The sequence below is a fragment of the Corallococcus exercitus genome (assembly GCF_042231735.1).
In the GTDB taxonomy this organism is placed as follows: domain Bacteria; phylum Myxococcota; class Myxococcia; order Myxococcales; family Myxococcaceae; genus Corallococcus; species Corallococcus exercitus_B.
Map to the genome: position 1 here is coordinate 7990392 of NZ_CP102577.1, position 57671 is coordinate 8048062.

The 57671-nt window shown below is 71.2% G+C and carries 48 protein-coding genes (2 of these 48 cut by a window edge); 28 read left to right on the forward strand and 20 right to left on the reverse strand.

Annotated elements, in window-relative coordinates:
• The 3 genes from NR792_RS32095 to argE form a co-directional block, all read left to right on the forward strand.
• Positions 1-521: the 3' end of a hypothetical protein gene (locus tag NR792_RS32095; protein ID WP_375756525.1), read on the forward strand. Its footprint begins 925 nt before the window's first position; only the last 521 of its 1446 coding nucleotides appear in the window; its start codon lies beyond the left edge, outside the window; the stop codon is at positions 519-521.
• 77 nt (positions 522-598) lie between these two features.
• Positions 599-2020 carry a hypothetical protein gene (locus NR792_RS32100; RefSeq protein ID WP_375756526.1) on the forward strand — a complete coding sequence of 474 codons (1422 nt, stop codon included), beginning with the start codon at positions 599-601 and terminating at the stop codon, positions 2018-2020.
• 95 nt (positions 2021-2115) lie between these two features.
• Positions 2116-3258 (forward strand): acetylornithine deacetylase, encoded by a 1143-nt coding sequence (argE, locus tag NR792_RS32105; protein ID WP_375756527.1) that lies wholly within the window; start codon positions 2116-2118, stop codon positions 3256-3258.
• A 12-nt stretch (positions 3259-3270) separates the two neighbouring features.
• Here argE and NR792_RS32110 read toward each other — a convergent pair whose 3' ends face one another.
• From NR792_RS32110 to NR792_RS32165, 12 genes are all read right to left on the reverse strand, one after another.
• A complete protein-coding gene (locus NR792_RS32110; protein WP_375756528.1) occupies positions 3271-3999 on the reverse strand; it encodes a DUF2652 domain-containing protein in 729 nt (242 codons plus the stop codon).
• Between the two features lie 36 nt (positions 4000-4035).
• Positions 4036-7620, reverse strand: a complete 3585-nt coding sequence (mfd, locus tag NR792_RS32115) for a transcription-repair coupling factor (protein WP_375756529.1) — start codon at positions 7618-7620, stop codon at positions 4036-4038.
• Positions 7621-7789: 169 nt separating this feature from the next.
• Positions 7790-8488 carry a Tfp pilus assembly protein FimT/FimU gene (locus NR792_RS32120; protein ID WP_375756530.1) on the reverse strand — a complete coding sequence of 233 codons (699 nt, stop codon included), beginning with the start codon at positions 8486-8488 and terminating at the stop codon, positions 7790-7792.
• Positions 8485-9726 carry a PilW family protein gene (locus NR792_RS32125; protein ID WP_375756531.1) on the reverse strand — a complete coding sequence of 414 codons (1242 nt, stop codon included), beginning with the start codon at positions 9724-9726 and terminating at the stop codon, positions 8485-8487. The genes NR792_RS32120 and NR792_RS32125 overlap by 4 nt, the downstream gene beginning before the upstream one ends.
• Entirely contained in the window at positions 9723-10232 is a 510-nt protein-coding gene (locus tag NR792_RS32130; protein WP_375756532.1) for a prepilin-type N-terminal cleavage/methylation domain-containing protein, read from the reverse strand. Before NR792_RS32130 ends, NR792_RS32125 begins: the two co-directional genes overlap by 4 nt.
• The gene (locus tag NR792_RS32135; protein WP_375756533.1) at positions 10229-14566 is read right to left on the reverse strand and encodes a DUF4114 domain-containing protein; all 4338 of its coding nucleotides are present in this window, start codon (positions 14564-14566) and stop codon (positions 10229-10231) included. Before NR792_RS32135 ends, NR792_RS32130 begins: the two co-directional genes overlap by 4 nt.
• On the reverse strand, positions 14566-15015 hold the full coding sequence (locus NR792_RS32140) for a c-type cytochrome (RefSeq protein ID WP_375756534.1): 450 nt from the start codon (positions 15013-15015) through the stop codon (positions 14566-14568). The genes NR792_RS32135 and NR792_RS32140 overlap by 1 nt, the downstream gene beginning before the upstream one ends.
• A gap of 25 nt (positions 15016-15040) precedes the next feature.
• Positions 15041-15742: a hypothetical protein gene (locus NR792_RS32145; protein ID WP_375756535.1), complete on the reverse strand. Its 702-nt coding sequence runs from the start codon at positions 15740-15742 to the stop codon at positions 15041-15043.
• A 199-nt stretch (positions 15743-15941) separates the two neighbouring features.
• Entirely contained in the window at positions 15942-16262 is a 321-nt protein-coding gene (locus NR792_RS32150) for a hypothetical protein (protein ID WP_375756536.1), read from the reverse strand.
• Between the two features lie 50 nt (positions 16263-16312).
• A complete protein-coding gene (locus tag NR792_RS32155) occupies positions 16313-16651 on the reverse strand; it encodes a c-type cytochrome (protein WP_375756537.1) in 339 nt (112 codons plus the stop codon).
• Positions 16652-16694: 43 nt separating this feature from the next.
• Complete coding sequence (locus tag NR792_RS32160; RefSeq protein WP_375756538.1) at positions 16695-18389, reverse strand: hypothetical protein; 1695 nt, start codon at positions 18387-18389, stop codon at positions 16695-16697.
• Between the two features lie 7 nt (positions 18390-18396).
• Complete coding sequence (locus NR792_RS32165; RefSeq protein WP_375756539.1) at positions 18397-19728, reverse strand: methyltransferase domain-containing protein; 1332 nt, start codon at positions 19726-19728, stop codon at positions 18397-18399.
• Between the two features lie 222 nt (positions 19729-19950).
• Between NR792_RS32165 and NR792_RS32170 the strand changes: the two genes are divergently transcribed.
• Genes NR792_RS32170 through NR792_RS32190 form a run of 5 tightly spaced genes read left to right on the forward strand, consistent with a single transcriptional unit; the run spans position 19951 to position 27066 of the window.
• Positions 19951-22143, forward strand: coding sequence for a GumC family protein (locus NR792_RS32170; RefSeq protein WP_375756540.1), 2193 nt, complete (start codon positions 19951-19953; stop codon positions 22141-22143).
• The gene (locus NR792_RS32175; RefSeq protein ID WP_375756541.1) at positions 22140-23381 is read left to right on the forward strand and encodes a glycosyltransferase; all 1242 of its coding nucleotides are present in this window, start codon (positions 22140-22142) and stop codon (positions 23379-23381) included. The genes NR792_RS32170 and NR792_RS32175 overlap by 4 nt, the downstream gene beginning before the upstream one ends.
• A 10-nt stretch (positions 23382-23391) precedes the next feature.
• Positions 23392-24510 (forward strand): glycosyltransferase family 4 protein, encoded by a 1119-nt coding sequence (locus NR792_RS32180; protein WP_375756542.1) that lies wholly within the window; start codon positions 23392-23394, stop codon positions 24508-24510.
• A complete protein-coding gene (locus NR792_RS32185; RefSeq protein ID WP_375756543.1) occupies positions 24507-25955 on the forward strand; it encodes an O-antigen ligase family protein in 1449 nt (482 codons plus the stop codon). Before NR792_RS32180 ends, NR792_RS32185 begins: the two co-directional genes overlap by 4 nt.
• Positions 25956-25974: 19 nt before the next feature.
• Positions 25975-27066, forward strand: coding sequence for a glycosyltransferase family 4 protein (locus NR792_RS32190; protein WP_375761724.1), 1092 nt, complete (start codon positions 25975-25977; stop codon positions 27064-27066).
• A 3-nt stretch (positions 27067-27069) separates the two neighbouring features.
• Here NR792_RS32190 and NR792_RS32195 read toward each other — a convergent pair whose 3' ends face one another.
• The 5 genes from NR792_RS32195 to NR792_RS32215 form a co-directional block, all read right to left on the reverse strand.
• Positions 27070-28221, reverse strand: coding sequence for a glycosyltransferase family 4 protein (locus tag NR792_RS32195; protein ID WP_375756544.1), 1152 nt, complete (start codon positions 28219-28221; stop codon positions 27070-27072).
• Positions 28218-29522: a glycosyltransferase family 4 protein gene (locus tag NR792_RS32200; protein ID WP_375756545.1), complete on the reverse strand. Its 1305-nt coding sequence runs from the start codon at positions 29520-29522 to the stop codon at positions 28218-28220. Before NR792_RS32200 ends, NR792_RS32195 begins: the two co-directional genes overlap by 4 nt.
• A gap of 15 nt (positions 29523-29537) precedes the next feature.
• Positions 29538-30662, reverse strand: coding sequence for a glycosyltransferase family 4 protein (locus tag NR792_RS32205; protein WP_375761725.1), 1125 nt, complete (start codon positions 30660-30662; stop codon positions 29538-29540).
• A gap of 379 nt (positions 30663-31041) precedes the next feature.
• Entirely contained in the window at positions 31042-32181 is a 1140-nt protein-coding gene (locus tag NR792_RS32210; protein WP_375756546.1) for a glycosyltransferase, read from the reverse strand.
• The gene (locus NR792_RS32215; protein ID WP_375756547.1) at positions 32178-33698 is read right to left on the reverse strand and encodes an oligosaccharide flippase family protein; all 1521 of its coding nucleotides are present in this window, start codon (positions 33696-33698) and stop codon (positions 32178-32180) included. The genes NR792_RS32210 and NR792_RS32215 overlap by 4 nt, the downstream gene beginning before the upstream one ends.
• A 242-nt stretch (positions 33699-33940) precedes the next feature.
• Here NR792_RS32215 and NR792_RS32220 point away from each other — a divergent pair, with 242 nt between their 5' ends.
• The 7 genes from NR792_RS32220 to NR792_RS32250 all read left to right on the forward strand — a co-directional run bounded on the left by NR792_RS32220 (position 33941) and on the right by NR792_RS32250 (position 42393).
• The gene (locus NR792_RS32220; RefSeq protein WP_375756548.1) at positions 33941-34969 is read left to right on the forward strand and encodes an ROK family protein; all 1029 of its coding nucleotides are present in this window, start codon (positions 33941-33943) and stop codon (positions 34967-34969) included.
• Positions 34970-34985: 16 nt separating this feature from the next.
• The gene (locus NR792_RS32225) at positions 34986-36134 is read left to right on the forward strand and encodes a glycosyltransferase family 4 protein (protein ID WP_375756549.1); all 1149 of its coding nucleotides are present in this window, start codon (positions 34986-34988) and stop codon (positions 36132-36134) included.
• A gap of 88 nt (positions 36135-36222) precedes the next feature.
• Positions 36223-37710 carry an MraY family glycosyltransferase gene (locus NR792_RS32230; RefSeq protein ID WP_375756550.1) on the forward strand — a complete coding sequence of 496 codons (1488 nt, stop codon included), beginning with the start codon at positions 36223-36225 and terminating at the stop codon, positions 37708-37710.
• Between the two features lie 4 nt (positions 37711-37714).
• Complete coding sequence (locus NR792_RS32235; RefSeq protein ID WP_375756551.1) at positions 37715-38791, forward strand: nucleotidyltransferase family protein; 1077 nt, start codon at positions 37715-37717, stop codon at positions 38789-38791.
• Positions 38792-38830: 39 nt separating this feature from the next.
• Positions 38831-39802, forward strand: coding sequence for a nucleotidyltransferase family protein (locus NR792_RS32240; protein ID WP_375756552.1), 972 nt, complete (start codon positions 38831-38833; stop codon positions 39800-39802).
• Between the two features lie 104 nt (positions 39803-39906).
• Complete coding sequence (locus tag NR792_RS32245; RefSeq protein ID WP_375756553.1) at positions 39907-41205, forward strand: UDP-glucose dehydrogenase family protein; 1299 nt, start codon at positions 39907-39909, stop codon at positions 41203-41205.
• Positions 41206-42393 (forward strand): acyltransferase family protein, encoded by a 1188-nt coding sequence (locus NR792_RS32250; RefSeq protein WP_375756554.1) that lies wholly within the window; start codon positions 41206-41208, stop codon positions 42391-42393. It abuts the gene before it with no gap.
• A gap of 45 nt (positions 42394-42438) precedes the next feature.
• Here the strand turns inward: NR792_RS32250 and NR792_RS32255 are convergent, their stop codons facing one another.
• A complete protein-coding gene (locus NR792_RS32255) occupies positions 42439-42714 on the reverse strand; it encodes a hypothetical protein (protein ID WP_375756555.1) in 276 nt (91 codons plus the stop codon).
• A gap of 178 nt (positions 42715-42892) precedes the next feature.
• Between NR792_RS32255 and NR792_RS32260 the strand changes: the two genes are divergently transcribed.
• Entirely contained in the window at positions 42893-45517 is a 2625-nt protein-coding gene (locus NR792_RS32260) for an O-antigen ligase family protein (RefSeq protein ID WP_375756556.1), read from the forward strand.
• A 5-nt stretch (positions 45518-45522) separates the two neighbouring features.
• Here the strand turns inward: NR792_RS32260 and NR792_RS32265 are convergent, their stop codons facing one another.
• Positions 45523-46050: an aminoacyl-tRNA deacylase gene (locus NR792_RS32265; RefSeq protein ID WP_375756557.1), complete on the reverse strand. Its 528-nt coding sequence runs from the start codon at positions 46048-46050 to the stop codon at positions 45523-45525.
• Between the two features lie 133 nt (positions 46051-46183).
• Positions 46184-47506 (reverse strand): N-succinylarginine dihydrolase, encoded by a 1323-nt coding sequence (astB, locus tag NR792_RS32270; RefSeq protein WP_375756558.1) that lies wholly within the window; start codon positions 47504-47506, stop codon positions 46184-46186.
• A gap of 18 nt (positions 47507-47524) precedes the next feature.
• Between astB and NR792_RS32275 the strand changes: the two genes are divergently transcribed.
• The 12 genes from NR792_RS32275 to NR792_RS32330 form a co-directional block, all read left to right on the forward strand.
• On the forward strand, positions 47525-48478 hold the full coding sequence (locus NR792_RS32275) for a lysophospholipid acyltransferase family protein (RefSeq protein WP_375756559.1): 954 nt from the start codon (positions 47525-47527) through the stop codon (positions 48476-48478).
• A gap of 13 nt (positions 48479-48491) precedes the next feature.
• Complete coding sequence (gene lptC / locus NR792_RS32280) at positions 48492-49043, forward strand: LPS export ABC transporter periplasmic protein LptC (protein ID WP_375756560.1); 552 nt, start codon at positions 48492-48494, stop codon at positions 49041-49043.
• Positions 49040-49663: an LptA/OstA family protein gene (locus NR792_RS32285; RefSeq protein ID WP_375756561.1), complete on the forward strand. Its 624-nt coding sequence runs from the start codon at positions 49040-49042 to the stop codon at positions 49661-49663. The genes lptC and NR792_RS32285 overlap by 4 nt, the downstream gene beginning before the upstream one ends.
• Positions 49660-50400 (forward strand): LPS export ABC transporter ATP-binding protein, encoded by a 741-nt coding sequence (lptB, locus tag NR792_RS32290; protein ID WP_375756562.1) that lies wholly within the window; start codon positions 49660-49662, stop codon positions 50398-50400. Before NR792_RS32285 ends, lptB begins: the two co-directional genes overlap by 4 nt.
• Positions 50401-50652: 252 nt before the next feature.
• Positions 50653-52173, forward strand: coding sequence for an RNA polymerase factor sigma-54 (gene rpoN, locus NR792_RS32295; RefSeq protein WP_375756563.1), 1521 nt, complete (start codon positions 50653-50655; stop codon positions 52171-52173).
• A 72-nt stretch (positions 52174-52245) separates the two neighbouring features.
• Complete coding sequence (locus NR792_RS32300; protein WP_375756564.1) at positions 52246-52884, forward strand: GNAT family N-acetyltransferase; 639 nt, start codon at positions 52246-52248, stop codon at positions 52882-52884.
• A 16-nt stretch (positions 52885-52900) separates the two neighbouring features.
• Complete coding sequence (locus NR792_RS32305) at positions 52901-53689, forward strand: hypothetical protein (RefSeq protein ID WP_375756565.1); 789 nt, start codon at positions 52901-52903, stop codon at positions 53687-53689.
• A 110-nt stretch (positions 53690-53799) separates the two neighbouring features.
• A complete protein-coding gene (locus tag NR792_RS32310) occupies positions 53800-54681 on the forward strand; it encodes an SDR family oxidoreductase (protein ID WP_375756566.1) in 882 nt (293 codons plus the stop codon).
• Between the two features lie 226 nt (positions 54682-54907).
• Positions 54908-55573: a ribosome hibernation-promoting factor, HPF/YfiA family gene (hpf, locus tag NR792_RS32315; RefSeq protein ID WP_375756567.1), complete on the forward strand. Its 666-nt coding sequence runs from the start codon at positions 54908-54910 to the stop codon at positions 55571-55573.
• Between the two features lie 198 nt (positions 55574-55771).
• Positions 55772-56233 (forward strand): PTS sugar transporter subunit IIA, encoded by a 462-nt coding sequence (locus NR792_RS32320; protein ID WP_375756568.1) that lies wholly within the window; start codon positions 55772-55774, stop codon positions 56231-56233.
• Positions 56234-56256: 23 nt separating this feature from the next.
• Positions 56257-57102 carry a hypothetical protein gene (locus tag NR792_RS32325; RefSeq protein ID WP_375756569.1) on the forward strand — a complete coding sequence of 282 codons (846 nt, stop codon included), beginning with the start codon at positions 56257-56259 and terminating at the stop codon, positions 57100-57102.
• A gap of 49 nt (positions 57103-57151) precedes the next feature.
• Positions 57152-57671 carry the start of an alpha/beta hydrolase family protein gene (locus NR792_RS32330; protein ID WP_375756570.1) on the forward strand. The gene runs 578 nt beyond the window's last position, so the window shows 520 of its 1098 coding nt (coding positions 1-520); it begins with the start codon at positions 57152-57154; its stop codon lies off the right edge, out of view.

The window sequence follows — 57671 nt, forward strand, 5'->3', positions numbered from 1 at the left end:
TGGAGCAGCTTCGCCAGCTGCGCTCGCAGGGCCTGGATGTGGCGGCCTTCGTCTACGACCACCCGAAGCTCTCCGGCCAGCAGCGGGAGGACGCGTTGACGCGCACGGTGCTGGAACGGGTGAAGGCGAAGCCCCAGCGGTTCCACCTGGTGGTGAGCGGCAACATCCACTCGCGCACGGCGAAGGGCCTTCCGTGGGACAAGCAGTACCGTCCCATGGGCTACCTGCTGAAGGACCAGCTCGACGACGTCACGGCGCTGGACATGGCCTATGACAGCGGCACGGCGTGGATCTGCGCGGCGGATGCGCAGGGACGCAAGCTGGACTGCGGCGTGAAGGAAGCGAAGGGCAAGGACAACGGCGACCGCTTCTTCGTGCACACCTGGGACTCGCCCAACCGCGAGGGCTACCACGGCGTCTTCTACGTGAGCCACGTGACGGCCTCCGAGCCCGCCATCCGCAAGGGCCTGGGCAACCCGGGCGCGGCGCCCGCCGCACCGGAGTCCGCGCCGGCCATGTAACGAGCGCGGTGGCGATATGCCCACCGCTCACGGAGCGTTGTTCAGCACATCGCGGAACGTGATGGAGGCAACTGCGGATGCGCTCGATGCTGAGGATGGGATGGCTGGCGTTGCTCCTGGCGGTGGGGTGCGCCGGACGGCAGGGCCTGGAGACGCCGGACTACGAAGCCGTCTACGACGTGCCGCTGGAGGAGATGTGGCCGTCGGTCCGGCAGTACTTCACGGACGCGCATCTGCCCTACCGCGAGGACCGGGGCAGCATGGTGCTGGAGACCGAGTGGAAGCAGGAGTTCGGCGGTTCGAAGATCGCGGGCTACTGGCACCGCTACATGGTCCTGGGCAAGCGCGAGTCGCCCACGAAGAGCAAGCTGTGGATCATCCGCATCACCAAGTCCGTGAACAAGACGCTGTCCCGGCCCGGGAAGGAGCTGGACTGGGGCCCTTCCTTTGCCCGGGTCCCTGACGCTGAATCTGGCGCTTCCGACAACCTGAGCCCTGAGGACACTGCGGACCGGCTGGCCTTTCCGGTGGGGGAGAACGCCTTCTACATGGAGTCGGGGCAGGGGACGCGAGACCTGACCATGGAGTGGCGCGTGTTCCGGGGCATCATGCCCAAGCTCGCGAAGACGCAGCCGGTGAAGACGGAGCAGCCGGTGGCGAAGGCCCCCTCCACGTTCACCGAGTGCGGCCAGTCCATCCTCGGCCTGAAGAAGCAGGCGAAGGCGGGGGGAGTGATGCTGCTGGGCGAACTGCACGGCACGCAGGAGGTGCCGCGCTTCATCGCGCAGTCGGTGTGCCAGCTCGCTACCTCCGGCATGCCGGTGACGGTGGGGCTGGAGCTGCCGGTGGAGAACGAGGAGCGCATCACCCATTTCCTCCAGAGCCAGGGCGGTGAGGTGGACTGGCTCAAGCTGATGGAGGCCCCCTTCTGGCGCAGCCCGTACCCGGACGGCCGGGGCAGCGAGGCCGTGGCCAACATGCTGGAGCAGCTGCGGCAGCTGCGCGCGCAGGGCCTGGACGTGGCGGTCTTCGTCTACGACCACCCGAAGCTCTCCGGCCAGCAGCGCGAGGACGCGCTGACTGGGACGGTGTTGGCGCAGGTGAAGGCGAAGCCGCAGCGCTTCCACCTGGTGGTGAGCGGCAACGTCCATTCGCGCACGGCGAAGGGGCTGCCGTGGGACAAGCAGTACAAGCCCATGGGCTACCTGCTGAAGGACCAGCTCGGCGACGTCACGGCGCTGGACATGGCCTACGACAGCGGCACGGCGTGGATCTGCGCGGCCAACCCGCGGAGCAACAAGCTGGACTGCGGCGTGAAGGAAGCGAAGGGCAAGGACAATGGCGACCGCTTCTTCATGCACACCTGGAGCTCGACCAACCGCGAGGGCTACCACGGCGTCTTCTACGTGGGCCACGTGAGCGCGTCCGAGCCCGCCGTCCTCAAGGGCCTGGGCAACCCGGATGCGGCATCCGCGCCGGGGTCCACGTCCGGCCTGTAACAAGCTGGGGGCCTCCGCGCGACGCCCGGGGCACGGGCCCACTGGCGTCGCGGCGCGGGCAGTGGCATGGAGGTGGCCTGACTGGAGGCCGTCCCATGAGCGACACGCTGCCCGCGCTGCGGGCCACCCTGGCGGAACTGGTGGCGCTGGACACCACGTCCTCGCGCCCCAACGCGCCCCTCATCGACTACGCCCAGGCGCGGCTGGAGGCCGCCGGCTTCACCGCCGAGCGCCAGCACTACACCGACGACGCGGGCGTGGCGAAGGTGAACCTCGTCGCTCGCAAGGGCGACGCCGACCGCGCGGCCCTGGCCCTGGTGGGCCACTCCGACTGCGTGCCCTACGACGCCGCCTGGACGGACGCGCTGCGCCTCACCGAGCGCGACGGCAAACTGTACGGCCGCGGCGCCTGCGACACCAAGGGCTTCATCGCCTGCGCGCTGCACACCGCCACGCGCAAGGACCTGCCGACGCTGGACGCGCCCCTGCTCGTCATCCTCACCGCGGACGAAGAGGTGGGGCTCGTGGGCGCGAAGAAGCTGGTGGCCGCGGGCCTGGGCCGCGCGAGGCACGCCATCGTCGGCGAGCCCACGCGCCTCATCCCCGTGCGCGCCAACAAGGGCTACTGCCTGGCGGAGGTGGAGGTGCTGGGCAAGGAGGGGCACAGCGCGTACCCGGAGCTGGGCGCGTCCGCCATCTTCCGCGCCGGCCGCTTCCTGCACCGGCTGGAGACGCTGGCCCACACCGTCCTGCGCGAGGACCGCGACGAGGGCTTCCAGCCGCCCTTCACCACGGTGAACGTGGGCCTCATCCAGGGCGGCAAGGCGAAGAACGTGCTGCCCGGCTCCTGCCGCTTCACCGTGGAGTGGCGCCCCATCCCCGGCCAGGCCGCCGAGCGCGTCCCGGAGCTGATGGAGCACATCCGCCAGGAGCTCACGCGCGACGAGCCCGCCTACGAGGCGCGCATCAAGGTGCTGCGCATGGACCGGGGCGTCCACACGCGCGGCGACGCGGACGTGGTGCGCTTCCTGGAAGAGGTGAGCGGCAACGCGTCCGAAACGGTGTCCTTCGGCACGGAGGCCCCCCAGCTCACGGAGCTGGGCGCGGAGGCCGTGGTGTTCGGCCCCGGTGACATCCGCGTCGCGCACCAGACGGGCGAGTTCGTCCCCATGGAGGACCTGGTGCGCTGCGAGGCCGCGCTCACGCAGGCGGTGGCCCGCTTCTGCACGGGCCGCTGAGGGCGCGGCGCCTCAGGGCTTCTTCGGCGCGGCGTCGACGACCTCGACGTTGCGGAAGCCCTCGCACGCCTCCTTGAAGCCGAGCACGTACTTCAGCGAGCGCAGCTCCATCGTCAGCTTGTTCCACAGCTTGCGCAGCAGGCTGGGGCGCGGCGCGGGCACGCTCGCCACCAGCGTGCTCAGGTCGAGGTAGTGCGTCGCCGTGCGGCCCATGCCCTCGAAGTCGTGCTCCAGCCCCTGGCTGAGCTGGCGCAGCTCCGGCTCCAGGCCCTGGTGCACCGTGTCCGTCATCAGGACGTACTCGGACACGGGCACGTCGTTCTTCAGCATCCGGTGCACGAGGATGACGTCCACCCCGGCCAGCTCCGTGAGGTGCTTCACCTTCTGGAAGGCCACCTCGCCGGCGTGGGCCACGAACTTGAGCGTCAGGGCGCCCACCTGCGTGCACCCGTCGCACCGGCACATGCGGTCCAGGGCCAGCTCCTCCTTGCGGGCCAGGAAGGCCCGGCGGATGGCCGCGACCTGCCGGGCCACCGGGCTGACGTCGTCGCCCACGGCGTAGAAGAAGGCCGCGTCGCCTTCGAGCTTCGCCAGCTTGAACCGGCCGGACGCATCGATGACGGCCTCCAGCAGCTGCGCCACCGTGTCCTGCGCGTGCGCGAGGCCGAAGCGGTGCTGCCGCATGAAGCGCGTGTAGCCGCCGATGTCCGCGATGAGCAACAGCGCCTTCTCAATCGCCATTCGGCGGCCAGCCTAGCTCAAGTCCCCCCGCGTGCGTCAGTGCCGGGGCAGCGCGCAGGTGCCCACGTCGCGCAGCAGCTTGTGCGCCTCCGCCAGCAGCGCGTGCCCCTTCACCTCCGCGGGCACGCGCGCGATGAGCTTCATGTCCGGCGTCAGCCGGTAGAAGCCCTTGGAGCGCTGCACCAGCCCCGCCACCTTCGCGCCGTCCAAGAGCGCGTCGCCGCCCAGCGCCAGGGACAGCCGGCCCGGGCCCGCCTCCAGCGCGCGCAGCCGCAGCTCGCGCATGTCGATCTTCAGGAGCGTCACCTCGGAGAGGGCGTCCACCTCGTCGGGGGCCTCGCCGTAGCGGTCCACCAGCTCCGCGCGCAGGTCCGTCACCTCGTCCGGGTGGCTGGCCTGGCTGAAGCGCTTGTAGAACACCAGCCGCTGGTGCACGTCCGCCACGTAGTCGTCCGGGATGAGCGCCGGCATGGGCAGGTTGATGTCCGGCTCCACGTGCACCTTGGGCGGCATGCCCTGCAGCTCCGCGACGGCCTCCTCCATCAGCTGCGCGTAGAGGTCGAAGCCAATCTCCGCGATGGCGCCGGACTGCTTCTCGCCCAGCAGGTTGCCCGCGCCGCGGATCTCCAGGTCGTGGCTGGCGATGGAGAAGCCCGCGCCCAGCTCCGTGAAGTTCTGCAACACCTCCAGGCGCCGCTGCGCGTCCTTCGTCACCGGACGGCGGGTGGGCACCAGCAGGTACGCGTACGCGCGCTCCTTGCTGCGGCCCACGCGTCCGCGCAGCTGGTAGAGCTGCGCCAGGCCGAACTGGTCCGCGCGGTTGACGATCATCGTGTTGGCGCTGGAGATGTCGATGCCGCTCTCGATGATGCTCGTGCACAGGAGCACCTGGAACTTGTGCTCCGTGAACTGGAGCATCACCTTCTCCAGCTGCCCCTCGCCCATCTGGCCGTGCGCCACGCCGATGGAGACGTGGGGCAGGAGCTTCTTCAGCTCCTGCTCCATGGAGGGCAGGGACTCCACGCGGTTGTGCACGAAGAAGACCTGGCCGCCGCGGGCGATTTCCCGCTCGACGGCTTCCTTGATGGCGGCCTCGTCGTACTTCATCACGAAGGTGCGGATGGCCCGGCGGTCCTGCGGCGGCGTGGCGATGATGCTCATGTCGCGCACGCCGGACATGCTCATGTGCAGCGTGCGCGGGATGGGCGTCGCCGTCAGCGTCAGCACGTCCACCTGCGTGCGCAGCCGCTTGAGCGCCTCCTTCTGCTTCACGCCGAAGCGCTGCTCCTCGTCCACCACCAGCAGCCCCAGGTCCTTGAAGGACACGTCGCCCGCCAGCAGCTTGTGCGTGCCGATGACGATGTCGACCTTGCCCTCCTTGGCGCGGCGGAGGATGTCGCGGATCTCCGGCGGCTTGCGGATGCCGGAAATCACTTCCACCGTGACGGGGTAGTCCTTGAAGCGCTTCTTGAAGGAGTGGAAGTGCTGCTGCGCCAGCACCGTGGTGGGCACCAGCACCGCCACCTGCTTGCGGTCCAGCGTGGCCTTGAAGGCGGCGCGCATCGCCACCTCCGTCTTGCCGTAGCCCACGTCGCCGCAGACGAGCCGGTCCATCGGCTGCGCCTTCTGCATGTCCGCGAGCACGTCCTCGATGGCCTTCGCCTGGTCCGGCGTCTCCTCGAACTCGAAGTCCGCCTCGAACTGGGCGAAGTAGCGGTCCGGCGGCGCGAACGCGTAGCCGGGGTGCGCCTTGCGCGCGGCGGCCATCTGCAGCAGCTCCGCCGCCATCTTGAGCAGCTGCTCCTTGACGCGCTTCTTCGTCTTCTCCCAGCTCGTCGTGCCCAGCTTGTCCAGCTGGACCTTCTCCGGGTCGCCGCCGGTGAACTTCTGGATGAGCCGCATGCGGCCCACCGGCAGGTAGATTTTGTCCCGCCCCGCGTACTCCAGGACGAGGAAGTCCCCCGGCACGCCCTGCACCTCCATCTTCGTCAGGCCCGCGTAGCGCCCGATGCCGAAGTCGGTGTGGACGATGAGGTCGCCTTCCTTCAGGTCCTTGAAGCCCGCGGCGAACGCGTCCAGCTTCTTGCTGCGCTTGACGCGGCGGCGCGAGCGGACGCCGAAAATCTCTTCATCCGCGAGCACCGCCAGCCGGCCCTCGGGGTCGGTGAAGCCGTGGCTCACCTCGCCGGTGAACAGGTGCGCCCACACCGCCGGCTCGTAGAGCTTCGCCGGGTCCTGCAGCGCTTCCGTGTGCACCTTCACCATCACGGAGCGGTCCAGCAGAAGCCGCTTGAGCCGGTCCGCCTGGCTCAAGGTGCCGCACGCCACCGCGCACGCCACGCCCGTGTCGCGCCAGCGCTGGAGCCGCTCCACCAGCGGGGTGAGCGCGCCCTCCTCACCGTGGTGCGCGAGGATGGCCTCGCGCAGGTCCTGCGTCGTGCCGAAGGTGAAGGCCACGGGCGCCTCGGACTGCGAGAGCGACAGGCCGCCGCCCTCCACCACGCGCAGGGCCTTGAGGCCCGCCGCCACGCCCTCGCGCGTGAGGAAGTGGTGCTCCGGCGGATAGGTGAGGTCCTGGCGCGCGTCCGCCTCCTCCACGCCCTTCGCCAGCTCCGCCCACAGCTCCTCCAGCGCGCGGTCCAGCCCCACCGGGTCGTCCAGGTAGACGACGGGCTCCGGCGCCCACGCGCGCAGGTAGTCGAACACCGAGGCCAGGCCGCCCTCGAAGAAGCCGGGCAGGAGCCCCTCCAGGCCGAAGCCGGGCAGCCCTTCGCGCAGCGCGTCCAGCCGCTCGCGCAGCTTGATGGTGGGCAGGTTGATGCGGTCCGCCACCGCGCGGGCGGCGGCCTCGGCGCGCGGGCGGGTGTCGTCGGTGAGCAGGAGCTCGCGCGCGGGCACCAGGTCCACGCTCTTGAGCGCGTCCACGGTGCGCTGCGACTCCGGGTCGAAGACGCGGATGGACTCGATGGTGTCCCCGAAGAACTCCAGGCGCACCGGCCGCTCGTACAGCGGGCTGAAGACGTCCAGCAGGCCGCCTCTCACGCTGAAGGTGCCCTTGTCCTCCACCAGCGGGCTGTTCTGGTAGCCCATCAGCGCCAGCTTCCGCGCCAGCGAGTCGCGGTCGAAGTCCTGGCCCACCTCCACGCGCTGGGCCAGCCCCTCCATCACCCCCAGCGGCAGCACGCGGCGGTGCAGCGCGCGCAGGGACAGCACCAGCGCGGGGAACGGCGTGCCGCGCGCCAGGTGGAACAGCGCGCCCAGCCGCTCCGTGATGGGGCCCGCCTCCGGCGACAGCTCGTCGTAGGGGAGCACCTCGTCCGCGGGCAGGCGCAGCACGCGCGGCTCCAGCAGGCTGCCGGTGCCGCCCAGGAAGAAGGCCAGGTCGTGCGCGAGCGCGTCCGCCGCCTCTTCATCCACCGCCACGCACACCAGGGGCGCGCGCAGCTCGCGGTGCAGGCGGGCGAGCAGGTGCCCGCGCGCCGCGCCCTTCACCCCCTGCGTCCGCGCACGGTGCCCCGCGCGCAGGGAGGCCAGCAGCCGGGCGAAGGCATCACCGGAGGGAGGAGGAGCGCCGCCGGGCCAGGAGGTGCCGTCGGACTTCGGAGGAAGAGAGGTATCCATTCGAGGGCCCGTGTGGGGCCCTCGGCTAATTAGGGTGCGCCCTGTCCCAAATCAACGCTGGATACGGACACCTGTCGTGTCCATGGACCGCACAGGACGGCCGCCCGGCGGGGAGGCTCACACGCGCCCGGGACACCGGAGGGTCCCCGGGCGCGCGCAGGTCACGTCCTCAGGGCGGCGGCATCGAGCACGCCGTCGCCAGCCGGACGTCCTTGCGGGCGGTGTCGGTGGTGGTGGCGGCCAGTGAGTCGCAGTCCATCACGCTGGACAGGCCTGTCAGCGGCTCCACCATCAGCACGCTCTTGGCGCGGTTGGAGGTGAAGAGGAACTGGATGGACTCGTCCTTCGGGGCCTTCTCGGCGATCTTGCCGGGCTGGCCGAGCAGCCCCCTCAGGCAGTCCTGCTGGAGCACCGGCCGGCCCGTGCCCGGCAGGAAGCACAGGTTGTTGATCTTCGAGGCGTCCATCGTGGGCGGGATGACGATGTCCGGTCCCGTCTCGCTGCAGCACGCGGGCGTATCGCGGCAGGTCGTGGTCACGCAGGCGGTGATGGGACACTTGTCCACGCCCCACGGGTCTGGCGTGCTGACGTCGTCACCGCACTTCATCTGCTCCCAGCGGGCCACGGTGTACAGTCGGCCATCCGGCTGGGCGACGTTGGACTTCACCACGATGCGCACCGGCTGGCCCGCGCTGATGGCCAGCTGGCGCGCTCGCAGCGCGGACGACCACAGCTCGCGCGTGGCGGTGCTCTCCCGCTGTCCGCCAAGGCGGGTCTGCATCCCCACCACCGCCAGGGTGAGGAACACGGACACCACCGCCAGGGCGGTCAACATCTCCAACAACGTCATGCCACGAGTCTGCTTCATGGGGTCACCGGGGCCGGGGCCCGCGTCAGGCCCACCGCCATGTTGCGCGCCGCGACCCGGAAGGTGTAGCGCCTGCGCGTGTAGCCGTCCTTCGCCTGGCCCTCTTCATCCGTGCCGGTCATGTCCGCGTCCCGGTTGATGCGCCGCGTGCGGATGACCAGCGTCACCTCCAGCTCGCGCACCCGCTGGCGCAGCCGCCGGATGACCTCCGCCTTGGGGTCCGCGTACGTGCCTGGGGCGGGGAGCGCGCTTCCGTCGGGGCCCCGGTCGTCCGTCTTGCAGGCGTCCGAGGTGTAGCGGGCCAGGGTGCACTCGGAGATGGCCGGATGCGGGGCGCTGGGGTTCAGCGTGTTGTCGCCGGGGTACCAGTCCAGCTTGTTGTTCCCGCCAGCGGTGAGGTTGACGACGCCCTCACGCACGGTGAGCTGCTCCACGTCACGGCTCAACACGGACCAGGCCGTCTGGTTCGGGGCGCGGTACTCCAGCGTGGGGATGCCGCCCTTCCAGTTCACCCGGTAGGCCGCGCCGCTCAGCCGCAGGGCCACCCAGTTCTCGATGTCGCCGGACGCCTTCGTCCACAGGTCCTTGTTGGCGCAGAGGTCCGAGCGGGGGAACTGGGCGGTCGCCGCCTTGATGACGAGCTTCGCGTTGGCCGCCTGCACGCTGTCCACCAGCACGGGGCAGGCCTTCTTGTTGCCCCCGCTGGCGAGCACCGCGAGCGTGGGGTTGGTGGTGTCCACCAGCGCCGTCGAGGGATTGGGGCGCGTGCAGAAGGTGACGCCCGTGGTGGCGTCCTCCTCGCGGACCCGGGACAGCGACGGGCAGGTCGTCAGGGTGATCATCCCGTTGGTGTCCCCCCAGTAGAGCTGGAGGGCGTCCGAGGCCGGGAACCCGGTGGGCGGCGGCTCGAAGTTCGTGTCCGCGCCCAGCGTGGTCCCGATGCCCGTCTTCAGGTCCGGCTTGGACCAGACCGTGATGGCCGAGCGCTCGTCGTTGGTGTTGAAGGAGATGGGCGTGTTGCCCATGCCGGTGCCCGCGCGGGACACGTCCAGCGTGATCATCTCCTTCACGGCCCGCCCGGTGACCTGGGCGGTCATCGTCTGTTCCTCGAACAGGGCGCGCTTCTGCATCTGCGTGCCCACCACCAGCCCCGTGGTGAGCACGATGACCCCGATGGCGCTGGCGATCATCACTTCAAGGAGCGTGAAGCCCCGGTCGTGGAGAGAGGAGGGCTTCATGGGGCCATCCGGCTCTGGAGGACCACCATCTGCCGGTCCGCGCGGATGCCCGGCTCATCCCAGCTCACCGACACCCGCACGTTCACGAGCGTGCCCGTCGTGGTCCCCACGAGCCCGCGGGTGATGGCCGGCTCACCGGCCTTGCCGTCCTCGATGCTGGCGGCGACCTTGGAGTTGTCCACGTCCACGGTCACCGTGTACTTGCGCGCGATGACATTCGGATCCGCGGGGACCGTGGTCCGCAAGAGCCCCTCCGACGTCTGGTAGAGGTCGAAGGTCTGGTTCGTCGCGTTCTCGCAGTTCGGCGAGCCCTGACAGCCCTCCTGGAGGATCCGCTCCAGGGTCTGCTCCGCGATGATCTGCGCCTGGTTGGCGGTCAGGGTGCGGCGGTTGGCGCGGGTCGTCTGGCTCACCACGGTCATCGCCGCCGCGACTCCCAGCAGCATGACGGCCATGGTGGCCATGACTTCCAGCAGGGTGACACCCCGTGAGGCGCGCTGCTTCATTGCGGCAATCTCCCGTCGGGCAGCGGTTCCCACATCATGATCTGCGAGCGGGGCACTCCGCTCGTCCCGGCCTGGTTGTTCCAGTTCTCGCCGCCCTTGACCTTCATCTTACCCGTCGCCGTGAGCACGAAGAGGTGCTCGTCGTGGACCACCGGCGAGGAGATGGCGTGGCCGTCCAGCTGGGCCCCCTGGCCGCCGACGAGCGCGCCGCTCGACTGGTTGGCGGTGTAGGCCTCGCCCTTCGCGTCCGCCACCAGGCTGCAGATGTCCGCCGCCGTGCCCACCGCGGTCGCCGCGTAGATGTTCTCCGAGCTGAGCGCGACGCCGCCCCACAGCTTCTGGCCCGGGCCCATCTTCTGCACCCACAGCGGGTCGAGCTCCGCGCACGGCTTGGTGCCGTTGGGATCCGTGTCCTCGAAGGCGAGCAGGTGGTACCGGTACGTGGGGTTCTTGGGGTCTGCTTCCTTGTAGCCGTCCGTGTACTTGTCCGGGTTGTCGCTGGTGCCGAAGTAGAAGCGCACCGCGGGGCCCGCGTCCGTGGCGACGACCTTCACCGCCATGTTGGAGTAGAGCTCCTGCAGGTCCAGCTGCACCTGGCTCGCGTCCGGGTGGCCCGTCAGCGCGGACGCCGCGTGGGCCACCATGCACTTCTTCACCTTGTTGCCCAGCTGCCGCCCGGTGTTCACGTCCTTGAGGTTGACGCGCCAGACGCTGCCGGCCGTGGTGGGCACGTACAGGACGTCGTAGGAGCCGTCCTGGTCCAGGTCCAGCATCGCCGTCTCCGCCGCGATGCCGGAGCCCTGCTCGAAGGTGATGACGCCCGCGTGCCGGCCAGCGGCGTTGTTGCCGGGGCCGTACTGGAGCGGCTTGCCCGTCTTCATGTCGAGGATGTAGACGGCGCCCGCGCGCGTGTCGCCCGGGTCGTAGTCGGTGCCCACCACCGCCACCCAGCGCCGGTCCGCGTCCGCCCCGGAGCCCCAGGAGATGCGCGCGATGGACGGCGCGTGCCGGGAGCCCGAGTTGTCCGGCAGCAGCACGTCGTTGTCGGGGTTGTTGTCCGTGTTGTTGGCGGCGATCGCCGAGGTGAAGGCGTTCGTCACGGCCGTGTCCGCCAGGCTGAACTCCCACAGCGGCAGCGGGTACCACGCGTCGTTCGGGTTCGTGATGTCCAGCGCGAAGACCACCGGGCTGCTCTTGCCCGTGGCGGAGATGAGCACCGTCTTGGCCCCCCGCTGCTTCTGCGACGTGGTCGCGGGCGTCCAGGTGTACTTGATGCCGCTGTCCCAGTCGTCGCGGTCACCCAGGTCCACGTTGGCGATGCTGGGCGAAGCGTCCATCTGCGGCCGCGGCAGGATGCCCGAGTTGCGGAAGCGCACGTACTGGTTGCGGTACTGGCTCAGCATCATGCTGGGCATGTAGGAGAAGGCCTCGTCGCCGTCTCCGTAGTCACGGAGCGCCTTGCTCTTGTCGGTGGGGCACGTCGTCGGGACGAAGTAGCCGCGGAACTGGGCGCCCCCCACGCAATTGTCGTTCAGCTCGTTGCGGAAGGCACCCGCCTTGATGCCGTGCAGCACGCCCGACATCGTGCCCACGAAGGCCCGGGTGGGCCGCTCCTTCAAGGGCGTCATGAAGTTCTTGCGGTACGTGTCGCGCTCGGTGCCCTTCGCGTTCTGGTACCAGTTGTCCTGGTACGGAGGGACCGCCACCGCCACGGTGGAGAGGTTGATGCCGCCCATGGACCAGGGGCGGAACTGGTTGGACTTCTTGTTCTCGTACCCGTACAGCCAGTCGATGAGGAACTGGCGGTCGCTGTAGGGGGCGTTGGTATCCGCGGACGTGGCGACGGTGCACGTCTTGTCGAAGTTCATGTCGTACAGGTAGCGGCCGTCGATCTCGCTGTACGTGTTGCACAAGGAGTCCGGCAGCAGCGTGCTGCCCATCGCGCTCACGTCCGCGCGCTGCCCCGAGCTGTTCATCGTGTAGAGCTTGCGAGCGGAGCCGGCCAGCGACAGCGCCATCACGCGGCCGGCTTCCCAGCGCAGCTTCGGGTCGGTCTTGGCGACGCCCGGGTCGTAGAGCGACTGCATGTACAGGCGGCCGCGGATGGTGAAGTCCTTGGAGCCGTCATAGGTGCGGATGCCGGCCTCGGGCAGGGTGCCCGGGTCGCTCCAGCTCGCGCCCCAGTTCTGGCCCGGCGTCTCGTTCACGCCCCAGACGGCGACGTTGCCCAGCGTGCTGGGGCTGGAGCGCGCGTAGGAGCCGGAGCGCACCGCCTGATAGCCGATGTCGACGTTGTCGATGATGGGACGGCACAGCTCGCTGGGGCTGCTGATGTCCACCTTCCAGCACAGCTGCGACCCGGTGAGGCCCAGCGCCAGGATGTCGATCTCCACTTCCTGGTCGGGGTACTCCTTGTCGTTGTTGAGCGGCACCGGCACCCACGTGGGGTTGTCGTTGGGCTCGTACTTGCCCGCGGCGTTCAGCGTGCGGCAGTCCACGGCGATGGAATAGGTGATGGTGGGCTTCACGCCGCTCGCGGTGCAGGCGCCGATGACCTCCTCGGTCCAGCAGGGCGCCTTCGTGCAGGCGGTGACGGCGGGGCAGGCCGGCCCAACGCAGGCGGGCTTGGTGCGGATGCCCGCGGGCGGGGTGCCCGCGTACGGGGCGACGTCGTCCTGGCGGCGGAAGCGGACCTTGGTGATGGTGAAGTCCGGGCCCAGATTGCCCTTGGCCGGGTCGTCGGTCATGACGTCCGAGGACACCGTGCTGGACTTGGCGCCACCACCGTTCTCCTTGTTGATCATGAACACGATGTCGTTGAAGTCGCGGTCACCGCCGCCGTTGAGGTCCTCGAAGCCGAGGATCCACCGGAAGGGGTCCGTGGTGGGCGCGCCCACGATGACGTGGGGCATGTAGTTCATGCTGGCCATGGCCAGGGCATCATCCGGGTCGGTGATGTCCGAGCCCGGAGCCGCCACGGTCACGCCCTCCATGGGCATCTTCAGGTTCTTGTACGCGACCGTGTCCAGGCGGTCGAGCGTGTCCTGATCCAGCCAGCCGCACGCGCTCTTGTTCGTGTTCACGATGCCGCAGGCTTCATCGTCCGTGGGGGAGTTGCAGCCATCCGAGTAGCCGCAGCCGATGTTGCGCTCCGCCACCTTGTTGTCCACGGGCGCCTGGAAGTTCTGGTCCAGGTTCCAGGTGGACTTGGAGAAGAACACGGAGATGGACGTCTGCAGGTGCAGCAGGCACATGCCGTCCGTTTCCGGTTTGCCCTCATAGGGCTGGCGCTTGAGGCAGGGGGCGACCGTGTTCTTGGACGTGTTGTGTTCCGCGCCGTAGTAGACGACGGCGAAGAAGACGATCTCCTTGCCACCCTCGACGAGGCCCAGGTTGACCCGGCGGTCACCGGTGTTGATGTTGTGGTAGTTGGTGTAATCCGGATCGCCGACCGGGGGGGCGGGGAGCTTGAGGCCCCGGAAGTCGTACTGGGAGGTGTTGTAGTCCGGCACGCCGTCGTTGTCCTCGGTGGCGTCCCCGACGGGCCCCAGGTTGCCGTGGACGTCATCGTCGGAGTCATCGTCCGCCAGCAGGAAGACCATGCGACCCAGGCCTTCGTTGTCGTTCAGCGGCGCGGCCGGCTCCAGCAGGTTGGGGATGTACGGAAACAGCCCGTTGTCGCCGCCGCTGCCGACGTCGTTGACGCCGACCCAGTCGTTTTTTTCGATGTTGTCGTTCTCGCGGCCCGGACGCCCGTCCGTCACGTCCGTCTTTTGCCTGAAGGTCGCGTCGCAGTTGCCCCTCACCGCCAGGTCGGGCTCCATGTACTTCTTGCCACCGGACGTGAAGGACTTGTTACAGCGCCGCGTCTTGCCGATGTACCGGCGCGCGGCGGTGAAGGTGGTGTCGTCGTCCGGCGTCAGGTTGTAGATGGCTTCGTGCAGGTCGGCGATGCCGTTGCTGTTCTTGTCGAGGAGCTTGCCGCTGGCGTCCGCGTAGCCCTCCTTCACCACGTCGTCCAGGTACATGTAGCCGAGCGAGTGCGACGCACCGGCGGACTCGTACACGTAGTCGATGGTGACGTTCTGGTCGAACGGGAAGGTGATGTTCTCCGAGTCCAGGCGCTTGAGGTTGGTGTTGAGCTGGAGCCGGCCGTCGGTGCGCAGCTCGATGGTCTTGTTCTGGACCGAGAGGCCGTCAACGCCGCCCAGCTTGAAGGCGCCTTGCTTGTCGTTGGCCAGGTCGTCCTGGCAGAGCTGCTGCGCGTTGGTCAGCGAGGGCGTCGTGACCGCCAGCACCAGCGCCGTGAGGGTTCGTTGAAAGAGCGTGTGCATCACTTCTTCCCCTGGTTCTGCGGCGGGTTCTTCGCCTTCGCTTCGGCCTCGGCCTTTTGACGCGCCTTGCGCGCCACCACCTGCTGCTCCAGCTGCTTGCGCAGCCGCATCCGGCGCGGCGGCGGCGGCGCCACCACCACGGTGGACAGGAAGCTGGTGAGGCCATCCAGCTCATCGCGCGACAGCAGGCGCGTGTCGCAGTTGGTCTTCGGGTTGATCCGGTGGGGGGACTCCACCCACGTGCGGACCTCCACCAGGGTCTTCTTGCTCAGCACCTGGTCCATGTAGGGACCCACGGGCTTGCGGACGCCCAGCGGCCCCACGCGGTTCTCCGTGGGGGTCCGGGCCTGGTGGCATTGCGCGCAGGCCTTGTTGAAGGCCACCTCGCCTCGTTCCTGGGCGCTGGCGACCACTGGGAGCAGGAGCAGCAGGGGAATCAGGCGTTTCATGGGGGGCTCGTGGGGAAAGACGAGGTCACGGAAGGGTGATGGTGACGCCATCGGGCGACTTCTGGTCCGTGGGATTGTTGTAGGTCATGTCCGGGCCGCAGCCCTTGGTGATGCAGCCGGGCGCGAAGATGGATTCACCGGTCGCGTTGGTCACCAGCGCCTGGACCATGGAGCGCGTCGGGCGGCCATTCGCCGTGGTCACCTCGCCCACGGCGAGGATCCACAGCTGGCGGTTGCTGTCGACGGTGTTCTGGTCGTCGTCCGCGTCGTCCCGGACGAAGACGCGGTAGCGCACGTTGTTCTGCTCCGGGTAGTCCACGCCCGCGGGGATCTCCGCCGCGCTCAGGTTGGTCTTGAGGACGGTGTAGTTGTTCCACTTGCCCGGCGCCGTTCCCGGCAGCAGCTCGTACCAGGGGGGATTGGCGGCGGCGAGCGCGGGGATGTCGCTCACCGGCGTGGCCCCTCCCAGCGCGGCGGGCAGGCCCATCGTGGAGTTGCCCCCGTTGTTGTTCAGCAGCAGGCGCACCGTCTCGCGCCCTTCCGCGAGGCCCGCCTCGGCGGCGAAGAACGCCTGCTTCTGGCGGCGGGTGTCCGCCTGGGTGTCGGCCTCGCGGCCCACCACGCTGTAGCTGAGCATCACCGCCATCGTCACGACCGCGACCACGCCCAGCGCGAGCAGGAGCGTGAAGCCACGGGACTGACGGCGGAGGGTTGGGCGACGCACCATCTGGGGGCTCCTTCGCGTGCCCCTGGGGGGAGGCACGCCTTGGGGCCTCTGAACAGCAAGCTTCGTGCCGGGAATTCCGGCGCTCAACCCGCCGGAATGAGGGGAGCGCGCGGAGGGGTGGGTGCCGTTTGACGTCAGCGGGCTGCGCAAAGTTTGCGAGCCCCCCTCATTCTTGCGAGGTGCGCCTGGGGGCGCGATGTCAGCGCTGGCCGCCGCGCACGGCGGCGCGCAGGCGGAGCATGTCGTCCAGGACGCCGGGGTCCACCAGCTCCAGGGCGGCCTTCTGGGAGAGGGCGCGGGTCTGCCGGCGGTACTCCTCCTCTTCCTCCTCGCCGCCGCCCTTGCCGCCGCCGTCGCCGCCCTTGCCGCCGCCCTTGCCGTCGCCGCCCTTGGGCATCAGCGCCACGGGCTGGGAGACGCCCGGCTCCAGGCGGGGGAAGGCATTGGCGTCGGCGCGCACCGACGTGAAGAGGCTGACCATGGACAGGCAGAACACGAGGGCGACGGTGAGGGTCTTCATGGCGGCTCCAATTCTCCCAACCCCCACGACGCCCGGGCGCGAGGGGTTATTCACGGGGCCTTCTCCTGGGGCTTGAAGGTGCGGATGTATCGCACCAGGGCGTCCAGCTGCTCCGGGGTGAGCCGGTCCTTGTAGGCCTTCATCTTGGGGTTGTGGGACGAGCCGTTGGCGATGACGGCGCGGATGTCCGCGTCCGACTCGGCCTTCTGCCAGGCGGCGCGGCTCATGTCGGGGATGGACTCCTTCTGGCCCATGCGCGTCTGGGCGCGGCCATCCGGGCCGTGGCAGTTCTTGCAGCTCTTGTCCCAGAGGGCCGCGGGGTCCTCCGCGTGGGATACGGCCGGGGCGCACAGCAGGAGGGTGGACAGCAGGCACCACCGCGTCGTCATGCACGGTCTCCGAGGGAGGGGGAGCCCCAGTATAGCCACGCGCTCAGGAACCCGCGCGGGGCCAGAAGGGCGTGGCGGAGCGGCCGGGAGGCTGGAGCCAGACGGACTCCAGGAAGCGCACCGCGTTCATGTCCGCCTGGTCGTTCCGGGTGAACAGCGCCTGCGCGCTCGCGAGCACCGCCAGCGTCGCGAGCCCCGCCGCCCAGGCCGCTGGTGACACCGCGCGTCCCGCCGCGTCCCGGCCCAGCGTCCCGAAGACGTACGCCGCCACGCCAGCGAGCGCCGCGAACAGCACCGCGCCCGCGAGCGCCGTGGGCAGGCCCAGGAAGGCGAGGAGGTTGGGCGGGTGGTAGCCGTCCAGGAGCAGCGGCCGGGCCAGCGCGAGCACGGGGGTGGAGACGTCGTCGGGGATGTAGTTGACGAAGGTGGCCAGGCCGGTGACGAGCACGGACACCGCGCACAGCATGGCCGCGATGCCGGACAGCACCGGCCGTCCCGCGCCCCTCAGCCGCTCCAGCACCAGCCCCGCGGGCAGGAGCAGGAAGGGCACCAGCCCCGTGAGGTGCCGCGGCCCCGTCGTCCAGCCCCACGAGTCGTAGGTGAACGACGAGGTGAAGTACGTGTAGCCGGCGAGCGTCGCCACGGACATCCAGAAGAGGGCGCGTCCCTCCGGGGACGTCCTGCCCAGGCGCTTGAGCAGCCCGAGGCCGGGCAGCGCGAGCAGCAGGAACGGCGACAGGGTGAAGAGGCCCCGGAGCGGGGAGAAGAACGACAGCGTGAAGGCGCGCGGATCCGGCGTGCGGATGCCCAGGAAGCCGCCCAGGTGCCACGGCTGGTAGGCCGCGTCGTTGAGGTGCTTGTAGCCCGTCTCCAGCGGGTGCCCGAAGGTGGCCTGGTGGTAGAGCCCCAGCGCCACGATGAAGGGCAGCGCGCCCAGCACCGCGAGCCCCGTGGCCCGGCCCAGCTTCTTCAGCCGCTCAGGCCACGGCTCCGGCGTGCCCAGGACGGTGAGGACGGCGTAGAGGACGAGGCCCAGCACGCCCAGCGCGCCGGTGTACTCGGCGGCGACGGTGGCGCCCGCGCACGCGCCGGCCACGACGTAGCCGCGCTCGCGCCACTCGCCCCGGGACAGCCGCCAGAGCGCGTAGAAGCCCGCGAAGAGCAGCACCGCCGTCGTCTGGTGGCTCATGAAGAGCAGCGAGTAGCTGAACGCGAGCGAGCCCAGCGCGTACGTCACCGTGACGCCGTCCGCGACGACGGGCGACAGGAACGCGCGCAGGAAACGGCGCACCCCCCACAGCAGCCCCAGCGTGGGCAGCACCGTGAGGAAGAGGCGGCTGAAGAAGACGAGCGGCACCTCCGGCACGGCGTAGCGGTGGCCGCCGCCCACGGCCCTCAGGCCCGCGTACACGGGCACCGCGGCGAAGGACAGGAGCGGCGCCTTGGACGGGTAGTAGCGCCCGTCCATCACCGACAGGTCGCCCACCGGGCCGTAGTCGCGCAGGGCGCGGTTGATCTCCAGCGTCCCGTCCTCCACCAGGGCGCGCGTCTGCCACAGACGGCACAGCTCGTTGGGCGAGCGCAGGCCCGGGTGGTACGGGAAGAGGACCACGTAGAGCGCCGCCACCGTGGCCCACACCGCCCTTGGCAGACCGGGGACGCGGGGCGCGGGCGCCACGCCAGGTGGCGCCGGGGCCGCTTCGACGGGCGGCGGGGTGGGGTGGGGCGCGGCGCTCACGCGGGCATCAGACGGCGCGGCCGACGGCGAACAGGCTCATGCCCACGGGCAGCTTCACCTGACGCTCGGCCTGGGCGAACAGGGGCGCCAGCGTGTCGAAGAGCTTGAGCTGGAGCTTGGGCACCGCGCGGCGGCGCATCAGGCGGCTGTTGACGAACCAGCCCGGCAGGCCGACGAGGTTCATCCACTCCAGCGTGTCCACGCGGAAGCCGTTCTCTTCCAGCACCGCGCGCAGGGACTCCGGGGTGTAGCGGCGGTAGTGGCCCACGGCCTCGTCGATGGCGCCGAACAGCTGCGGCAGCGCCGGCACGAGGATGAGCACGCGGCCGTCCGGCTGCAGAATCTGGCGGAAGCGGCGCACCGCGGACGCGTCGTCCGGGATGTGCTCCAGCACGTTGGACAGCACGATGGTGTCCAGGTTCTCCGCCTTCAGCGACTCCCAGTCCGCCAGCGCCACGTCGGACAGGTAGGGGCGCACGTGGGGCTTGCCGCGGAACATGTTCTTCAGGCGGTCCACGTAGAAGCGCTCCACCTCCAGCGCGACCAGGTGCTCCGCGCCGTCCTCCAGCTCGCGGGTGATGGTGCCGATGCCGGCGCCAATCTCCAGCACGCGGCGGCCCATGTGCTCGCGGAAGCGGCGGCCCAGCCACTGGTTGTAGTGGGTGGCGCCGTCCATGCGCTCCAGGGTGGAGTAGCCCTCGTGCTGGTTGTCCGCGTCGTCGCGCACGGTGGCGTAGCGCACCAGCGTGCGCAGGCGGGCCAGGTGCGCGGAGGCCGGGCGGCGCGGCACGGCCTGCAGCGGCGGCAGGGGCACCTCCGTGAGGCGGAAGAGCTGCGCGGCCAGCTTCACCACCAGCTCCGCGTCCACCGCGTCGTCATCGCTGGTGAGCTGGATGGAGCGCAGCGCCTCCGTGCGGAAGGCGCGCAGGCCGGTGAGCGGATCCGTCAGGGCCACGTCGGTGACGAAGCGGGTGATGCCGCCCAGCGCGCGCTCGGCCACCATCTCCGGGGACATGCCGGGGCGCCGGCCGAAGACGCCGTCCGCGGTGTCGTCGCGCAGGGGCTGCACCAGGGCGTCGTAGGTGTCCGGCGAGTAGGCGGCGTCCGGGTCCTGGAGCACCGTGTGCGTGCCGGTGACGTGGGGCAGCGCGGCGCGGATGGCCGCCCCCTTGCCGCCCTGGGCGGCGAGGACGTGGACGTTGGGACCGGGCGTGACGTCCACCGGACCTTCACCCGCGAGGACGACCTGGGCCTGACCGGAGAGCGCGTGGGCGAACCGGGCGGCGGCGGCGGCGGTCGCGGGGGTGAAGGGCAGGACGACGGAGAGAGCAGGAACCATGGCGCCGCTCACTACCACAGGCGCTTCCGGGGTGCGCGTTCGCGGACCGGATCGGATGGACGAGGGGCATCCAGGCGGCGTCGGTCGGATGGACAACCCGCCCGGCCCGTTGCACGCTCCGGCTGTTATTCCCCCCAGCGCGATGTGGGTGCAGGTCGGGTCCGGAGGCTTTTCGGGCCGTTAGCGGACCGCCCGCGGCAGCCACCTCCGGAGAGACGCGACGTGGAAGGAACGGTGTTGGACCCGGCCGGTGGGGCTCCCGGCGCGACGTCCGCGAACCTGATGCACCGGGTGCGCGGCGTGTGGCGCCGCCGGTGGGTGATGCTCGGGGTGGCGTTGGCGGTCACCGCGCTCACGGCGGCCTGGACGCTCCGGCAGCCGCGCATCTACGCGGCCAGCACCTCGCTCATCATCGACGTCACCGCGCCGCGCATCCTCGACGGCGAGGTGAAGGAGGTCATGGGGGAGGAGCGCAGCAACTACTGGTTCAACAAGGAGTACTACGCCACGCAGAGCGAGATCATCACCTCGCGCGCGGTGGCCAGCCGCGTGGTGGACCGGCTGGGGCTGGCGAAGGACGCGGCCTTCCTGGGGCTGCCCGCGAACCTGGACCCGGAGGAGCGCGCGAAGGCGCTGGAGGGCGCGGACGCGGTGGGGCTGTTGCGCTCGCGCATCCAGGTGGTGCCCGGCAAGGACTCGCGGGTGATGAACATTGGCGTGGAGGACGTGGACCCCGCGCGCGCGGCGCTGCTCTCCAACGAGGTGGCCGCCGCGTACATGGCGGAGAACCTGGCGCTCAAGCTGCGCACCACGGAGGAGGCGCGCACGTGGCTGGAGGGGCGCCTGGATGAGCTGGGCCGCCAGTCCAAGTCCGACGAGATGGCCGTCTACGACCTGAAGAAGGACGCGGACATGCTGTCCACGTCGCTGGAGTCGCGGCTGTCCATCGTCAGCGAGCGGATCAACTCCTACAACCTGAAGCTCACCGAGGTGCAGACGCGCATCGCGGCGCAGCAGGCGCGCGTGGACGCCATCCACCGGCTGCGCAAGGACGCCGGCAACGACGAGACGTGGGCGGAGGCCGTGCCCGGCGCGAAGGACGGGCCCATCCAGGACCTCAAGTCACGCTACGGCGAGCAGAAGGCCGCGTGCGCGGAGCTGACCGAGCGCTACCTGCCGGAGCACCCGAAGCTCCTGGAGTGCAACCGCAAGCTGGAGGTCGTGCGCGCGGACCTGCTCAAGAGCCTGACCAACGTGGTGCGCTCCGCGGAGACGCAGCTGGTGGAGGCGCAGGGCGAGGAGAAGAACCTCAACAAGCTGCTGGACGCGGCCAAGGCCGAGGCCTTCCAGGTGAACAAGAAGGCCATCGAGTACGGACGGCTCCAGCGCGAGTCGGACAACACGCAGCGCCTGTATGAGCTGGTGCTCAAGCGGCTGAAGGACATCGAGCTGTCGGGCCTGCTGCGCACGAGCAACGTGCGCGTGCTGGACGCCGCGCAGCCGGTGATGGTGCCGGTGCGGCCGCACACGCGGCGCAACCTGATGGTGGGCTGGGTGATGGGGCTGCTCTTGGGGCTGGGCGTGGCGCTGTTCCTGGAGATGCTGGAGAACAGCGTCATGTCGCAGGCGGACGTGGAGGACGTGCTGGGCCTGGCGTTCCTGGGCGTGGTGCCGCGCATGGAGGCCACGAAGGCGCCGGGCGACCGCGACCTGTACGTGCACCGGGCGCCGCGCTCGGCGGTGGCGGAGTGCTGCCGCGCGGTGCGCACCAACCTCCTGTTCATGTCGCCGGACCACCCCTGCAAGACGCTGGTGGTGACGTCCAGCGGCCCGCAGGAGGGCAAGTCCACCACGTGCATCAACCTGGGCGTGGCCATGGCCCAGAGCGGCAACCGCGTGCTGCTCTTGGACACGGACATGCGCCGGCCGCGGCTGCACCGCGCGTTCGGCGTGCCCAACGACCTGGGCATCAGCTCGCTGGTGGTGGGCGAGGGCTCGCTGGACAGGGCGGTGAAGAGCACGGAGGTGCCCAACCTCTTCGTGCTGCCGTGTGGCCCGCTGCCGCCGAACCCCGCGGAGCTCTTGCACACGCGCGCCTTCGCGGAGCTGCTGCGCCAGGCCGGGGAGAAGTTCGACCGCATCATCCTGGACAGCCCGCCGCTCAACGCCGTCGTGGACGCGGCGGTGCTGGCGACGCAGGCGGACGGCGTGGTGATGGTGCTCAAGGCGGGCCGGACGGACCGGGGCGCCGCGAAGCGCGCGCTGCGCTCGCTGGCGGACGTGCAGGCGCGGATGTTCGGCGCCATCCTCAACGACGTGGACCTGCGGCAGCCGCGCTACGGCGACACGTACCTGGGCTACCAGGGCTACGGCCCGACGCAGGACGAGCCCAAGGGCGGGGTGGCGCCGTCGTGAAGGGCGCGGGCCTGCGGGTGCTGCACCTGGGGAAGTTCTACCCTCCGGCCTCCGGCGGCATGGAGGCGCACGTGCGCACGCTGGCGCGGGCGCAGGCGTCGCTGGGCGCGCAGGTGGAGGTGCTGTGCGCGAACCATTCCGTGGACGGCACCGGCACGAGCCACGAGTTCCACGGGCGCAGCCCCACGCGTGAGGAGTGGGATGGGCCGGTGCGCGTGGTGCGGCTGGGGCGGCTTGCGTCCGTGGCGCGCATGGACGTGATGCCGTCCTTGCCGTTCGTGCTGCGGCGGGCGCTGGCGCGGGGCGTGGACGTGGTGCACCTGCACGTGCCCAACCCGAGCATGGTGCTGGCGCTGGATGCCGTGCCGCGCCTGCCCGCGGTGGTGGTGACGCACCAGAGCGACGTCATCCGGCAGAAGGTCGCGGGGGCGCTGTTCCGTCCCTTCGAGTGGATGCTGTACTCGCGCGCGGCGCGGCTGTTGGCCACGAGCGACGCGTACGTGCGCGGCTCGTCGCTCCTGTCCACGTTCAAGTCGAAGGTGCGGGTGCTGCCGCTGGGCATCGAGCTGGACGCGTACCTGCATCCTTCCGCCGAGGCGCGCGAGGCGCAGGCGCGGTGGACGGCGGAGGCGGCGGGCGGCCCGCTGTGGCTGATGGTGGGGCGGCTCGTCTACTACAAGGGCTTGTTCACGGCGCTGGAGGCGCTGGTGCACGCGCCGGGGCGGCTGGTCATCGTGGGCGAGGGGCCGCTGGCGGAGGAAGGCCGCGCGAGGGCGAAGGCGCTGGGCATCGAGGACCGCGTGACGTGGGCGGGGTACCTGTCGCCGGAGGCGCTCGCGGGCGCGTTCAGGGCCGCGACGGCCCTGTGGTTCCCGAGCAACGCGCGCAGCGAGGCGTATGGCCTGTCGCAGGTGGAGGCCCTGGCGAGCGGGCTGCCCGTGCTCAACACCGCCGTGCCGGACTCCGGGGTGGCGTGGGTGAGCCTGCATGAGCGCACCGGGCTCACGGTCCCGGTGGGGGATGCGAAGGCGTTGGCGGCGGCGGCGCGGCGGTTGGTGGAGGAGCCGGGGCTGCGGGAGCGATTGTCGCGCGGGGCGCAGGAGCGTGCCCGGGCGGAGTTCGCCCATGACGTGATGGCGTCGCGCAGCCTGGAGCTGTACGCGGAGGCGCTCGGACGCCGGCCCGTGACGGAGGAGCGGAGCGATGCCTCCGTCCGGCACGTCGCGGGTGGGCGCTGAAGGTCCGCGCATGCGTGTGCTGCACGTCTCCAGCGGCAATCTGTACGGTGGCGTGGAGACGCTGCTGCGCACGCTGGCGCTCTCGAGCGCGGGCCGGGAGGGCGTGCATGCGTTCGCGCTCTGCTTCGAGGGGCGCATCGCGGAGGAGCTTCGCGCGGCGGGCGCACCGCTGACGCTGCTGGGGCCGGCGAAGGTGAGCCGTCCCTGGCGGGTCTGGGAGGCGCGTCGCTCGCTGATGGCGCTGCTCCAGCGGGAGGCGTTCGACGCGGTGGTGTGTCACGCGGCGTGGCCGCAGGCCCTCTTCGGACCGGTGGTGCGCACGGCCGGCGTGCCGCTGATCTTCTTCCAGCATGACGCGCTCTCGGGGGCGCACTGGGCGGAGCGGTGGGCCCGGGTCACCGTGCCGGACCTGGCGCTGTGCAACAGCCGCTACACCGCGAGCACGCTGCGGAGCGTGTATCCGCGCACGCCCTGGCGCGTGCTCCATCCTCCCGTCCGGGACGGCGGCCCTGGCCTCACCGCTTCCGAGCGCGCCTCGCTCCGAGGCGAGCTGGGCGCGGATCCGTCGGAGGTCGTCATCGTCCATGCCAGCCGCATGCAGGAGTGGAAGGGGCAGCGGCTGCTCCTCGAGGCGCTGGGCCGGCTGCGACAGGTCCCGAATTGGAAGGCGTGGTTCGCTGGCGGCGCGCAGCGTCCGGAGGAGGTCTCCTACGAAGAGGGCTTGAAGGCCCAGGCTTCCGCCCTGGGGCTCGGGGGCCGCGTGCGGTTCCTGGGGCAGCGCTCGGATGTGCCTCGCCTGCTGCGCGCGGCGGAGGTGCACTGTCAGCCCAACACCGGACCGGAGCCTTTCGGACTGGCGTTCGTGGAGGCGCTCTACGCCGGGCTTCCCGTGGTCACGACCGCGCTGGGTGGGCCGCTGGAGATCGTCGATGCGTCGTGTGGCGTGCTCGTGCCGCCGAAGCCGGAGGCACTGGCCGTGGCGCTGCGCGAGCTCGTCGAAGATGAATCGGCAAGGCGCAGGCTGGGCGGCGGTGGACCTGCTCGCGCGAAGGCGCTGAGCTCGCCGGCCGTGTTCCTGGACGCGCTGGAGGACGCTGTGCGCTCCGTGGCCCGGGAGCCCATCGCATGAGGGGCGCCAGTCCTCGTCCCCAGCTCCGGGGCCCCGGTGTGCTGCACCAGCGCTACGTGCGCCGTGCGCCACAGCCCGCGGTGCAGCCCGTGTCCACTCCGGCGCCCGCGTCCCCGGGGCTGCTCGGCTCGGGCCACGTGGTGGTGGCGTTCATCGCGCTGCTCTTCGTCTGCCAGCTCGCGTTGCTGGTGGAGGCGCTGGCGCCGGCGCGCGTGGTGTTCCGCATCCTGTCGTTCGGCACGAGCCTGGCGCTGCTGGTGCTGGTGAAGGGCCCGCGCCTCAAGCACCCGGCGATGCCCTTCCTGCTCGCGTCGGCGGGGCTCACCGCGCTGAACTTCTTCCACCCCGGCACCAACACCCCACTGGCGGCGGCCGCGCAGCTGGGCATCCAGGTGTCCGTGTTCGCGCCCCTCTTCTGGGCGAGCCGCCTGCGCATCGACGCGAAGATGTTCGGACGCGTCGTCCTGCTGCTCTTCCTGTTCAACGTGGCGAGCGCCTCGCTGGGCATCCTGCAGGTGACCTTCCCCGGCCGCTTCCAGCCCGCCCTGTCCGCCATGGTCGAAGGCCAGGGCGAGGGCTACGTGCGCAGCCTCCAGTTCGAGACCGCGAGCGGCGCGCGCGTGTTCCGCCCCATGGGACTGACGGACGTTCCGGGCGGAGCCGCCACGGGTGCCTTCTACTCGGTGCTGCTGGGGGGAGCGTTCCTGCTCAGCCGCCAGGGGCTCTCCAGGAAGGTGCTCGGCGCGGCGGGCATCGGCATCGGGCTCATCTGCCTCTATCTGGGCCAGGTGCGCGTCGCGGCGGTGACGCTGCTCGTCTGCATGGCGGCCATGGGGTTGGTGCTCACCGTGAGCGGCCGGTGGGTGCGGCTGGTGACGCTGGCCTCGGTCGTGGGCGGCTTCGCGGTGGTGGCCTTCGGCTGGGCTGTCGCGGTCGGCGGCGACGCGGTGCTCTCTCGGTGGAGCACGCTCACGGCGTCCGACCCCTCGAAGGTGTATCAGTCCAACCGCGGCCGCTTCCTCGACGAGACCTTCGACGAGGTGCTCCCGGAGTTTCCCCTGGGCGCGGGCCTGGGCCGCTACGGCATGGCCAACGCCTACTTCGGTGACAACCTGGACCGCACGAGCCCGCCGCTCTGGGCCGAGATCCAGTGGACGGCCTGGGCCTATGACGGCGGCTGGCTGGGGCTCGTCTGCTATCCGCTCGCGCTGCTGGTGACGCTGGGGTGGGGCTTCCAGGTGGCCCGGCGCCGCGATGACTCTCGAGGCGAGTTCTGGCTCTGGGGCAGCCTCCTCTTCGCGTATGACCTGGGCGCGATCGCGCAGACCTTCAGCTATCAGTTCTTCATGAGCCAGATGGGAATGGAGTTCTGGCTGCTCAACGCGGCCTTCTTCAGCGCGTACTCCTGGAACCGGAATGCGGCCGTACACCCTCATCGCCGGTGACTTCGTCTCCACCGGGGGCATGGACCGCGCGAACCTCGCGCTGGCGGACTGGCTCGCGCGCCAGGGCGGGCCCGTGCGGCTGGTGGCGTACCGCGTGGCGGACTCGCTCCTGAGCTACCCCAACGTGCGCTTCGTCCGCGTGCCCAAGCCCGCGAACGCGTACCTGCTGGGCGAGCCGTTGCTCGATGCCGTGGGGCGCTTCTGGGCCGCGCGCACGCTGGCGGAGGGCGGACAGGTGGTGGCCAACGGCGGCAACTGCGAGGTCGCCGCCGCCAACTGGGTCCACTACGTCCACGCCGCGCACGTGCCCGAGTCCGAATCCGTCGGAAACCCGCTGCGACGTCTCAAGAGCGTCGTGAGCCACCGCGTGTACCTGCGCCGCGAGCAACGCGCGCTGCGCCGGGCTCGCATCATCCTGGCGAACTCGGAGCGCACGCGGCTGGACCTGCTGGCCGCGACGGGCGTGGAGGCCTCGCGCGTCCACGTCGTGTACCTGGGCGGTGACCCCGCGCGCTTCCCGTCCACGTCTCCCACGCTGCGGCGCGAGGCCCGTGCGTCCCTGGGCTGGTCTCAAGAGCGGCGGATGGCGCTGTTCGTGGGCGCGCTGGGGGACCGGCGCAAGGGCTTCGACACGCTCTTCCACGCGTGGGCCCAGCTGTGCGCGCGACGCGAGTGGGACGTGGACCTGGGCGTGGTGGGCACCGGCGCGGAGCGGGAGCGCTGGGAGCGCGCGGCGCGTGAGCAGGGCCTGGGCGAGCGGATCCGCTTCCTGGGCTTCCGCGACGACGTGCCCCGCCTGCTGGCCGCGGCGGATCTGCTGGTCGCTCCGACGCGCTATGAGGCCTATGGTCTGGGCGTGCATGAAGCGCTGTGCGTGGGCATCCCCGCGCTGGTGAGCCGCTCGGCGGGCGTGGCGGAGCGCTACCCTTCCTCGCTCCAGGGGCTGCTGCTGGACGACCCCGAGGACTCCGGCGAGCTGGTGCGGCGCCTGGAGGAATGGCGGGCCCGGGGTGGGGACTGGATGCCCGCCGTGGGCGCGCTGTCGTCGGAGCTGCGCGCCTGGACGTGGGACGCGATGGCGGCGGCGGTGGTGGCTCGGCTGGAGGCCTGAGCCTCACGCACCGCGCTGGAGCACCTGCTCGAAGAAGTCGAGGTGCGCTTTCGCGACCACCGGCCAGGCGAAGCGGGACACGGCTCGCTCGCGGCCCCGCGTGGACATCTCCTGACGCCGGGCGGGACTCTCCAGCAGCTCCGCGAGCGCGGTGGTCCAGGCCGGAGAGTAGCCCTCCGGCAGGATGCGCCCGGCATCGCCCACGGTGTGCGGAATCTCTCCGGAGTCACTGGCGAACACCGGCACGCCGCACGCGAAGGCCTCCACGAGCATCCGGCCGAATTGCTCCTTCCACGCGGGCGTCGTCTCACTGGGCGCGCAGAGCACGTCCATGGCATTGAGCGCGTGGGGTACCTGCGCGTGCTTCACGCCAGTGACGATGCGCACGCGGTCTTCGTGGAAGTCCGCCCATCCGCGCAGCTCCGCCTCCAACGGGCCTCCTCCGACGAAGAGTGCGCGCCAGGGTGTGCTCAAGTTGTTGAGCGCATCCATGAGGAGACGCAGTCCCTTCTCCGGCACGAAGCGGCCCAGGAAGCCCACCACGGGGGGCCCTTCGGCCTTCCAGCCCAGGCGCTCGCGGAAGGCGCGGCCCGCCTCCGGATCCGGGCGGAAGTGCTCCACGTCCACGCCCACGGGGATGAAGCGCGAGGGGCGCTGCGCATAGCCGGGCCGGGCGAGGAGATTGTCGTGCACCGTCTGGCCCCAGGCGATCCACCCCGCTGCGCGGCGCACGACGAAGCGCTCTGCCTGCGCGAAGGGCGGGGGATAGCGCTTGGCCAGGTTCTGGAACGTGCAGAAGACGAGCGGCACGTGGGCGGGCGTCATCAGCGCCACCTCCAGGCCGGAGAGCACGTAGGGCTCCTCCCACAGGTGCACCAGGTCCGCGCCCCGAGACAAATGCGCGTGCACCTCCGGCCCGTAGACGAAGCCGTGCAGGGAGCGGCTGAACCAGGCGGGCACGGCCTCCAGGTTCACGGCCTCATTGGGGTCGCGCTGGAGGACCAGGGGGCCCAGGTCTCCATGGAAGGAGCTGGGAGCCACGGCGGTGACGTCCCAGCGGCCTGCGCCCACGCGGGCCATCTCGTTGGCCAGCCGCCGGTTGAGCGTGACGACGTACGAGTGCGAGACGGTGACGAGCTTCCGGGGACGCATCATGAGTGGCCTCGCGCGGAGACGAGGCTCCGGTACACCTGGAGGATGTCGCGGGCGTAGCGCTCGCGGGAGAAGCGGCGCACGGCGGTATGGCGCGCCGCGCGGCCCAGGGTGTCTCGCAAGGCTGCGTCCTCCAGGAGCCGGCGCAGGGCGGCCGCGAGCGTGTTCGCGTCACCGGGTTCGATGGCCAGGACGTCCTCGCCGTCCCGGAGCGCTTCGGCCGCGCCGCTCGACTTCGAGATGACGGCGGCCCGGCCGCAGGCGAGCGCCTCCGCGATGGTGAGTCCGAAGGGCTCGCGGCGGGTGCTCGCGTGCACGAAGACGTCCAGCGCCCGGTAGACGCGGGCGGGTTCAGGCTGGAAGGGCACGAAGCCCACGCGGCCCGTGAGGCCGTGGCGCTCCACCCGTTCGCGCAGCTCCGCGTCGGTGAACTGCGAGCCGGCCGTGCGGTAGAGCGGCGCGCCCACGAGGTAGAAGCGCACGGGCAGCGACGGTGCCTGACGCGTCAGCAGGGCCGCGGCCTCCAGGAAGACGTCATGTCCCTTCCAGCGCGCATACGTGGCCACGAGCCCCACTCGCAGCGTGCCTGGAGGCGCGGGAGGCAGCCCAGCCAGCGCATCCAACCACGCGCCGTCACCCATGTCCGGGGAGGAGCGTTCCTCGCCGGTGGGCACGCTGTTCCCAAGCACCGTGCGCGCGCTGTCGCCCACGGCCGGGGAGAAGCGCTCCACGTCCACGCCGTTGGGCACGACGTGCACGGGCACGTTCCGGAGCACCGTGCGCGCGTCGTTCCCCACCGCCTGCGAGTTCGCGATGGCGGCCGAGGCGAGGTGATGCAGCCCAGAGAGCGCACGACGCACGAGCGGACGCTCGCCGAGGAAGTCGTGCACGTGCCACACGCGCGGAATCGGAAGCCCGGTGGTGGCCGCGCTCAGCAGGTGGGTCTTGATGCCATTGGAGTGCAGCAGGTCCGGCACCGCGTCACGCACCGCGCGCCGCAAGTCGAGTCCGTAGCGGGCCAGCAGCAGGGGCGTGGGGGCAACTTCCCGCGCGAAGCGAAAGAGGCCGGCGCGGCCCTGTTCCCGCAGTCCGCTGTCCCCGAGCGCGGAGAGGCGGTCGGGGAGGGCGAGCACCCGGGCCTCCACACCGAGGCCCCGAGCCGTCTCCACGAGCGGCCCGTCCGTGCCCGCGATGAGGTGCAGCGACAGGGCGGGCTCCTGCGTGCGCAGGCACGCGAGGAGGTCCACGAGTGCGCGCTCGGCACCGCCCAGGATTCCCACGGGGTTGAGGAACAGGATGCGCACGCGGGAGCGACCGAATCAGACCCGCCCGGGGCGGTCAAGGCGATGCAGGTACGCGTCCAGCACCGTGCGCGCGTGGGCACTCCAGGTGAAGCGCGCGGCCCGTGCACGGCGCGTCTCCGGTGAGGGCGCGGGCACGCGGCCCGTGAGCAGCGCATCCACGGCTTCCGCCCATGCGGCCACGTCGCCCACGGGGCAGTACGTGCAGGCGTCCGCGCCCACTTCGCGCAGCACCGGCAGGTCGCTGGCCACCACGGGGACACCACATGCCAGCGCTTCGATGACGGGCAGGCCGAAGCCTTCCGCTTCACTGGGCACCAGCACCGTGCGGGCATGCCGGTACAGGCCCGCGAGCGTGGCCCGCTCCTGCCGGGGCGGCTGGAGCAGCGCGTCTTTCAAGCCGAGCCGCACCACCTGGGCCTGTTGGGTCGCGTCCAGTTCGCCGCCCTGCTGCACCAGCATGAGGTCCGGATGCCGGACCCGCAGTGCAGCGAAGGTGTCGAAGAGCACGTCCAGGCGTTTGCGGCGGATGGCGCTGCCCACGTGCAGCAGGTACGGCCGGCCCTTCAACGGCGCGAGCACCGCGTCACTGGCATCTCCGGGCACGGACTCGGACCGGTACTCCGGCGATACACCGTAGGGCGCCCACACCAGCCGCTCGGGAGGCACCACGCCGTGCGCGAGCAGTTCGTCTCGCACCTGCTGCGTGCTGTGGAAGACGAGGGCCGCGCGCTCCAGTCCCTTGAGCGTGGCCCTGGCCATCATCCGGAACCACGTGGGGCGCGGTTCCCGGTGGGGCTCCAGGACGGAGCGGAAGGCATCCAGGTCATGGCAGAAGACGCCGGTGCGCTCCGCGGGCAGCATGTGGACGAGCTGCGCGTAGGTGTGGTCCACGACGTGGAACGCGTCGGAGCCCGCGCGCTCCCGCAGCAGTCGCGCCGGGTAGAGGCCGAAGCGGGTGAGCAGCCGGTCCGCGTTGAAGGCGGCCTTGCGGCTTCCCACGCGGGGCAGGGCACGCACGGCGTGAGGGATGGACGGCCGCACGCGGGTGACGTCGACCTCGGAGGGGAACGCCGACAGTCCCTCCACGAGGGCTTCGCCCACCAGGTCCATGCTGGGCCAGCCCTCCTCGCGCGGATCCATCAAGACCTTCAACCGCAAGGGGCTCACCTGCTCATCGCCCCTGGTTGGAGGATTCCGTTCTTGAGACGCATCTCGTTCATGTCCGCGAGCCACTCCAGCGCTCTCAGCCTTCGAGTCTGAAGTCTGTCCCCATGGATGAGAAGGTGAGAACCCTGCTGGGACCGCCCGTCAGCAGCGCATCGCACGAACCTGTCCGACTGTCGGACAGGTTTGGAAGACCGCGGCTGGGGGGACGTCCGTTCCAGCCGAACAGCGGAAACCTGTCCGACAGTCGGACAGGTTGGGGCCGCGTCGGGCGGAAGGGGGCCCGTGGAGCCCAGCGCAGGGATAGCGCCACGACGCGCGGCGTCACGCTGATCCGGGGCCATTGACGTGTCACTCATGAGGCGAGCCCGGGACGGCGCAGCAGGTACGCCACCGTGTGCTCCAGCGTGAAGTGCTCGCGGTACACGCGGGCCGCGCGCTCACCCAGGGCCCGGCGTTCCTCACCGTGCTCCAACAGGTGCTCCGCGAGCGCCAGCAGCGCGGTCGGTGACGCATCATCCACGAGCGCCACCGGCCGCAGCTCGCGCCACAGCGGTTCGCTCAGGTGCCCGGTGTTGGTGATGATGGGAAGGCCCAGGCCCAGACCACCCATCGCGCTGCTGCGCCGGGCGCTGACGCCGTCGGGGTAGGGCTGCAACAGCAGCTCCGCCGCGCGCAGGTGCGCGGCCACGGCCTCTGGTGCCAGTCCATCCCTCGCATGGAGACGGCGGGCCAGCGCGGGATGCTTCCGCCCCAGGGCCTCACTCCAGCCCTGACTCCCTCGGCCCAGCAGCAATGCCTGCCTTCGCACATCCCGCTGCAACAACGGCACGAGCACGGCCTCCAGCGGTCCCGCGATGGCCGCGCCGTACGTGCCGAAGTGCGCCACCGTGGGGCCACCGCCCAGCGCTTCACGCACCGCGCGCACGGCGTCCGCCGGCACGTCGAGGGGCAGGGGACTGGGAATGGGACACCACAGGGCCCGCGTCCGCAGCGGCTCGGGAAGGTGCTGCGCCCAGGTGGGAATGGAGACGTAGGCGCGCTCCACGCCGAGCGTCAGCGTGCGGAGCATCACGCGCGTGACCCCTGCCAGCACCTGGTGCTTCCACGGCGCACCGGGGCTCCACGGGTACACCGCCTCATGGATGAACAGCTCGCGTTCGTCCTGCCGCCTCGCGGCGAACCAGGCGCAGAACGGCACGTTCATCGCCTTCATTCCGAACGCATGCGGCACGTACTGGAGCAGCAGCCTTCGAGGCCCCGGCGTCGCATCCAGCTCGCGCGTCAGGCGCACCAGTCCCGGCGGCGTGAAGAGGCCGGGCCACCGGTGCACGGTCACGCCCTGATCATCCGTGACGCCCTCCGCGCCAGGGGTCCAGACGTGCACTGTCTCCCCCTCGTTCAACAGCGCGTGGGCGATGCTCCGGGAGTGGTCGGAGACGCCGCCAGGGGCCGGGGGATACTCCCCCGTGAGCAGGTGCCACGCACGGCTCACGGAGGCGCCCGCCTCGCGCGCAGGTGCTGGACCACGGCGCGCAGCTCGCCCAGCAACGACAGGCCGCGCCGCGTGCCCTCACGCGCGAGCACCAGCGCGGTCAGCACCCCCGCCGCCACCAGCGCCTGCACCAGCAGCCCGTCCTGCCCCATCGCGAGCCGGGAGAAGCCCAGCGCCAGCGCGAGCAGCGCGCCCACTGTGAGGAACGGCTCCATCACCTCGAACTCGAGCCGCGACAGGTGCGGGTTGCGGCGGGACACCAGCCGCGCCGTGACCCACAGCTCCGTGAGCGTGACGGCCGTCGCGCTCACCCCAACACCGACGATGCCCCAGTGCATCACCGCCAGGGCGCCCAGGCCGAAGCGCAGGACGCTCGCGGTGGTGGCCACGTACATCCGTTCCTTCGCGTGGCCGCTGGCGTGCTGCTGGGAGTGCAAGAGGCCCTGCACCGCCTGCATTGACGCCTCGATGGTGAACCACTGCACCAGCGCGGACGCGAGGCTCCAGCGCTCTCCGAAGACCACCGGGATGAAGGGCGGCAGCGCGATGACGCCGAACGGAATGGCCAGGCACAACAACGCGCTCACGCGCCGGATGGACGTGCGCAGGTACTCCGAGAGCGCGACCGTGTCCTGCTGCATGCGGCTGTAGGCCGGATACGCGACGCGGGTGAGGACACTGCTCAGCGCGAGCGGCACGGAGGCCAGGGCGCTGGCCCAGTTCACCAGGCCCACCGCGTCCTTGCCCTCCATGCGCCCCACCACCAACGGAATCCAGCCCTGGAGCGCCGCGGGGATGATGCCCGTGAGCTGGAACCAGATGCCGAAGGACAGCAGCCGCTTCACGATGTCCCAGCGGAACGCGCCCCGGGGCCGCCAGCCCGCCGCCGCCCAGAACATCACCATGCCCAGCCCGCCCCGCACGAGCCCGCCGCCGATGAGCGACCACGCTCCGCAGTGCAGCCAGGCCAGGAGGATGGTGGTCGCCGTCTGCGCGATGCCTTCGATGAGCTCGATGCGCGCGAGCGTCGGGAAGCGCAGCTGGCGCTCCAGCATCATGATGGGGATGACGCGCAGCGAGTGGAAGAACAGCCCCAGCCCCATCACGCTCACCATGCCCGCGCCCGAAGGGCCCAGCTCATAGGAGCGCGACAGCCACGGCGCGAGCAGCAGGATGACGCCCACGATGAGGACCGTGAACGCCTGGTGGCTCCAGAAGGCGGTGCTGATCTCGTCCTGCGTGGGTTCGTGCTGCTGGCGCACCAGCGAAGCGCTGAGGCCCAGGTCGCCCAGGAACGCGCCCATCGCCGCGGTGAACGCCACGATGGCGAACGCGCCGTAGTCCCCCGGGAACAGCAGGTGCGACAGGGCGAGCGAGCTCACCACGCGCAAGCCCAGCGAGCCGAGCGTGCGCAGGCCCAGGGCGATGATGGAGCGCTGCGCGCGGTCCTTCACGTCCGACGTGCCCAGCGGCGGGGCGTCGGCGGCGTCCGGCGCGGAAGGGGAACGGCTGCTCATGGGGGAAACGGGGTGCTCCACGAAAGGAACTCCGGCGGAAGCCTATATGCGCGCCTGCTTCCGGCGAACAGGGCCTGGAGGAGGAAGGCGCGTACGGCCTCCCGGAAGGAGGGCCCGCATGCAGCCCCGTGGGGCGGGCGGGCGGTCGCGGGGGTGCCCGGCGCGGCGGCTCCGGACGGAAAGGCACTGCGCAGATTGTGCCGCGTGCGGCCGCGGGATGCCGCGAACCACGGAGTCGAGACATGGCCGAGGCTTCAGCGAACAACGGGCACGGCGCGGGGAACGGGACGCCGACCGACAAGGCCCGCATCTGGGGAGGCATCGACCTGGGGGGCACCAAGATTGAAGCCGTCGTCGTGGACGCGCGCGGCGAGGTGCTGGGCCGGGCACGCCATCCGACGCCCGCGGCCGGCGGTCCGGGCGAGGTGGTGAAGGAGCTCTACGGCACGCTGGGCGAGGCGGCGCAGGCCGCGGGCGTCGAGCCCGCGAAGCTCGCGGGCGTGGGCGTGGGCGCGCCGGGGTCGGTGGACGCGAACAGCGGCACGCTCGCGCACACCAGCAACGTGGCGGGCGGCTGGGAGGCGCCGTATCCCCTGGCGTCGGACCTGGGCGACCTCGTGGGCGGCGGCAAGGTGGCGCTGGGCAACGACGTCCAGGTGGCCGTCGCGGCCGAGTACAAGCTGGGTGCGGGCCGCAACTACCGCTCGGTGCTGGGCGTGTGGTGGGGCACCGGCGTGGGCGGCGGCCTGGTGCTCAACGGCGTGCCGTGGCGCGGGCGGGGCTCCGCCGGTGAGATTGGCCACATGGTGGTGAAGCCCGACGGCGCGCGCTGTGGCTGCGGCCGGCGCGGCTGCCTGGAGGCCTACGCGGGGCGCGCGTGCATGGAGCGCAAGGCCCGCGCGGAGGCGAAGAGGGGGGAGAAGACCATCCTCTTCGACATCATGCGCGAGAAGAAGCGCACGCGGCTGTCCAGCGCCGTCTGGGCGCGGGCGCTGAAGGAGAAGGATCCGCTGGCGACGTGGCTCATCGAACGCGCCATCCGGATGATGGGCGTGGCTATCGCCTCCGTCATCAACCTGCTGGACGTGGAGGCCGTCGTCATCGGGGGCGGGCTGGGAGCGCGGCTGGCGCCCATGTACCTGCGCGACCTCGAGGACGCCATGCACCCGCACCTGTTCATGACGGAGCGCAAGCCCGCGATGCACGTCGCGGAGCTGGGCGACCTGTCCGGGGCTATCGGGGCGGCGCTGCTCGCGGGCCCGCAGATGTGAGCTATGAAGCGCGCGCATGCGCGTGCTCCTGGCCATCCACCACCCGCTGTCCCAGGACCTGGGCGCTCCCGGCGTGACGCTCGCGCTGGGCCGAGCGCTCCAGGCCCGGGGCTGCACCGTGGACTTCTACAGCTACGGGGAGGCCTTCCCCGGCGTGGAGCACTTCACCGCGCTCCACAACCTGCGCTTCCCGTGGGTCCTCTCCGCGCACCTCGCCCGCGTGGCGCGCCGATATGACGTGCTCGACGTCACCACCGGGGACGCGTGGCCCTGGGCCCAAGCGGGCCGTCCCGGCGCCGCCCGCCGTCACGCGCTGGTGACGCGCAGCCACGGCCTGGAGCACACCGTGTCCGAACAGCTCCGCGCCGACGCGCGCGAGGGCAAGGCGCACCTGAGCTGGAAGTACCCGCTGTACCACGGCGGCTTCCGCCTCTGGGAGGTGGCGCGGACGCTGCGCCTGGCGGACCGCACCGTGCTCCTCAACGAAGCGGACATGGCCTACGCGCGTGAACGGCTGCGCGTTCCCGCGTCGAAGCTGAGCCTCATCCCTCATGGCCTCGCGCAAGCCTTCCACGGGTTGCCCCTGCCCGCGCCGTCGCCCGAAGGACCGCTGCGGCTCGCGACCGTGGGCACCTTCATCCAGCGCAAGGGCCGCGAGGACGTCATCGCCGCCGTGAGCAGGCTGCACGCCCAGGGGCTCGCCTTCACCTTGACCCTGTATGGCACCGGCACCCCGGAGCCCGAGGTCCGCGCCGCCTTCCCCGCGTCCGTCCAGTCCCACCTGCGCGTGGTGCCGCACTACGCCCACGCGACCTTGCCGGGCCTGCTCGCGCACGAAGAGGTGCTCCTGTTCCCCAGCCACGCGGAGGGCTACGGCATGGCGCTGGTGGAGTCCATGGCCTCCGGGCTCGTGCCCGTCTCCACCCCCGTGGGCGTGGCCCCCTCCGTCGTGCACCCCGGCCGCACGGGGCTGCTCTTCCCCATTGGAGACGTGGACGCGCTGGTGGCCGCGGTGCGCGAGCTGGCGGCGGACGCCCCCCGGCGGCAGGAGCTGCGCCGCGCGGCCCAGGCGGAGGTCCAGGGACTCACCTGGCCCGACATCGCCGCCCGCACCCTTGCGCTTTACGAAGAAGTCCTGCGTGTCCGGGCTTCTGGCGGCAAGTAGGCAGGCGCGTCGTTCTCACGCCGTCCCGCCGGGACATTGACGCACTGCTTCGGTGGCCGTCACGATGCGGGGTAGACGCTCTTCCCGCATGGTCACCTTCTTCGTCGCCTTCCTCGTGTCGCTGCTCGTGGCGCTCGTCCTCACCTGGCGCGTGCGCGAGCGCGCGCTGGCGTGGGGCTGGTTGGATCAAGCGAACTCCAGCCGCAAGGTGCACGTGCGGCCCATCCCGCGGCTGGGCGGCATCGGCATCGTGGGGGGCTTCTTCGCGCCGCTGTGCGCGCTGTTCATCGTGGACTCGGGCGTGGGCGACCAGTTCCTCGCGCAGACGGAGCTCATCGTCGGCCTCTTCGTGGGCGGCGCCATCATCGCGGGGCTGGGCTTCTACGACGACCTCAAGGGCGCGGACGCGAAGCTGAAGTTCTCCGTGCAGTTCGCGGTGGCGCTGGGGTTGTACGCGCTGGGCTTCCGCATCGAGGTGCTGGCCAACCCCTTCGGCGCGGAGCTGACGCTGGGGCTCTTGAGCCTGCCCCTGACGGTGCTGTGGGTGGTGGGCGTCATCAACGCGCTCAACCTCATCGACGGGCTGGACGGGCTGGCGGGCGGCGTCGCGTTCTTCGGCGTGGGCACCCACCTCCTGCTCGCGCTGATGCGCGGGGACGTGCTGCTGTGCCTGCTGATGGTGGCGCTCGCGGGCGCCATCCTCGGGTTCCTCGTCTTCAACTTCAACCCGGCCTCCATCTTCATGGGGGACACGGGCAGCATGTTCCTGGGCTTCGTGCTCGCGGCGGTGTCCATCAAGACGTCGTCGAAGAGCGGCACCGCGGTGGCGCTGCTCGTGCCGGTGATGGCGCTGGGCCTGCCCATCATGGACACGCTGCTGGCCATGGTGCGCCGCTCGCTGCTGGGCAGACCCCTGTTCAGCGCGGACAAGGAGCACATCCACCACCGGCTGATGAGCCGCCTCCTGCTGTCGCACCGCACCACCGTGCTGGTGCTCTACGCGCTGTGCACGCTGTTCATGCTCACCGCGCTGGGGCTGCACTTCGCCAACAGCACGCAGAGCGCGCTGCTGCTCAGCGGCGTCGGCGTGGTCATCATGGTGCTGATGCGCAAGCTGGGCTACCTGGACGTGCGCCACATGGGCGCGGTCCAGCAGACGCGCCAGCGCAACCAGGAGCTGCGCTCGCTGGTGCGCTCCGTCACCGCCGCGGTGCGCGCGGCCGGTTCGTTCCAGGAGGTGTGGAACGCCGTCCGGCCGCTGTCCCAGGGCCTGAGCCTGTCCGTGCTGGAGCTGCGCCTGCGCCGCCCGCATGACGACGTGGGCGGAGGCGTCGTCTTCGAGTCCCAGCTGCCAGACGCCGGCGCCGCGACCGCGCTGGAGGTGCGCCTGGACGTGAAGGAGGCGGAAGCCCTGTTCGGCGCCCTGCGCCTGGTGTGGCGCGACGGCCGGGCCGCCATCGACCGGGACGAGGAGCTGGCGCTGGAGGTCGTCTCGGACGCGGTGGCGGAACGGGTGGCGCAGCTGGTGGCGCTGGAGGCCGCGGCGCCCGAGCGCATCATCGCGCTGCGGCGGTGAGCCCATGACCTCCGCTCCGGCCCTGCTGACCCTGCTCCAGGCCTGGCCGGAAGCGCCGTCCACTCCCGCCCCCTCGGACGCGGGTGACTGCGACGCGCTGGTGAAGGCCGCCGTGCGCCACGGGCTGGCGGGCTTCGTCGAGCACGCGCTCGCGAAGGCGGGCTGGACGCTGACGCCGGACGCCGGGGCGCTGCTGCATCGCGAGGCCCGGATGAGCGCGGCGCGGGGCATGCGCGTGCGCTCGCTGCTGTCGCGGAGCCTGGCGGCGCTGGCGGAGGTGGGCGTGACGCCGGTGCTGCTCAAGGGCTACGGGCTTGGGCTCAGGCTCTACCCGGAGCCGTTGCAGCGCGCGACGAACGACGTGGACCTGCTGGTGCCGCGCGCGCGGGTGCTGTGCTCCGTGCACGCGCTGGAGGGGATGGGGCTCACCACCCAGGCCGGCGAGGTGGACCAGGACGACGCGCACCACGTGGAGCTCACCGGCCCCGACGGGATGGTGGAGCTGCACTACCGCGCGCTCGCGGGCTACGGCCAGGCGCTGGAGGGCGACGCGCTGGTGGCGCGGGCCGGGGACGCGACGCTGGACGGCCACCCCGTGCGCTACCTGGGCGCGGAGGACGAGGCCGTGTACCTGGCCCTGCACGCGAGCAACCACCTGCTGCAGCGGCTGGCGTGGCTGTTCGACCTGAAGCTGCTGGCGCGGGCGCACCCGAAGCTCGACTGGGACCGGGTGGTGACGCGCGCGCGGCAGACGGGGCTGCCCCACCTGGTGTGGTACGCGTGGGACGCCGCGCACCGGCTCTTCGACGCGCCGGTGCCGCCATGGGTGCTCAAGGCGCTGGCGCCGCCCCGGTGGCAGCGCGCGCTGGCGACGCGGCTGTTCTCCGGGCCCCGGCTGGTGGGCGCGGAGCTGGCGCGGAACAAGCCGGCCTGGATTGCCGTGAAGCTGGCCCTCGCCCCCCGGGCCCGGCCCATGGTGCGGTACGCGCTGCGGCGGCTGCGGGGGCTGCGGCCTCCTCCCGGAACGGGGGCGGAGCCAGGGGCGCCAAGGCCCGTCCGCTCGCCTGCTGGAAGACGGTGATTGCGGCGGGCGGGCCCGGCCCATTAAAGGTGCCGCACCATGGCGCCCAGCCTCCTCGACACCTTCCGGGTCCTGTCCTCCTTCGAGCCTCCGCGCGGCAAGCTCCGGGGCGCGCCGTGGGAGGCCTACGTCGACTGGGCCATCTCCCAGGGGCTGGCGCCGCTGGCGGCGTACAACCTGGAGTACCGGATGGGCGGGGGCGAGGCGCCGGAGTGGGCCCGCGACCGGCTGATGTCCATCTACACCGGCTCCGTGAACGACAACGTCATGAAGCTGGTCCACTTCAAGCGCATCGTGGATCAGCTGGAGGGCCGCAAGCTGCTGCTGCTGGGCGGCGCGGCCTTCGCGGAGGCGCTCTACCCGCACGTGGGCTTCCGGCCCGTGCTGGACATCCAGGTGCTGGTGCGCCGCATGGACGTGGACGGCTTCGCCGGCTACCTGTCCAACCACGAGTTCGTCCCGGAGCCGGACACGGGGAACACGGGCGCGGCGCGCATCGTGTCCGACGGCCGCACCCCCATCCACCTCTACGCGGACGTGCTGGGCGCGAACCGGCGTGAGCAGCTGGCCGGTATCTTCGAGCGCGCCCGGCCCATGAAGGTCTACGGCCAGTCCGTCTTCCGCCCGGAGCTGGAGGACGCGCTGTTGCTCACCGCGCTGGACCACGCTCACCACGGGTATGACGTGCCGTGGCTGTCGTTCGTGGACCTGCGCGAGCTCATCACCGGCGCCACCTGGATGGGCGGCGTGTACTCGCGCCCGATGGACGTCCCGGCGCTCCTGTCGCGCGCGGAGGCGTTCGGCCTGGAGCGCGCCCTCTACACGTCGCTGGCCATCGTGGCGCGCCTGTTCCCGGACGCGGCAGGACAGGCCACCGCCGCCTTCCCGCCGCTGCGCCGCGCCACGCGTGAGCTGCTGGACCGGGGGGTGGTGGGTCCGGTGAGCACCCCCGGACGTTCGTCCGCCCTGCGGGGCGTGGACAGACTGCGGCGCCTCCTCACAGGGCGATAAGCCTGTCTGGTCGCTCTGCGGCCTGCACCCCCGGGCTTTCTTTCGGTGCGCGGGTCGGCGTATGAGTTCATGACGCCACCTGTCGAAACCAGGACACTTAAAGAATGCGCATTGCCATTATCGGATCGGGCTACGTCGGACTTGTCGCGGGCACCTGCTTCGCGGACTCGGGCAACGACGTCGCGTGCGTGGACATCGACGAGCGGAAGATCCGCATGCTCCAGGATGGACAGGTTCCCATCTACGAGCCGGGTCTGGAGGAGCTCATCAAGAAGAACGTGAAGGAGAAGCGCCTCACGTTCACCACGAACCTGGCGGAGGGCGTGGCGAACGCCCAGGCCGTGTTCATCGCGGTGGGCACGCCGGAAGGGGAGAGCGGCGAGGCCGACCTCCAGTACGTGCTCGCGGCGGCGCAGGCGGTGGGCCGCGCGATGAAGCAGTACACGGTGGTGGTGGACAAGAGCACCGTGCCGGTGGGCACCGCGGACAAGGTTCGCGACGCCATCGCCAAGGTGACGGACGTGGAGTTCGACGTCGTCTCCAACCCGGAGTTCCTGAAGGAAGGCGCCGCGCTGGACGACTTCTTCAAGCCGGACCGCGTCGTCATTGGCGCGGACACCGAGCGCGCGCGGCAGATCATGGGCGAGCTCTACGCGCCGTTCGTGCGCACGGAGAACCCCATCCTGTTCATGGACACGCGCTCCGCGGAGCTGACGAAGTACGCGGCCAACGCGATGCTCGCGACGCGCATCTCGTTCATGAACGACATCTCCGCGCTCTGCGAGAAGGTGGGCGCGGACGTGGACTTCGTGCGCAAGGGCCTGGGCGCGGACAAGCGCATCGGCTACCCGTTCCTCTTCCCGGGCGTGGGCTACGGCGGCTCCTGCTTCCCCAAGGACGTGAAGGCGCTCGTCACGACGGCGCGCGAGTACGGCCTGGAGCTGGACCTGCTGCGCGCGGTGGAGCGCACCAACGAGCGGCAGAAGAAGCTGCTCGTGAACAAGGCCGTGAAGCACTACGGGTCGCTGGAGGGCAAGAAGTTCGGCGTCTGGGGCCTGGCGTTCAAGCCGAAGACGGACGACATGCGCGAGGCGCCGTCCATCGAGGTCATCGAGGGCCTCATCGGCAAGGGCGCGTCGGTGATTGCCCATGACCCGGTGTCCTCGCACGCCGCCAAGCGCGTCTTCGGCGACCGCATCCGCTACGCGGACCTGCCGTACGACGCGCTGGAGGGCGTGGACGGCCTGTTCGTGGTGACGGAGTGGAACGAGTTCCGCCACCCGGACTTCGACCGCATGAAGAAGCTGATGAAGACGCCGGTCGTCTTCGACGGCCGCAACATCTTCCAGCCCGCGCGCATGCGTGAGCAGGGCTTCACCTACTTCGGCATCGGTCGCAAGTAGATGAAGCCGCAGTCCGGCGGCTCACTGGATGCACTGACAGGGCTGCGCTTCCTGGCGGCCCTGCACGTCGTGTTGTTCCACTTCGGCACCCCGTGCATCCAGGGCGTGGCGCCGGAGTGGATGGTGCAGGTGGTGGCCTCCGGCTATGCGTCCGTGGGGGTCTTCTTCCTCCTTTCCGGCTTCGTGCTCGCGTACAACTACGTGGACACGGCCGGCGGGATGCAGACCCCGCCCCGGGCGTTCTGGAGCGCGCGCGTGGCGCGCGTGTATCCCGTGTTCCTCCTGATGTTCCTCCTGTCGGCGGTGGCCACGGCGCAGGGCTCGCTGGCGGCGAACTCGCTGCCCATGGCGGCGGCGAAGCTGGGCACGGCGGGGCTCACCACGCTGATGCTGCTCCAGTCCTGGGTGCCGAAGCTGGCGCTGTACTGGAACCCGCCGTCCTGGTCCGTGTCGGTGGAGGCGTTCTTCTACGCCGTGTTCCCCGCGCTGGCCGGGCGGCTGGAGCGCTTCCGGGGCGCGCGCATGGCGGCGGCCCTGGTGGGCGTGTGGATGCTGGGCCTCCTGCCGCCGGTGCTCTACCTGGTGCTGCGGCCGGACGGGCCGGGCACGCTGGACGCGGCGTTCGGCGGCATGTGGCTGGCGGTGGTGAAGTTCAACCCGCTGGTGCGCCTGCCGGAGTTCCTGCTGGGCGTGCTGCTGGGGCTCGTCTTCGTGCGGGAGCGGGCGGCGGCGGTGCCCCGGCGCTCCGGCGCGGTGATGGCGCTGGCGGGCGCGGCGCTGCTGGTCGCGGGCTTCTCACAGGGCGCGTCGATTCCGTATCCACTGATGCACAACGCGCTCCTGGCGCCCGCGTCGGCGCTGCTGGTGTACGGCCTGGCGCGCGGCGGCGGTCCGCTGGGGCAGCTGCTGGCGCGGCCGTGGCTGGTGCACCTGGGTGGGGCCAGCTACGCGCTGTACCTGCTCCAGTACCCCGTCAGCGAGGGGGTGCACTGGCTGGAGCGGTACGTGGACCTGTCGTCGCCCACGCGCTTCCTGGCGGTGCTGCTGGTGGTGCTGGTGCCCGCGTCGGTGGCGGTGCACCGGTGGGTGGAGACGCCGTGGCGCACGCGGGTGAAGCGCGCGCTGCAGCCGTGGGTGGAGGGCGCTCCCGCGCAGCCGGCTCCGGCGCGCGTGGCCCCGGGCGCGTAGTTCTTCGCGGTGGGGTCCGGGCGCCGTCCCTTCAGCGGACGGTGCTCAGCGGGCCAGTCCGCAGGCCTTCTTGCCTTCCTCGGTCTCGATGGCGCGGCAGTCGCAGCTCTCGAGCTTCGCCTCGCAGGCGATCTCATCCTCGGCGGTGGGCTCCACGCGGCTCTCTTCGTCGGCGGCGCGCTGCTGGCAGGCCTGCTTCTCCACCGAGTTCAAGGCGCACTCGCAGAGCTTCTCGGACAGCTCGCGGCACGTGCTCTTGCACGCGGTGAGTCCGGAGAGGGAGGCGCAGAGGACGGCGGCGGTGAGCAGGAAGCGACGCATGGGGTCGGGCGAAGATGCCAGATGGGTCCCCGGATGCAAGCGGTGTCCCGGGGGGCCCGTTCATTCGGCGGCCCGGGACCGCCGCGCCCGGGGAGGAGGCATCCAGGCGGCGCGTCTCCTGCCCGAGGGGACGGGCCACGGAGGCCCGCGAGGAGCGTGACATACTCCCGCGCCTCGCATGGCTCCTGGCTCCCACCGCGTCTCCCGGTACACCGTCTTCGCGGAAGTGGCGCTCGCGGCGCTGGTGGTGCTGGGGCCGGTGGCGCTCGGCGGCGCGGCGCCTTGGGTGTCCTGGCCGCTGGGCGTGCTGTCCGGGGCCGCGGCGGTGCTGGCCTTCGTGGGAGCGCGGCGGCAGGGGGAGACTCCGCGCGTGCCGCTCCTGGCCGCGCCGCTGGTGGGCGGCGTGGTGCTGTGCGCGCTGCAGCTCGTGCCGCTGCCGCCCGGGGTGCTCGCCTGGGTGAGCCCGGAGGCCGCGGCGCTGCGCGAGGACGTGCTGGTGCCGCTGGGGCTCACGGGCTGGCGGCCGGTGTCGCTGGAGCCTTCGGCCACCTGGCGTGAGCTGGCGAAGCACCTGGCCTACCTGCTGACGTTCGTCGCGGCGGTGCAGGTGTGCCGGGCGCGGGCGTCGCGGCAGCGGCTGCTCGCGGTGCTGGCGTTCACGGGCGCGGCGGTGGCGGCGGTGGGGCTGGGACACGCGCTGTTCGGCGTGGACACGCTGTTCGGGCTGCGGGCGTACGTGCATGCGCGGCCGCCGCTGGTGACGCCGTTCGGAAATCCCAACCACCTCGCGGGCTTCCTGGGCCTGTGCGCGACGGTGGCGGTGGGGCTCGCGCTGTCGAAGCAGCCGCGCTCGCGCGCGTGGCCCTTCGCGATGGCGGCGCTCGTCTCCGGCGCGGGTGTGCTGCTGTCGCTGTCGCGCGCGGGCATCGTGTTCTTCGTCTTCGGGCAGGTGCTGCTCGCCGCGTGGCTGATGAAGCAGCGGCGCGAGGCGCGCACTCCCGCGAGGCCCGCGTGGGGACGGGGCGCGGCGGTGCTGCTGGGGCTGCTGGCGACGCTGTCCGTGGGCGCGTACCTGGCGGCGGATCAGCTGTGGGCGGAGGCGCGCACCGTGGACGGCGTGGAGTCCCTGCGCCGGGGCAAGCTGGAGCCCTGGCCGATGATGGCCCGCGCGGCCCGCGCCTTCCCGGTGCTGGGCATGGGGCGAGGCGCGTTCGAGGCCGCCTTCCCGCGCTACCAGACCGAGCCCAACCCCAACACCTTCACGCACCCGGAGAACGGGGTGTTGCAGGTGGCGGCGGAGTGGGGCGTGCCCGGCCTGCTGCTGCTGGCCCTGGGCCTCTGGGCCTTCGTGCGGCGCGTGCGGCGCGAGGACCACGGGCCGGTGGAGCTGGCGGTGCTGTCCGGCGTGGCGGCGCTGGCGCTGCACAACCTCTTCGACTTCAGCCTGGAGCTGCCCGCGTGCGCGGTCGCGGTCGCGGTGGTGCTGGGCGCGGTGGCCCGGCCCCGTGAGGCGGAGCGCATGGCCATGCGGCGCACGAGGACGGGGGCCCTGCCCGTCGTCCCCGCGCTGGCGCTGGCGGCGGGCCTCACCGTCGTGATGCTCGTCGCGCTGGTGCCGGGGCGCCGGAGGATGGCGGACGCGGAAGGCCTGCTGGCGGAGCGCGTGTCGGCCCGGGCGCCGGGCGCGGAGGTGCGAGAGCTGGGGCTCCAGCTCATCGACGTGCACCCGGCGGACTACCTGCTGTACCGGCTGATGGCGATGGCCTCCGTGTCGAACGGCGCGGCGGGCGCGAAGGACGCGCTGGCCTTCGTCAATCACACGCTGTACCTGCGGCCCCTGGATGCGCCCGCGCACCGCGTGGCCGCGCGGGCCCTGCTGCACCTGGGCCGTCGCGAGCAGGCCTTCCTGGAGTACCGGCTCGCGCACGAGGCCGGGGACACGCGCGTGCTGATCAGCGAGGCCATGCCCTGGGCCCGCACGCTCGAGGAGCTGAAGGTTCTCACGCCCGAAGCGCCCGGACAGGTGGTGGAGCTGGCGGAAGCGCTGGTCGCCGGGCCCTCACGCCGCGCGCTGGGACTCGCGTGGCTGGCCTGGGCGCGCGAGCACTTCGAGGGACGGCCCGAGGCCACCGCGCTGTGGATGCAGGAAGCGCGAGGACGGCTGGCCCAGCGGGAGCTTCCCGAGGCGGAGGCGGCCTGCGCGGAGGTGGAGCGGAGAGCTCCCGAGGCACTGGCCACGCACCTGCTGCGCGCGGACGTGTGGCGTGCGCAGGGCAAGCACGCGGAGGCGCTCCAGTCGCTGGAGGCGCTGGTGAAGCGCTTTCCCCAGGACGTGGAGCTGGCCTTCACGCTGTCCGCGCGGCAGCAGGAGGCAGGGCTCACGCGAAGGTCCCGGGACACGCTGGCCGCGGTGGCCCCGTACCTGACCGACCTGCGTCAGCGCGCGCGCCTGCTGTCGCTGGAGGCGGACAGCTTTGAACGGGAGGGGCTGCTGGCCCGCGCGCTGGAGCAGCGCCGCTCGGTCGTGGGGATGCTGCCCGGTCCGGAGAGCCACTTCGCGGTGGCCCGGTTGCAGGAGCTGCTGTCGCGCTACGACGCGGCGGCGCGCTCGGTGCACGAGGGCATGAGGCTCATGCCGCTCGATGATGCGCGGCGCGCCGAGGGTGAGGCCTGGGCGGCGCGGCTGGAGGCCCGCGAGCGTGCGCTGCAGGACGCACACAAGGGGGCGCTGCTGGAGGACGCGAAGGCGGGGGAGCTGGACCCGCCGGGCTCACCGGCGGTCAGCGACGCTCCCTCGCCCTGAGGGCTTCAGGCCGATGCGCCTGAGTCCTCCATGGGCGTGCCGTACGCCGCGCCCTCCTTCTCTCGCGAGAGCGGCTGGGTGAAGGACGCGACCAGCGGCCACTCCAGGCGCGCGAAGTCCTGGAAGCGCATCTCCAGGGCCTCCTCGTGTGAACCGGCGCGGAACAGCAGGCGCTCGTTGACGCTCAGGGACTCGTCCATCGCGACGGGCAGGCCGTACAGCTCGCCAAAGGGAGGCTCGGCGCCCGTCTCGCAGTCCGGGAAGTGGTCGACGAACTCGGACTCGGCGGCGAGCCGCGCGGTGCGGACGCCCAGCGTGTGGCGGATCTGCCGCAGGTCCACCGTCGTCAGCGCGGGCACGACGACGATCCAGGGCTGCCGGTCGGCCAGCACGATGACGGACTTGGCCACGCGCCAGCCAGGCACGTTGAGGGAGTCCACGAGGTCCATCGCGCTCACCGCCCGGGCGTGGGCGTACCGCTCGAAGGGAACGCGATGGCGCCGCAGGTAGCTTTGGATGGCATTCGGAATCATGGGGGACATCACCTCCTCGTGGTTCAAGGTGTGTCCGGACGACGCGGGCGGCCATTCGCCACCCGAGCGGGGCGGCCGGGACTGCCTGCCCTTGTCCGGCGCGCCGGAGGGCAGGCAGGCGGACCACGCCACGTCACTGCTGGAAGTCGTACACGCTGCCCAGCTTGAGCAGGCGCGTCAGCTCGTCGAGCGCGGTCATCGTCTCGCGCGCGAGCTGCGGATCCCGCACGTCCTCCGGCTTGAGCACGTCGCGGTAGTGCTTGCGCACCCACGCGGCGAGCCCTTCATGCAGGGCCGGGGAGTAGAAGACGTCCGCGGTGACGGCGGCGCGCTCCGCGTCCGTGAGGAAGATGCGCTGGCGCAGGCACGCCGGGCCGCCGCCGTTGTTCATGGACTGTCGAACGTCCAGGTAGTGCACCGCCTTCACCGGGTTGTCCCCGGCGACGACGCGCTCCAGGAAGGCGCGGGCGGTGGGCGTCTCGCGGCTCTCGATGGGCGCGATGATGGCCATGGTGCCGTCCGGCAGCGACAGCACCTGCGAGTTGAACGGGTACGCGCGCACCGCGTCCTTCACCGGCAGCTCCGCGTCCGTGGCGACCTCGAAGCGGAAGGCGTCCCCCAGCTTCTCGCGCAGCGTCTGGAGGAGCTTCGGGTGCTCCACGAACGCCAGCGCGTGCAGCATGAGGAAGCGCTCGTTGCCCACCGCGAGCACGTCGGTGTGGAACGCGCCCGCGTCGATGCCGTCCGGGTGCTGCTGCGGCAGGAGCACCTGCTCCGGGGCCAGCTGGTGCAGCCGCGCCAGGGCCTGGCTGGACTCCAGCGTCTGGCGCGCGGGGAAGCGCTGCGGCCCCTTCACGTCCTGCCACGCGCTGCGCCCCCACGCGAGCACGTGCACGGCCTTGTGCCCCGGCGTGAAGAGGCGCGTGTGGTTGGCCGCGCCCTCGTCCGCGAAGTGCGAGGCGCCCGGCAGCGGCGCGTGCACCTGGAAGTGCTTCGCGTCCGCGAAGATGGCGCGCAGCACCGCGTGCGTGGTGTCCGCCTCGATGGCGCGGTGGAACATCTGCGTGAGGTTCGCGGGCGTCAGGTGCACCCGGCCGTCCGCGGTGTCCGCCGACGGCGCCACCGTGGCCGCGTTCGCCGTCCACATGGCGGAGGCGCTGGAGGTGAGGCGCAGGAGGTGCTCCGCGTCGCGCGCGGCGCGGGTGATGACCTCCTCGTCGGAGCCCGTGAAGCCCAGCGCCCGCAGGGTGCGCAGGGAGGGGCGCGGCTGGGGCGGGAGTACCGCCTGGCCCACGCCCAGCTCGGACACGAAGCGCATCTTCTCCAGCCCCTGGAGCGCTGCCTCCCGGGGGTGGCTGGGCTGGCCGCCGTGGTGCTGTGACGCCAGGTTGCCGGGCGAGAGGCCGGCGTAATTGTGGGTCGGGCCAATGAGGCCATCGAAGTTGTATTCGCGCATGGGATATGGAGACGCGTCGTGGAGCGTCCCCCTTTAACAAAGCGCCTCAAGCGTTACCTGCGCTACCTGCTCATCGCCGGGATGTTGCGCCTGCTCCAGTTCCTGCCGCTGGGGATGGCCCGCGCCCTGGGCATGACCCTGGGCGGCTGGGCCTACGCCCTCGCGGGTGGGGAACGGCAGAAGGCGCTCCGGTCGCTGGCCCGGGCCTTTCCCGAGAAGACCGGGGCGGAGCGTGACGCACTCGCCCGTGACGCCTTCCGCCACCTGGCCGCGGCCGCCCTGGAGGTGGCCTCTTCCCGCGCGCTGGAGGCCGGGCTGGAGTCCCTGGTGTCCTGGCCGGACGAGGACCGCCGGGTGCTGGAGGCCGCGCTGGCCAGGGGAAAGGGCGTCGTCTTCGTGTCCGGCCACGTGGGCAACTGGGAGCTGCTCGCCCGGCGCGTGGCGAGGGCGGGCTACCCCAGCCAGAGCATCGCGAAGGAGACCAGCGACCCGCGCCTCACCGCGCTGGTGGAGGACTTCCGGGCGAAGGGCGGGGTGCGCAGCATCTGGCGCGGCCAGGAGGGCGCGGCCCGGGCCATGCTCCGCGCGCTCCGGAGCGGCGAAATCCTGGGCATCCTCATCGACCAGGACACCAAGGTGCAGTCCGTCTTCGTGCCCTTCTTCGGGGAGCTGGCGGCCACCCCTCGCGCGGCGGCGGACCTGGCGCTGCGCACCGGCGCGGCGGTGGTGGTGGGCTTCTGCCAGCGCGACGGGCAGGGCTACCGCCTCACCATGGAGGAGGTGCCGCCCCCGGACGCGACGGAGCGTGAAGCGGCCGTGCAGGCCCTCACCGCCGCCCTGTCGCAGCGCATCGAGGCGGCCATCCGCCGCGCACCCGAACAGTGGGTGTGGATGCATCAGCGCTGGAAGACGCGTCCTCCCCAGGACGTTCCCCCGGCCCTTGCCGACGCACCGTCCGCCCCGGCGCGGTGATAAGGAGGGCCTCGTGCCGCGCCTGCTTGCCTTGAGCTTCCTGGGACTCCTCGCCACCGCCTGCGCGCCGCGCCGTCCCGCCCCGGGCGCCGCGAACGAGCCGCGCCCGGACGTGGTGCTGGAGGGCGCGCGCCTGCGCTCCTACGAGGGCGACACGCTCCAGGTCTCCGGCACCGCCTCGCGTGTCCTCTACCGGCGCGCGGGAGGGGAGGTGCAGGCCACGGAAGTCGTCGTGCGCCTGCCCCCCGGGAAGAGCGCGCAGGGCTCGCCTTCCTCCACGCCGCAAGGCACCACCATCACCGCGCCGAATATGGACGGCAGCCTCGCGTCCAAGACGTGGGTGGGCACCGGCGGCGTCGTCGTGCGGACGGGAGAGGGGATGGTGGCCAACACCCCCCGGCTTACCTACAACGCCGACTCGCGGCGGGCCCACGGCGAGGAGGGCGTGACGATGAAGGGCCCCGACTACCAGATGCGCGCGGACCGCTTCACGCTGTCCGCCGCGGACCAGACGTTCACCTTCGAGGGCGCGGTCCAAGCCGCGCTGGGCGGAGCGACGGAGTGATTGAGTTCCTCGTGATGGCGCTGTTCCTGGCCCAGCCCACGTCCCCCCAGGCCCCCGCGTCGAAGCCCGGCGCCACCCCGGCCGCGCCCGCAGCGAAGCCCGGTGCCACTCCGGCCGCGCCCGCCGCGAGCACCCCGGCCGCCCCGCCGCCCGCGCCGGGCACGTCGCTGGCGCCCACGGGCCTGCGCAACCCGGTGGACCTGTCCGCGGACCACGTCACCGGCGACCGCAACCAGGCGGTGCTCACCGGCAACGTGGTGGTGAAGCACCAGACCATGGACATCCGCTGCGACAAGATGACCGGCTACTACAACGCCACCCGTCAGGTGACGCGCGTGGTGTGCGCCGGCAACGTGCGCGCCGTGGACGGCGACCGGCAGGCCCGCGGCGAGCGCGCCGACTACGACGTGCCCTCGGGCGTGCTGGTGGTGACGGGCTCCCCGGAGGCCCGCCAGGGCAACACCTACCTCACCGGCACCAAGGTGCGCCTCATCCTGGGCAACGAGCGCCTGGAGGTGGAGAACGCCCGCATCCTCGTGGACTCCCCGTCCACCACCGCCGTCCCCGGCACCCGCAAGAAGGCCCCCGCGCCCAAGCCGCCGGCGGGCACGACGCCATGAGCGGCGCGAAGCTGTACGCCGAAGGGCTCCAGAAGTCCTTCCGCCGCCGCCAGGTGGTGCGGGACGTGTCCTTCAACGTCGCTCCGGGTGAAGTCGTGGGCCTGCTGGGCCCCAACGGCGCCGGCAAGACGACGAGCTTCAACATGGTGGTGGGGCTGGTGACGCCGGACGCGGGCCGGGTGCGCGTGGGCGACGAGGACCTCACCCACCTGCCCATGCACCGCCGCGCCCGCCGGGGCGTGGGCTACCTGCCGCAGGAGGCCTCCGTCTTCCGCAAGCTCACGGTGCGCGAGAACTTCCTCGCCGTGCTGGAGCTCCAGAAGGGGCTCACCGCCCAGGACCGCCAGAAGCGCGCGGACACCCTCCTGGAGGAGTTCGGCCTCTCCCACGTCGCCGAGTCCTGGGGCGAGACGCTCTCCGGCGGCGAGCGGCGGCGCGCGGAGATTGCCCGCAGCCTCATCCCCGCCCCCCGCTTCATCCTCTTCGACGAGCCCTTCGCCGGCGTGGACCCCATCAACGTGGGCGACCTCCAGCGCCAGATTCACCTCCTGCGCGAGCGGGGCCTGGGCATCCTCATCACCGACCACAACGTCCAGGACACCCTGGGCATCTGTGACCGGGCGTACATCATCGCACAGGGGCAGATCCTCGAAGAGGGCACCCCCGCGCAGATCGCCGGCTCGGCCCGCGCGAGAGCCGTCTACCTGGGAGACCGGTTCCGTCTCCAGGCTCCGTGAAAAGCCGCTCTCCCCGTATGTCTCCAGATGCTCCGGGTGAAGTTGGCCCCGCTTTTGCGTCGACGTTTGAACATCAGCCGAGCAGGCGGGGGTTGCGGCAACCTGTCGGATTTCCAGCGGATTTTTCACGCTGCAAATCAGAAACCACGCGCTGGGGCACTGGACGTGGCCGGGGGTCCTTGTTAGGTTGGCACGGTCCTTGATTGGAATCTCCAATCAAGTGGCACGCATGCCTTCCGGAGACGCCCCCACATGGCGATGGAACTCAAACAGAGCCTGAAGCTCGCGCAGCAGCTGGTGATGACGCCCCAGCTGCAGCAGGCCATCAAGCTCCTCCAGCTCTCGCGAATGGAGCTCCTGGACCAGGTCCGCGAGGAGATGGAGCAGAACCCCCTGCTGGAGCAGCCCGAGGAGGGCATGCCCGGCGAGGTGAGCGAGAAGGAGCCTGGCGAGGCCTCGCTCGAAGCGGACAACACGGAAATCTCGCGGGACGTGGACCTGCCGTCGGCGACGCCGGAGACCGCCCAGGAGTTCAAGGCGGACGGCGAGGGCCCCCCGGAGATTGACTGGGAGTCCTACCTCAACAGCTACCAGTTCAACGAGCCCACCACCGCCTCCAACAAGGGCAACGTGGCCACGGACGACCTGCCGTCGTTCGAAGCCAACATGGTGAAGAAGGAGGACCTGGTCGACCACCTCCAGGAGCAGCTGGGCACGCTGCGGCTCAACGAGGCCGAGCGCCGCGTGGCGGTGCTCATCCTGGGGAACCTGGACGACGACGGCTACCTCAAGCTGCCGGAGATTGAGGGCGACCCGCTCATCCGCCTGTCCAACGAGGCGGACGTGCCCATGCACGTGGCCGAGCGCACCCTGCGCCGCATCCAGAACCTGGAGCCCCGGGGCTGCGGCGCGCGCGACCTGCAGGAGTGCCTGCTCATCCAGCTGCAGGCGATGAAGGACCCGAACGCGGCGCTCCTGGGCCTCATCATCAAGCGCCACATGAAGTACCTGGAGAGCAAGAACCTCCCGGCCATCGCCAAGGACCTCAAGGTCACCTTGGAGGAAGTGGTCGCGGCGGCGAAGCTGCTCCCGAAGCTGGATCCGCGGCCGGGCCGCAACTTCAGCGGGGATGACGCGCAGTACATCACCCCCGACGTCTTCGTCTACAAGCTGGGGGACGAGGACTACACCGTGGTCCTCAACGACGACGGCCTGTCCAAGCTGCGCATCTCCGGCATGTACCGGAACGCGCTCAAGACGGGCGCGGTGAGCCCCGGGCAGACGAAGGAGTTCATCCAGGACAAGCTGCGCAGCGCGATGTGGCTCATCCGCTCCATCCACCAGCGGCAGCGGACCATCTACAAGGTCACCGAGAGCATCGTGAAGTTCCAGCGGGACTTCCTGGACAAGGGCATCGCGCACCTCAAGCCCCTCATCCTGCGTGACGTGGCGGAGGACATCGGCATGCACGAGTCCACCGTCAGCCGCGTCACCACGAGCAAGTACGTGCACACGCCGCAGGGCATCTTCGAGCTGAAGTACTTCTTCAACTCGTCCATCGCGCGCGTGTCCGGCGAGGACACGGCCAGCGAGGCCGTGAAGCACCACATCAAGCAGCTCGTGTCGCAGGAAGACCCGCGCAACCCGTACTCGGACCAGAAGATCGTGGAGCTCTTGCGCTCGCAGGGCACCGAGATCGCCCGCCGCACGGTGGCCAAGTACCGCGAGGTGCTGGGCATCCTCCCCAGCAGCAAGCGCAAGAAGTACTTCTAGAGCCGCTGGTCCAGCCGGTTTGTCGGAACCGGCCCTGCACGCCAGGGCCGGGGTTGGGGCATGAAGCGGTCCATGGACCCCGTGCTCCCCACCGATGTCGGCGTTCCCCGCCGCGAACCCGTGCCGCTCGTCGTCCCGCCCGTCACCCTGGAGGGGCGGGCGGTGCGGCTGGTGCCCCTGTCCCAGGAGCACGTGCCCGCGCTCACGGCGCTCTGCGAGCCGGAGATCTTCGCCCACTTCTCGTCCGTGCTGCGCACGCGGGACGACGTGCAGGACTACGTCATCCAGGCCCTGATGGCGTCCAGCCGGGGCACCGAGCAGGCCTTCGCCATCCTCGAGCGGGCGAGCGGGGACGTGGTGGGCACCACGCGCTACCTGGACATCTCCCGCTATTACCGCACGCTGGAGATCGGCTCCACCTGGCTGGGCCGCCGGGCGTGGCGCACGCGGGTGAACACCGAGTGCAAGTTCCTGCTGCTCACGCACGCCTTCGAGACGCTGGGCGTGATGCGCGTGCAGCTCAAGACCGACCGGCGCAACGTGCGCTCGCGCGCCGCCATCGAGCGGCTGGGCGCCACCTTCGAGGGCATCCTGCGCAACCACATGCTCGTGCGCGGCGGCGTGGTGCGGGACAGCGCGTACTACGGGTTCATCGACACCGAGTGGCCGGGCGTGAAGGCGCGGCTCGAAGGACTGCTGGCGCGGGAGTGATAGGGTGCCGGCCGCCATGACCTTCACTGCTCCGAGCCCGCGTCGAACCGTTTCCCGCCTCACCGTCCTGGGGGCGCTCGTGGCGCTCACCGGCTGTGGCGGAGGTGAGACGAAGGTGATGACGCTGGCGGAGCTGGCGGACCGCTCGCTCACCTTCGCGCTGGCGGACGTGGACGACGCGGAGACGCCGGACGCGCAGGGCGCGCACCGCTTCACCGTCAGCTACTCGGTGGCGGCGGACGGCCCGTGCTCGCGCTTCGCGGACGACGTCACGGCCACCTTCAACGGCGAGCCCATGACCCTGGTGCCGGGCGGCGCGTCGGACGTGGGGGGCCGCTCGGAGGCGTGCGAGAACAGCCGCGCCTACTTCAACTTCGACCCGGCCGCCTGGGGCCGCCAGCCGGTGGAGGACATCACCGTGCAGCTCCAGGACGCCACCAGCACCGTGCGCCTGGTGGTCCTCAAGGCCAAGGCCAAGCGCAGGTTCACGTTCCAGGGCGAGGGCACCCCGGACAAGCTGCGCGTGGGGCAGACGTATGACTTCCTCTGGGAGCCCGCGACGGAGGTGCCCGGCCCCGTGGAGGCGCTGCTCCTGCGCGAAGGGGGCAGGGCGCCCGGCGTGCTCACCGTCACGCAGGACGGCAACAAGGCCACCATCGACATCCCCGTCGGCACCCCGCAGGCCAACCACACCCTGACCCTGGGCGCGGACCTGGTGGGCACCGTGGGCGAGTGCACGGGCGTCGCGTCGTGCTCGGGCGCCATCTACCACTCGCAGGACTTCGTGCTCTCCGTGGTGCCCTGAGCCTGTCGGGCCGCCGGGCGGTGGACGGGCAGGCGGCCGGTGCGTGATTGCCGCCCCGCGCCATCACCTCCACCGTGAGGGAACGCCTTTCTTCCCCACGGAGTGATGACATGGCCCGCAACCCCGACCCTCGCAACGCCGGACCCAAGCCGCCCTTCCCCGAGCAGACGCAGCCCGCCCCCGGCCACGAGGGCGCCATGTCCCCGGAGCCCGACTACGGCGAGCAGTCGTACAAGGGCTTCGGCCGGCTGCAGGACCGCGTCGCGCTGGTGACGGGCGGCGACAGCGGCATTGGCCGCGCGGTGTGCCTGGCCTTCGCGCGCGAGGGCGCGGACGTGGCGTTCGCGTACCTCAACGAGGGCGATGACGCGAACCACACCCGCCGCGTGATTGAAGGCTCCGGGCGGCAGGCGCTGGCGCTGGCGGGTGACATGGCGCTGGAGGCCACCTGCAAGCGCATCGTCGAGGACACGGTGAAGAAGTTCGGCCGCATCGACGTGCTCGTGAACAACGCCGCCTACCAGGGCAAGGCGGTGGAGAAGTTCGAGGAGCTGGACGCGGAGCGCGTGGAGCGCACCTTCCGGGTCAACATCCTCGCGATGTTCCACCTGGTGAAGTACGCGCTGCCGCACATGAAGCCGGGCGCGACCATCATCAACACCGCGTCCATCCAGGCGTACCAGCCCTCGGCGGAGATCCTCGACTACGCGACCACGAAGGGTGCCATCGTCGCCTTCACCAAGGGCCTGTCGCAGGAGCTCATCGGCCGGGGCATCCGGGTGAACGCCGTGGCGCCGGGGCCGGTGTGGACGCCGCTCATCCCGCAGTCCTTCGACGGGGAGAAGGTGAAGGAGTTCGGCAAGAGCTCGCCTACGGGCAGGCCCGCGCAGCCCGCGGAGCTGGCGCCCTCCTACGTGTTCCTCGCGTGCGACGAGTCGCGCTTCGTCAACGGCGACATCCTGGGCGTCACCGGAGGCATGTTGCTGGCGTGAGGACCACGCACGCGGTGTGGGGGAGACCGGACCGGAAAATGGGACCCGGGTCGGAATCCCCACCGGGTGCCATGCAGCGGACACCAGACGTGTCCTATTGCGGTCGCTTTCGCGAGCGCGAGCCGTGAACGGGAAGTTCCAACCTGGGGGGCCGGGTTGCTTTCGGCGTGGGCTCCGTTTCTGATCTGTAACGGAGCTTACCTCTCTCCCTAGGAGGCGGCCACGCATGCAGCTCAACATCACCTTCCGTCAGTTCGGAGCGTCGGATTCACTGAAGGAGTACGCCCGTGAAAAGGTCGAACGGGTGAACCGACTGCTGGACCGGGCTGGTGAGGCCCACGTGGTGCTGTCGTTGGAGCGGCACCTGCACCACGCGGACATCACCATCCACTCCGGCGCCTGGGTCCTCCGGGGGCGTGAGAAGAGCGATGACATGTACGCGTCCATCGACCTGGCGATGGACAAGATCGAGCGCCAGCTGCGCCGCTACCGCGACAAGCTCAAGTCGCACCACGGCAAGGAGAAGGTCCACCACCGCCAGGACCTGGTGAACAACCTCAAGGTCCGCCACGACGTCTTCGAGGTCCACGAGCCGGAGGAGGCCGCCGAGTCCTCGCCGCCCGCCCCCATCCAGGCCGTCCCCGCCACCCAGGCCCCGCAGCCGGTGGCCGAGTCGGGCGTCGCCCGGCTGGTGCGCACCACGCACCTGGCCATCCAGTCGCTGTCGGTGGACGACGCCGTGATGCAGATGAACCTGATGAACAACGACTTCTACGTGTTCCAGAACCAGCAGTCCCAGGCGCTGTCCATCGTCTACCGCCGCAAGGAGGGTGGGTTCGGCCTCATTGAGCCGCACCTGCCCGAAGCTCCGGTGGCCGCCACCGGCACCTGAGCGCCGGCCGGCCAGAGCAGGGACCGGGTCCGGGGCTTCCCCCCGGGCCTGGGCCCGGGCCGGGACCCGGCACCGGGCTGACGCGCAGTGAGCGAAGCGCCTGCCACCGCCCAGGCGACCCTTGCGCGAATCCAGTGTGAGGAGTAATTGCCGGCCGAGGAAACATTGCCGGCCCGGAGCGCCAGTGCGGGAGCGCCATTGAGAATCGCCGATTTCCTCAGCCCCCAGGCGGTCGTCGCGGACATGCAGTCCCGCACGAAACCGGAGGTGCTGCGCGAGCTGAGTACCACGCTGGTCCGGGCGCACCCGAATCTGCGCGAGGACCGGCTGGTGGCGGTGCTCCAGGAACGCGAGAAGCTGGGCAGCACGGGCATTGGCGAGGGCGTGGCCATTCCGCACGGCAAGCTGGCGGGCATGGACAGCCTCCAGGCCGCCTTCTGCGTGTCGCGCACCGGGGTGGACTTCGAGTCCATCGACGGCAAGCCCACGCACCTGTTCTTCGCGCTGGTGGCGCCGGAGAACAGCGCGGGGGTGCACCTGAAGGCGCTGGCGCGCATCTCGCGCCTCTTCAAGAACCCGCGCTTCCGGGCGGCCATCCTGGAGGCGCCCACGGCCGCGGACATCCACGCCCTCATCGTCCAGGAAGACGCGCGGCCCTGAGGGGCTGACAGGAGACGCCCCGCATGGACGTCGTCCTGCGTCCCATCAACGACCGCTTCTTCCACGAGCAGGTCCTGCCCTTCTTCGCGCGCGCCATGGGGGACGCCACCGGCGCGCTGGAGGCCCTCGCCAACCACCTGGGTGACGCGCAGGCGTTCACGCTCTGCCAGCGGCTGGCCTCGTCGGCGCTGCCGGGGGGCGTGGGGTCGGTGGACTCGGACGGGTGGATGGACCTGGTGGACCGGCTGGTGTTCCAGCCCTGGCACGAGGCGCCCGGCGGCTGGGAGGTGGGCGGCTCCCCCGGCGGCTACGCGGATGAATGGGACGAGGCGCTGAACCTGGCGCTGATGGTGGAGGACCCGGCCTATCCCTACTGGGACACGAAGGCGGCGCGCGTGGTGCGGGACAACTTCCGCCGGCGTCCTCCGGGCGAGCAGGGGCTGGCGTCGCTGCTGGCCGGGCAGTGGGACCCCTTCCCGGACTTCCCCCCGGACCGCGTCTTCGTCACGCAGGGCCGGGGCGAGTACGCGGTCCGCGAGCGCTTCGCCTTCGCGGACTGGGCCTGGCGGCCGGCGAAGACGGTGGTGCACTGGCAGGTGAACCTGCCGCGCAAGCTGGAGCGGCTCCTGGCGCGCGAGCAGGAGCGCATGAAGCTGCCGTCGCTGCCGGAGCGCGACGAGGTGCTGGGCTACTGGACGGGCCGGCTGCCCCAGCCGCCGCCCCTGTCCGTGCTGTTCTCCGGCCTGGGCCCCAACGCGGCCACGTGGATCCGCGAGCTGGGCGCGCTCACGCTGCACCTGCGCACCGCCGCGCAGACGAAGCAGGGCCTGGCCGCGCTGGTGACGCGCGGGACCACCGTGCGGCTGTAGCCGCTGACGCCCTTCCCCCGCGGCGCCGTTCACGGCCATGCTCGGGCCCATGCGTTGCCACCTCGCTCCGTTGGGTCCCGTGCTCCTCGTCTCCGCGGCGCTGCTGACGGGGGGCTGTTCCTCCTCGAAGAAGGCGGAAGCACCGCGCACGGACCACGCGTCGCTCTACGGGGCGGACGCGGCCTACGCGGTGGGCGTCACGCAGTCGCTGACGTACGAGGACGCGGTCCGCCGCCGCACGCTGAAGCCGCTGGTCTGGTACCCGGTGGCGCCGGGCACGCCAATGGACAACCGCGCGCCGTCGGACCTGTTCAAGCCCTTCTACGGCGCGAAGGACGCACCGCTGTCGGACGCGCGCGAGCGCTGGCCGGTGGTGCTGCTGTCGCATGGGAGCGGCGGCTCGGTGATGGACCTGTCCTGGTTCGGTTCAAACCTGGCGGCGCGCGGCTTCGTCGTCGTGGGGCTGAACCACCCGGGCAACACCTTCGGTGACACCAGCCCGGAGGGCTTCGCGCGCGCCTACGAGCGCCCACAGGACTTCACGGTCATCCTCGACCGCCTGCTGAGGG

What these genes read in the sequence shown, in the direction of transcription:
- NR792_RS32260 (WP_375756556.1), top strand. Translation starts at nt 42,893, where the DNA reads ATGGCTCCTGGCTCCCACCGCGTCTCCCGGTACACCGTCTTCGCGGAA.
- NR792_RS32205 (WP_375761725.1), bottom strand. Translation starts at nt 30,662, where the DNA reads ATGGATCCGCGCGAGGAGGGCTGGCCCAGCATGGACCTGGTGGGCGAA.
- NR792_RS32300 (WP_375756564.1), top strand. Translation starts at nt 52,246, where the DNA reads ATGGACCCCGTGCTCCCCACCGATGTCGGCGTTCCCCGCCGCGAACCC.
- NR792_RS32225 (WP_375756549.1), top strand. Translation starts at nt 34,986, where the DNA reads ATGCGCGTGCTCCTGGCCATCCACCACCCGCTGTCCCAGGACCTGGGC.
- NR792_RS32145 (WP_375756535.1), bottom strand. Translation starts at nt 15,742, where the DNA reads ATGGTGCGTCGCCCAACCCTCCGCCGTCAGTCCCGTGGCTTCACGCTC.
- NR792_RS32215 (WP_375756547.1), bottom strand. Translation starts at nt 33,698, where the DNA reads ATGAGCAGCCGTTCCCCTTCCGCGCCGGACGCCGCCGACGCCCCGCCG.
- NR792_RS32140 (WP_375756534.1), bottom strand. Translation starts at nt 15,015, where the DNA reads ATGAAACGCCTGATTCCCCTGCTGCTCCTGCTCCCAGTGGTCGCCAGC.
- NR792_RS32110 (WP_375756528.1), bottom strand. Translation starts at nt 3,999, where the DNA reads ATGGCGATTGAGAAGGCGCTGTTGCTCATCGCGGACATCGGCGGCTAC.
- NR792_RS32310 (WP_375756566.1), top strand. Translation starts at nt 53,800, where the DNA reads ATGGCCCGCAACCCCGACCCTCGCAACGCCGGACCCAAGCCGCCCTTC.
- NR792_RS32325 (WP_375756569.1), top strand. Translation starts at nt 56,257, where the DNA reads ATGGACGTCGTCCTGCGTCCCATCAACGACCGCTTCTTCCACGAGCAG.
- lptB (WP_375756562.1), top strand. Translation starts at nt 49,660, where the DNA reads ATGAGCGGCGCGAAGCTGTACGCCGAAGGGCTCCAGAAGTCCTTCCGC.
- NR792_RS32150 (WP_375756536.1), bottom strand. Translation starts at nt 16,262, where the DNA reads ATGAAGACCCTCACCGTCGCCCTCGTGTTCTGCCTGTCCATGGTCAGC.
- NR792_RS32155 (WP_375756537.1), bottom strand. Translation starts at nt 16,651, where the DNA reads ATGACGACGCGGTGGTGCCTGCTGTCCACCCTCCTGCTGTGCGCCCCG.
- NR792_RS32255 (WP_375756555.1), bottom strand. Translation starts at nt 42,714, where the DNA reads ATGCGTCGCTTCCTGCTCACCGCCGCCGTCCTCTGCGCCTCCCTCTCC.
- NR792_RS32230 (WP_375756550.1), top strand. Translation starts at nt 36,223, where the DNA reads ATGGTCACCTTCTTCGTCGCCTTCCTCGTGTCGCTGCTCGTGGCGCTC.
- NR792_RS32250 (WP_375756554.1), top strand. Translation starts at nt 41,206, where the DNA reads ATGAAGCCGCAGTCCGGCGGCTCACTGGATGCACTGACAGGGCTGCGC.
- NR792_RS32130 (WP_375756532.1), bottom strand. Translation starts at nt 10,232, where the DNA reads ATGAAGCAGCGCGCCTCACGGGGTGTCACCCTGCTGGAAGTCATGGCC.
- NR792_RS32100 (WP_375756526.1), top strand. Translation starts at nt 599, where the DNA reads ATGCGCTCGATGCTGAGGATGGGATGGCTGGCGTTGCTCCTGGCGGTG.
- NR792_RS32185 (WP_375756543.1), top strand. Translation starts at nt 24,507, where the DNA reads ATGAGGGGCGCCAGTCCTCGTCCCCAGCTCCGGGGCCCCGGTGTGCTG.
- NR792_RS32180 (WP_375756542.1), top strand. Translation starts at nt 23,392, where the DNA reads ATGCGTGTGCTGCACGTCTCCAGCGGCAATCTGTACGGTGGCGTGGAG.
- hpf (WP_375756567.1), top strand. Translation starts at nt 54,908, where the DNA reads ATGCAGCTCAACATCACCTTCCGTCAGTTCGGAGCGTCGGATTCACTG.
- argE (WP_375756527.1), top strand. Translation starts at nt 2,116, where the DNA reads ATGAGCGACACGCTGCCCGCGCTGCGGGCCACCCTGGCGGAACTGGTG.
- NR792_RS32265 (WP_375756557.1), bottom strand. Translation starts at nt 46,050, where the DNA reads ATGATTCCGAATGCCATCCAAAGCTACCTGCGGCGCCATCGCGTTCCC.
- NR792_RS32235 (WP_375756551.1), top strand. Translation starts at nt 37,715, where the DNA reads ATGACCTCCGCTCCGGCCCTGCTGACCCTGCTCCAGGCCTGGCCGGAA.
- NR792_RS32165 (WP_375756539.1), bottom strand. Translation starts at nt 19,728, where the DNA reads ATGGTTCCTGCTCTCTCCGTCGTCCTGCCCTTCACCCCCGCGACCGCC.
- mfd (WP_375756529.1), bottom strand. Translation starts at nt 7,620, where the DNA reads ATGGATACCTCTCTTCCTCCGAAGTCCGACGGCACCTCCTGGCCCGGC.
- NR792_RS32245 (WP_375756553.1), top strand. Translation starts at nt 39,907, where the DNA reads ATGCGCATTGCCATTATCGGATCGGGCTACGTCGGACTTGTCGCGGGC.
- NR792_RS32305 (WP_375756565.1), top strand. Translation starts at nt 52,901, where the DNA reads ATGACCTTCACTGCTCCGAGCCCGCGTCGAACCGTTTCCCGCCTCACC.
- NR792_RS32220 (WP_375756548.1), top strand. Translation starts at nt 33,941, where the DNA reads ATGGCCGAGGCTTCAGCGAACAACGGGCACGGCGCGGGGAACGGGACG.
- NR792_RS32135 (WP_375756533.1), bottom strand. Translation starts at nt 14,566, where the DNA reads ATGCACACGCTCTTTCAACGAACCCTCACGGCGCTGGTGCTGGCGGTC.
- NR792_RS32125 (WP_375756531.1), bottom strand. Translation starts at nt 9,726, where the DNA reads ATGAAGCCCTCCTCTCTCCACGACCGGGGCTTCACGCTCCTTGAAGTG.
- NR792_RS32240 (WP_375756552.1), top strand. Translation starts at nt 38,831, where the DNA reads ATGGCGCCCAGCCTCCTCGACACCTTCCGGGTCCTGTCCTCCTTCGAG.
- NR792_RS32190 (WP_375761724.1), top strand. Translation starts at nt 25,975, where the DNA reads ATGGACCGCGCGAACCTCGCGCTGGCGGACTGGCTCGCGCGCCAGGGC.
- NR792_RS32120 (WP_375756530.1), bottom strand. Translation starts at nt 8,488, where the DNA reads ATGAAGCAGACTCGTGGCATGACGTTGTTGGAGATGTTGACCGCCCTG.
- NR792_RS32195 (WP_375756544.1), bottom strand. Translation starts at nt 28,221, where the DNA reads ATGATGCGTCCCCGGAAGCTCGTCACCGTCTCGCACTCGTACGTCGTC.
- astB (WP_375756558.1), bottom strand. Translation starts at nt 47,506, where the DNA reads ATGCGCGAATACAACTTCGATGGCCTCATTGGCCCGACCCACAATTAC.
- rpoN (WP_375756563.1), top strand. Translation starts at nt 50,653, where the DNA reads ATGGCGATGGAACTCAAACAGAGCCTGAAGCTCGCGCAGCAGCTGGTG.